Origin of the sequence: Ehrlichia muris AS145 (genome assembly GCF_000508225.1) — a bacterium.
Classification (GTDB): Bacteria; Pseudomonadota; Alphaproteobacteria; order Rickettsiales; family Anaplasmataceae; genus Ehrlichia; species Ehrlichia muris.
Window position 1 is genome coordinate 230,686 of sequence record NC_023063.1, and the last position, 57,671, is coordinate 288,356.

Genomic DNA, 57,671 nt, shown 5'->3' on the forward strand with positions numbered 1-57,671 from the left:
ACCATATTGAATGTTTTATTGAACAATAGAATGAAAAATCTTCATAAAATTTTGGTAAAAATGGGTGCAAATCTTTTTTTTATCAATAAGAGAAGAAATGCAGTTGGAGAAGAGATTGTGGATCTTGTGGTTAAAGATAGTGTCTTGCAAGGAGTCGAGTGTCTATCGAGTGAAAATTTTGATATCGATGAATACTTATTTATGGTGATACTGGCTGCATATTCTGATGGTATGACGGTTTTGAATGGTGTGTTTATGGATAAAAGATTGAGAGCTGTTATTGATGAACTAATAAAATGTGGAGTAAGGGTAGCGGTAGAGGTAAATTGCATAATTATTTATGGATGTTCTGGCAATGTTCTCGATTGGGATTCAGTAGATGCATGTTACGATTTTAAAATGACAGTATTATTTTTGGTTATGGGTATAATTTCTAATAGTTTTTTTGAAATAAAAAATGTTAGAAAAACAAGTGATTTACTTACAATAATTGGATTATTTAATAAACATGGAGCTAAGATTAGAATTGCCTAATTTATCATTTTAAAATTAATGTTAAAAAATGTATTGACATTAAGCATATATTAATGGATAATCCAACCCATGGCTAAGTGCCATAAATGATGAAGTTGTTTGAATAGTTTAAAGTTTATAGAATAGAAATAAAGGCGGCGATGCATAATAGCTATATTTATTTATCATGCATTGACGTATTTATATTTGTTTGCATGAGTCCAAATCATATTATATATGGTTTGTCAAACTTGAGAGTTTGATCCTGGCTCAGAACGAACGCTGGCGGCAAGCCTAACACATGCAAGTCGAACGGATAGCTACCCATAGCTTTTTTAGCTATAGGTTCGCTATTAGTGGCAGACGGGTGAGTAATGCATAGGAATCTACCTAGTAGTATGGAATAGCCATTAGAAATGATGGGTAATACTGTATAATCCCTGCGGGGGAAAGATTTATCGCTATTAGATGAGCCTATGTTAGATTAGTTAGTTGGTAAGGTAATGGCTTACCAAGACTATGATCTATAGCTGGTCTGAGAGGACGATCAGCCACACTGGAACTGAGATACGGTCCAGACTCCTACGGGAGGCAGCAGTGGGGAATATTGGACAATGGGCGAAAGCCTGATCCAGCTATGCCGCGTGAGTGAAGAAGGCCTTCGGGTTGTAAAGCTCTTTCAATAGGGAAGATAATGACGGTACCTATAGAAGAAGTCCCGGCAAACTCCGTGCCAGCAGCCGCGGTAATACGGAGGGGGCAAGCGTTGTTCGGAATTATTGGGCGTAAAGGGCACGTAGGTGGACTAGTAAGTTAAAAGTGAAATACCAAAGCTTAACTTTGGAGCGGCTTTTAATACTGCTAGACTAGAGGTCGAAAGAGGATAGCGGAATTCCTAGTGTAGAGGTGAAATTCGTAGATATTAGGAGGAACACCAGTGGCGAAAGCGGCTGTCTGGTTCGATACTGACACTGAGGTGCGAAAGCGTGGGGAGCAAACAGGATTAGATACCCTGGTAGTCCACGCTGTAAACGATGAGTGCTAAATGTGAGGATTTTATCTTTGTATTGTAGCTAACGCGTTAAGCACTCCGCCTGGGGACTACGGTCGCAAGACTAAAACTCAAAGGAATTGACGGGGACCCGCACAAGCGGTGGAGCATGTGGTTTAATTCGATGCAACGCGAAAAACCTTACCACTTTTTGACATGAAGGTCGTATCCCTCCTAACAGGGGGAGTCAGTTCGGCTGGACCTTACACAGGTGCTGCATGGCTGTCGTCAGCTCGTGTCGTGAGATGTTGGGTTAAGTCCCGCAACGAGCGCAACCCTCGTCCTTAGTTACCAACAGGTAATGCTGGGCACTCTAAGGAAACTGCCAGTGATAAACTGGAGGAAGGTGGGGATGATGTCAAGTCAGCACGGCCCTTATAAGGTGGGCTACACACGTGCTACAATGGCAACTACAATAGGTCGCGAGACCGCAAGGTTTAGCTAATCCATAAAAGTTGTCTCAGTTCGGATTGTTCTCTGCAACTCGAGAGCATGAAGTCGGAATCGCTAGTAATCGTGGATCATCATGCCACGGTGAATACGTTCTCGGGTCTTGTACACACTGCCCGTCACGCCATGGGAATTGGCTTAACTCGAAGCTGGTGTGCTAACCGAAAGGAAGCAGCCATTTAAGGTTGGGTTAGTGACTAGGGTGAAGTCGTAACAAGGTAGCTGTAGGTGAACCTGCGGCTGGATTACCTCCTTTTAGGCTTTCTTATCCGATGTTATTTTTTAGTAATGTTTTGATAAGGTGCTACGCCGTCTTTATTTCTATTTTGTCTGATTGTTTTATCTGAATGGTTGATCTTTATAGTTAGGCATAGATTTCTTTAAAATTTGTTTTATTTTTGTAAAATTTGATAATGTCAAAAATTAGGCCTTTATCACCGCATTTGCAGATATACAAGGTTGTATATAAGCTTTCTATTATGCATCGGTTTACTGGCATAATATTACTTTTAGGTTTATTAATTCTTGCTTGGGGGCTTATTGCTTCCTTCTTGTGTCCTCAGGTGGTTTATGGAATTTATAATTTTCTTTATAGTTCTTATATTTCATTATATTGCTTTAAGTTATTAGCTTTTATTTGGTTAAACGTGTTGTGTTACCACTATCTAAATGGTATAAGGCATATTTTATGGGATTTAGGGCTAGGTTTAACTAAATCTGCAGTAAAAATTACAGGAATAGTAGTTGTTTGTTTATGCCTATTCTCATCTTTTATACTTTATAGTTTTTTCCTAAGTTAATGGTATAAAGTTATGGTTAGTCATTCAGTGTATCATTGGTTGTTTCAAAGAATTACAGCTTGTATTTTACTTCCTTTGTCCCTATGGTTTTTATTTAAGTTTCTTGGTGTTATTTCTTTAATACTTAAGTCTTTTCCAGAGTGTCGTTTATCTATTTCAGATGTAAGTAGTACTGATCTTATTGTTTTACTGTGCTTTTTTATATTTGCATTTTATCACGCAGTCTTAGGTATGCAGGTTATATTAGAAGATTATATACACTCTGTTGTGTTAAGGGCATCTGTATTTCTTGTTATTAAGGGGATTGTAGTTTTAACTACATTGTTTTTAGCATTTATAATTTTATATAACGTGTTTTTAAAATACTAATGCTTTTTTATTTTCTATGCCTTTGATGAATAAGAAAATTTCTAGCTAAGTAGTTCTATTTTCTTTATTAAATATTTTTGATATTAATTTTTTTACTATTATATAATATGATATATTTAAATATATAATTATTATAGTAATGTTGATTAAAAAATATGTTGAATAATTTTTCTCGTGCTCTTAGGAATGGTGTTAGATTTATACCGTTTTCCCCTTCGAAGGTCTTTGGTGCTGTACGTACAATATATAGTTATTTTGGTGTTGTGCCACTTCTTAGATTATTGCCTGACTTTGGGATTAATCAAAAAGTTATATGCAGAGCGCAACTTCCAGTTTTACATAGAAATCAAACATGTAAATATGTGTCAAGTAAATGTCATAAGTTGGGTTTAGAGCTTCAGGGAAACTATGTAATATTTCAGGGAAAAAGATATCCAGTTGTTCCATTAACAGGTCCTGATAAAGAACCGGTTGTAAATGTACAAGGACATAGGTTATATGCTATAAATACTGCTGGAACTAATCATTATAAGGATTTTGAATCTAAATCAGAAGAAAACAAAGTGTTAGTTGTGGCTTATGATGGTAGAAAATGTGTTGATCCTGTTGTGAAAGGTGATAATAGAAATGTTTTCTTGAGTACAGAATGCAGTGTTTACCCTTTCTCTTTTTCTGTTAAATCTTATGAAACTGGACAGGTAGAATTTTTTCTTTCTTTCCTTATGTTACCATTCAATGTAGCTGGATTAGCTGTTGGATGTATAGGTAGGTTAAGTGCTTCAGTATTACTTGGTATAGCACGATGTGCTAATAGTTTGAGTGGCTATCTTGCTGAAAAAGTAGATAAAAAAATAATACATGGAAGTTCTGGGGTTTTACCAGATACTAAAAAGCCGTATTTTCTTACATCATTAATATTTTTATTATCTATTATTGGAAATAGTTTGACGTGTTGTTCTACGGTTCTTAAAAATGCTGGTAATTTTGCTGAATCTGTAATAAGGGCTCCTAGCGCAATAGCAAATGGTATACATAACAATAATATAAGATGTTTACCAATGATGGCAGGGATAGCTGCTATTAATCAGTCAGCAAAATCATTGTTTTCAGGTCTTAAAGATTCAGGTGTAGATTTGGTTAAAACATGTGTACTATGTAAAGCTAGGTTGTGTGGAGATGAAGGAACTTTAAGACAGCATATAAGTGATAAACAGGGGCTTATTCCCGTTCAGAAAGAAAACAAAGAAGAATCATCACAGGAAGCAAAACAGACTCAGAAGCGAAAGATTAGCCGTCAAGATTTGAACCAAATAGCTCAACTTGGTAGTAAATTAAGTGAGGAACTTTTGTGTGGTACAAAGGAAGATATCAGTCGAGAAATAAGTAAACAAAAGAAAACATCTACTAAAGCTGTATAGTAGTCACATATTATACAATAATTAAGGGAAAGCTGAATTTGTAAACATTATTTGCTGTTACTGATTACAAGAATAAATTTATTGTATATATGATCATTAGAAAATATTTATAAGTGATATATTGTCAGATAAAACATTTATTAAATTGACACTATAATAAAATATTCTCACTTTTTGAAACTTAGAATATATTTGTTGCGTTATAGCTGCAAGAGTAAAACTGTTTTATAATTGTCAATAAAATGTGTAAAATTGTAGTATATAAATGGTGCTACTAAATTATTTAATTAAAGTTGAAAATTATAAATCGGTAGCATAGAAATGGAATTTTCGAAACTAAAGATTTTTTATTAAGGATCAGTGTTTATGATGTTGTAGTTATGAAATACAGGGTTGTTACCTTTTCCTATTTGTGGCACTGTCTTTATAGTATTGAGGATATATTGAATGCCTAGATTTACACTCTCTTGTATTGAAATTTTTTGTGACATGAAACTTGCGATGGCTGAGGATAAGGTACAGCCTGTGCCGTGCAACTCATCATTAAATGTTCTTTTATGTTGGAAGTTCAAGATTTGATCTTTTTCTGTAAGTAAAATATTATTTATAATTTCTTGATTCATATGTCCACCTTTAATCAAAACATATTTTGTCCCTAATGATTTTATTATTTGACTTGCTTTTATCATATCATTTTGATCTTTTATATCGATTTGAGCTAATGCTTCTGCTTCTGGTATATTTGGTGTAATTATTGTTGCTTTTGGAATTATATGTTCTATAAAATCAGAAATTGCATTATTATCCATTAGTCTGAAATTTGATGCTGATACCATTACTGGATCTACAACAATAGGGATATCTGGTAAAGATAGTGCTACTGCCTTTATTGCTTCATAAGATGGTAACATGCCAATTTTTATGGTATCTATGTTGATGTCAGATAAAACAGCTTCTATTTGTTGCTGGATGATGTGTTGTGGTATGTTATATACGCTGTAAACTTGGGTTGTGTTTTGTGCTGTTACTGATGTAATGCAGCTTGCAGCATAACATCCTAGTGCAGATATAGTTTTTATATCTGCTTGAATACCAGCACCGCCTCCTGAATCAGAACCAGCTATGGTTAATACTTTACCTTTGTATTGATACTCAATCATTTTTCTCTATTATGGACTTTACAAATGGTATAGTAACACCATTATTATAATAAGGTAAGTCCCTAACTATGCATTTTACTATATTACTTAAATTTTGAAAGGAACGTTCTGTGTTATTGAGAATATAATTTATAACTTTTAACTCTATGTGTATTTGTTTATCGGCAAATAATTTTATAAGCATAATTTTTAATAATTCTTCATCTGGATTGGCTAATTTTGCGTTCATAGTGTGTAATATACGAGATTTTAGATCTTTTATATGATAATTGAGTAGTTTTGGAGCTATGGAGGAAGTCATGAGTAATAACTTTTTGTTTTCTTTTATATAATTATAATAATGTAATATCGATAGTTCGTTATCTATGTTATCTATATCTTCAATGATAAAAGCATTACTATTTGATATTATGTTTCCTATGTCGTTTTTGGTGTTGATTAAATATTGATCAATAAACATAGCATTTTTAAGTTTTTGCCATATATGAGCAAGATGGGTTTTGCCTGATCCTGATTTTCCGTATAGAATAAAGGAATTCCATTCTTGATTCATCAGCATATTGTATGTTGTTTTATTTTGCTCTAACAGTATGTAGTCGTGATAGTGATATGAATAACTATCTTCGAGATTAAATAATGTTAGCTGCATTGATTAATTACCATGATTGTGAGTTTGTTTTAACATTATAATAGTAATATTGTTGCTGCTGCCATGCTAGTAAATTTACATATTATATAAAGGAATTTATAAAGGTAATCTAATAATCCGGATTGGCAATCTAGACTATAAAGGATTCTTAGTATGTTATTGTATAAATATGTAGGTAGTACAGTCTACTAAACTCATATAATTTGCAATACTCTGTATAAATGTATAATCATAAATTCGTAAAAATACGTTGACATATATTGATAAAATTATGATACTAAAACCTATGCAGTTTTGTATTTGCAAGGCTGGGATATTTGTATCATGTTATATTAAAGAGTGTTTTTAGTACTCGTGTGTTGTTTTAAGTTGTTTATAAATAAGGATATATGGTAATACAGAGAAAATATAGAGCAAGTCGTAGATTAGGTGTAAGTCTTTGGGGGAGGTCTAAAGATCCATTTAATACAAGAAATTATCCACCTGGTCAGCATGGTAATATGGGCTATAAGAAGCCATCTGATTTTGGTAAGCAGTTTGCAGCGCATAAGAAGTTTAAGTTTTATTATGCTATAAATAGTAAACAGATGCGTAATATTTTCTTAAAAGCTTATAAGAAGAGGGGTGATACTGGAGACAATTTTGTTGGATTGTTGGAATCTAGGTTATCGACTGTTTTATATAATTCTGGACTTGTTCCAACTATTTTTTCTGCAAGGCAACTAATATCTCATAAGCATGTTTTAGTTAATGGTAAGGCAGTCAATATATCAAGCTATATTGTGAAAGTAGGTGATGTGGTTACATTGAAAGAAAAAGCAAAAAGTTTACCTGCAGTTATTTTTGCATTACAAGCTCAAGAGCAGAAGGTACCCGACTACTTAGAAGTTGATACTCAAGAAAAATCTATAAGATATTTAAGAATTCCTAAGTATTGTGAGGTACCATACCCAGCAACTATGGAAGTTAATTTGGTTATAGAGTTCTATTCTAGGTAATATATAATGCAATGCGCCCACGTGGCGGAATCGGTAGACGCTGCGGACTTAAAATCCGTTGATCGTAAGATCGTGGGAGTTCAAGTCTCCCCATGGGCACCAAGGATTATAATTTTGTAATATTCTTTGTATTTTAGGTTGGGTGTTGATTTATAATTACACGTTCTACCTGCTACTAGGTTTTGTTTTTTATGAGCTAAACAAAATTAAATTAGGTGTATTTTATTAGCGATTTATGCTGTTTTATTTGTGAGTATTCAGTATTCTTGGTCAGATAACATTGATAGAAAGATTTTTCTTGTAAGTCTTGCTACGTTATATTTTGCTTTTTTATAATTCAGGGAAGTTGTAAAAGAAAAATTGAACATAGGTATTTTTTGTGTGCATGATTACTTATGTTAATATTAGTATCGTATAAGTAGATTGTATTTATTTAATCTTGGGAGCACATAAATCTATTCTTAATTCCAAGTAAGTACACTTAATATCTTGTCAATTCAGTGGTTTTTGTAACAACTCTTTTAATTCTATGGTTTGTTACAGGAATATCCTTTTTATCCTGCTTTGTATAGCTTATTAACATGGAAGAGTATAATTTTTTATTAAAATCTGATCATTTTTTGTTTTTTATATGTATAAACTTGGGGTCGTTGAGTTAAAATCTGTGGATTATAGGTATATGTGAATTGACTTAAGAAATATTAGAAGAATTTATTTTTCTAAACATATATAACAAAGACCAAATCTCTTGTTTCTGTAATTTTTTAGATATGATATAGTTAGTAAGCTAATGCTAAGGTATACAAAAACATTTATTTTTTCATATAAATGTGTCACAAAAAATCGAGAATCTTTTATTTCTATAAACTTATTATTGAAGTATGAGGTGTGGTTTATACAAATATGATAGAGTTTTCCATGAGAATCAAGGCAATGAATAAAAAAATCTTTATATAATAGTCTATGCAAAAAATGCTGAGATAGTATAATGTCTAAAAATGCATATGCATGAACTGATGAACTGTCAATTTTCTAAGTTAGTTGATAAATATATAACACATGGTATTATTATACTGGTGTGTGTATTGATAGTGTTTATTATCAAACCTGTACTTGCTCCATGTTGTACTGCTGCAGTAATGGCTTATCTACTTAATCCATTAGTAGATAAATTACAAAGATTTAAATTATCAAGGCGACTTTCTGTAAGTATAATTTTACTATCTTCGTTATGTATAATTGTAGCATTTTTGGTGAGTTTCATTCCTATTGCTTATTCGCAGTTGTTGTCACTTGTAAAGTTTCTTATAGAACAAATACCGTTAATTCATAAAGATAGTATAATTTCTCTTCTTCAAAAATATAATATAGTTGACTATGAAGAAATATCGAATGCAATAAAGTTGCCACGATCATCTTTTGAAAATTTATTGCATTACGAAAATATAAAACCTCTTATGGGTATTCTTGAAAGTTTGTTAAAAAACTTAGATGATATATTCTTCGGTGCGATAAATTCTAGTATAGGCATTAGTTATACAGTTTCTATAATATTAGTTACTCCTCTGTTGCTATTCTATATATTGTGTAATTGGCCATCAATTGTTGAACATACAAATGCATTGGTTCCTGTCAAATATAAAAGTGCTGCCAAGCTATATGGAGAAAAGATAGATCACGTGATTTCAGCTTATATTAGGGGTCAATTGAGTGTATGTTTTATTATGGCTGTGTACTATATTATGTGTTTCAGTTTGATAAAATTAAAGTATTTTTTAATCATAGGATTTATATCAGGTATCATGACTTTTATTCCATATGTAGGACCTATTTTTTGTGCAATATTGAGTTTGATTACAACAATGCTACAGTTTAATAGTTGGACGGTATGTGGAATAGTATTAGCGATATTTGTTATTGGACAGTTAGTTGAATCAAATATCATTACTCCGCTATTAATAGGAAAACGAGTAGATATACATCCTATATGGATAATCATAGGTATGATAACATGTGGATCGCAAATTGGATTTACAGGCATATTATTGTCAATTCCTATAACAGCGATAGTTGGCGTGTTCGTCAGAGCATTTATAACTCATTACATGAGTAGTAAATTTTATAATGATACTTAATTGAAAAACTGTGTGTAATAAATATAGAGAAATTGAAATACTTAAAGTACTATTATTTTATAAAGATATGTGATTGATTATATAATATTAGGATTATTGATAGTAAAGTATATGAAGAAAGAAAATTTGAAACTTTCAAAATGTTAGTAAGGGTAATTTCTTGCCTTTTTCAATTTTGGGTTTTTATATAATGATTATTCAGTTTCATTTTTGAGTTTTTGTTTCAGCAAATAAATTGCGTATTGATTATGGTTGAAATACAAGATTATTACCTTTTGGATTTATGATATTGTTTTATAGCGTGGAACACGTAAAATATTGCTTTGTCTTGTATTGGTATTCAATTTAGCATATTAGGTTGAGTTATTTATTTTATAAATAGGTTAAGTATTGATTGTAGTTTAAAAATAGAAACATTGCCTTTGTCTTGGATGGTATTCAATTGGTATATTGGGCTAAGTTATTTATTTTAGTAAGTAAATTAGGTATAGATTGTAGTTGCAATGCAGGATCATTATTTTTTGTTTTTGTATATTGTCTTGTAGTGTTGGTAAAATGTAGAATGTTATCTCTTTATACTGACATTTTTATTACGTGGAACTTGTGTTATGAGTGATAAAACTGTGTAATTTGTCAGATGAAATATTTTTGTGAGAAGATTTGGTTTTTTTCTATTGGTAGAAATATTGTATATATAAGTGAAGTGATGATTATAGTTTCAAGTAAAAGGTGTTTATATGAAGTGGAATGATGTTGATAGTATTGCTATTTCTTTGGAGAACCATTATCCAGAACATGATATATTTAATACTAGATTTACGGATTTGCGTTTAATGGTATTAGGATTGCCGGATTTTGATGATGATAATAATGGATGTAACGAAAAAATTCTTGAATCTATACAGTTGGCTTGGAATGAAGAACGTGAAAGTAAATAAAAGATTTTTTTCATTAGTGTGCAATAGGATGAGATAGTTATTTATTGTATATAAAAGTTAATTCTTGTTTGAAATTTGGAATTACTGTAATTTTCAGAGTGGTGTTATCTTTTAAAACCATTGTGCCATGATATGGTTCAGTAATCTGCTTGAATATCTCGTATTGTTGTTGATTTATTAAATCAAATTTCTCTTTGTCTAAAAGGTTACTATCCTCATATATTTTTTGTAAGATACTTGAGTAATTTGGATGAGTATCTAACCATGAGGAGTTTAATTGCCAAAATTTTGTAAAGATTCTATTGTAAAATATAATTGATCCATCTCGGTTGTATATTGCAACAGCATTGGGAAGGTTATTTAGTAAATTTTTCTGTAAAGTAGTATAATTTTTTAATTCCTGAGTGAAATAATTAAGTCGTGTTATATCTTCTCCATATCCAATAAATTCAGTTGAGTTGTTAATTGGAATTTCTATCATATTGTATAACTTTCTTTCATTGTTAATTATGGCGTATTGTATTTTTTGACTTGTTTTATTATTCCTTTGACTAGTAGATTGTATGTTACGATCTATATCTATGTTGAGATTATGTTGTATGAGTTCTGAGTAAAATAGGTTCTGAGTCTTAATTTTGGAGTCTTTCCCTCTTTTCCATAATGGATATGGTAAATTGTTTAGTATATCAGTGTAGTTTAATAAATCCTCTTTTAATTTTGTGTTTTCATATTGTAGACTTGTTATTGATAATTTGTAATTTGTTATATTTTGAACCCAGAGTAATACTCCTATTATTTGTCCGTTATTGTCAATTATACTTTGTCCATAGCAGGAACAATAAATTTCTGTGTCTTGTCCTTTTAAATCTATAGTGAAGGATTTGTTAACTTTTTTGGTTTCGGTAAATTTTTTTTGTAATTCTTTTGATTCTTCAAAAAAGTCTGCGAACTCATCAAAAGAATAAAATACGGTGTTGAGTAAGATTTGTAAATTGGGAGAGAATTTTTCTATGCGTCGCTTTTCATCCCAAAGGTAGAATCCATCTCCTAAAGTTGATAGTAGACTGTTAATAAGGTTATTGTTGTGTTTTAAGGCACAAATATTTACGTTGGCACGATAATAAGCATTAATTAATAAACTTAAAACAAATATCAACAAAAAAATGGTAATATAAGTAAACATAATAATATATCTTCTTGACTTGTTATAATTCTAGTAAATTCCTACACAAAAGATGTGTATAAAGACAAATTACCAAGCATTTTGAACCCTAATCTTCTATATAGATTTACAGAAGGCTTCATGCATTGGGCTACGGCATAAGAACAGTTGTATTGATTCTTTGCTATTTTTATTCTTTCTAGTACCATTTGACTTGCTATCCCTTTGTTACGATATTCTGGGAGTACACCGTCACTATAAAATCCAACGACTTTATCTTGTACATACATTCCACATATACCAACTTTAACGTTATCACACTTTGTTAAAAAAAATTTTAATCTTGAATTATTAATATCATGGTGATTAGCTAAACCTCTTAAGAAAGTTGCAACTTCATTTTTGTGGCTAAAAAATACACTTGAAGCAATATTATCTAGTTCCAATAATTTTTCTTGACTATTTACAATATCTAACGTGATATCTGGTCCTTTTATAGATGGCATAATGTAATCTTTGATATTTGCAAGAGCTTTTTTAGGAAGACTTACACTTATTAACCCTAGTTTTTCAAGAGCTAGTTTTAATTTTTTCATATGTGAATCTACTGGCCATGTTGCATCGATGTTCCTTTTTTTTAAAAATTCTAAAACTTCTATTATAGCTTGTTCATTACATTCGTTTGTTGTACTATCGTGAAAAGCAAAATTCAGTAGAGAGCTGCGGCTATCGTTGATAGTAAGTGTGATATTCTGAAAGTAGTAAATTTCTAAATTAGATGTTTGTATTGTATGTATCATGTAATTTTTTAAATTACTTGTTACTAAGGAAGAAATGTGTTCATTTGCCACTCTAAGTACCCATTTTAGCAATAATAAATATAGTACATATAGAAGACATAATACCTGCAAGCACATCGTCTAGTATTATGCCAGAGGTGCCAGGTATTTGTTCAATAATATTTATTGGCCATATTTTTGTTATGTCAAATATTCTAAAAAATATGAAACTTATAGTAAATATTTTAATGTAAAATAGCGTATATAAAATATTGAATGTTTGAGGTATATATTGATAATATCTGAAAAAAATTATAGGAATAGTAAATGCTATTAATTGTCCTATGACTTCATCTATTACAATCTCTTTGGGATCGACTACGTGAGGATGATCGAGTAAGTATTTTGGAATTGCAAGCAATCCTATAACAGTTATTAATATAGTAATCAGTATACCAAATAAATTACTGAATATAACGGCAGGTAAAAATAATACTGTAGCAAAGCTAGCAACAGTTCCTTGCGCTTTAGCTATATTCCCGCACCCAAACCATGTAGCCACCATTGTATATAATTGCATACTACCTCTACATGAAAAAAAGAATAAATTAACCCCTACAATAAAATACTTAAAAGCTATGCATGTTAAGCAATTACCCTAACTTCCTATACAAGAATATTGATATCTATATCTACTGGTGTCTTAACCAATGATCGTTGACATTATACTTGTGACAAGGAGAATTATTATCTACTGAATTAATACATGGACTCTTAATTCTACGTTCTCTTTTTGAAAAAGTACCACAGCTAGATATAGTACACATTAGTATAATAATAAGAAGAATTTTTAATAATCTCATGTGATGTAACCTTGCAGCATGAAAAATCCATAACTATGCTAATCTAGCATTTACTTAATTGTATAGTTGATAGTGTTAATAGTCAAGATTGCCGTATTGAAAAAATATTAAATTAATTTAATTAAAAATGGGTATTTTGTGTTAATACATTATTAATAAATAAAAAGAGATTGAATATTTCAATTTGACAAAGGACTAATCAAAGTTTAGTCTAATTATTTTTAAGGCAGTGATTATAAGGTCCCGTAGCTCAGTTGGTAGAGCAATTGACTCTTAATCAGTGGGTCGTGTGTTCGAGTCACACCGGGATCACTTCTTGAAGTTTGTTAATATTTATAATATATAGTTAAGTGATCGTTATAAATAGGGCTAGTATAATAAAATTACCTATTATTATAGGTCTACATTTTACTTGATTATAAAATCTTGAGAATTATCTTGTAAGTGTCTATAATTTGGTGCTTGATTATTTTTGATATTGTATAGACGGTTTATTTAGGCGGATATGGCGGAATTGGTAGACGTGCTAGGTTTAGGTCCTAGTAAGGAAACTTGTGGGGGTTCGAGTCCCTCTATCCGCACTTTAGGTATCAGTAAGGGTGTTGTGATATGCTGAATAATTATGTAGTTAGAGAAGTTTTAAATGATAAGTTGAAGTGGGAATATGAGTTTGTTATTGATAAGAAGTATTTTTTAGATCAGGTAGAGTCTAGATTGTTAGAGATTGCTAGGAATGTAAAGATGCCTGGATTTAGGGCAGGAAAGGCTTTGGTTGATTTAGTAAAGAAAGAATATTTAAATGAAGCTGTAAGTGATGTAGTTCGGAAGACTATTGAAAGTACATCTTCTGATTTTGTAAAAAGTAATAAATTTGGGGAAATAATATCATCAAATATTGATGTTGTTTCTTATCCTAACTATTACTCTGATAATGTAAAAGAAGAAGATTTAATCTATAAATTGAGTTTTGAAGTTATGCCTGAAGCTCCGTTAATGGATATAGATAATGTAGTTTTAAGTGATATAGAAGTTGATATTCAAGAACATGATGTCAATGAATTCATAGAAAATTTAAAAAAGCAAAGACCTAATTTTGTTATAGCAGATGATCCAGAATATATGGTTCAAATAGGGGATAAATTAATTGTTGATTATCAAAATAAAGTTAAAGGTAAAATCTTGAGAGGTGGAACTGCTAAGGATTTTGTATTAGTAACAGGTAAGGGTATAGCTTTAAAAGAATTTGAAGATCAATTAGTAGGCATGAAGGTTGGAGAATCTAAAACCTTTGCTCTAACATTTCCTGATAATTATGGTGTAGTACATCTTGCTGGAAAAACTACAGATATGTCAGTTACTGTTAAAAGCATATATGTTGTAAAAGATATGCAAGACAATGAAACTGTAGCAAAAGACTATGGTTTTAAGGATGTAGGTGAAATGGAAGATTTTGCTAAGAAAAGAGTCAGGCAGCAATTTGATCAAATGATTCTTACTATAGTGAAAAAAGAGTTATTTGATTATATGGATAACACCTATACCATGGATGTACCAGAATGTGTTGTCACTCAAGAAATCGAAAAAATAAAAAAAGAAATACATGATTCTGGAGAAGATATACAAATTGATGTGGAAAAAGAGGCAATTAAGCGAGTGAAGCTTGGTATGTTGCTTATAAAGATGTCTCGTCATAATAATATTACTATTAACAATGAAGATATTTTCAACTTTATACAGAGCAATTATGCTGATTATGGAGTAGATATTAATAGTGTATTAAAAATCCTTCAGTCTAATAAAAATTTTGCCAATTATATTAGTGGGAAAGTACTTGAAGATAAGGTTATTGACTATATAATAAGGCTGGTTAAAAAGGACAAGAAGGTTATGACAACTAAAGACATAAGCCTTATGTTTGAGAATATATAGTTGTAAAATTATATTAAATATATTAATTTAGACAGCGTTTATTAGTGGTTATAAAGAAAAGGAGATGGCTATGACTTTAGTACCCATGGTGGTTGAACAAACTAGTCGAGGTGAGCGTGCATATGATATATATTCACGATTATTAAAAGAAAGGATAATCTTTATAACTGGGCCAATAGAAGACCAGATGGCAAGTTTAGTAGTTGCGCAACTTATATTTTTAGAATCTGAAAATCCAGAAAAAGAGATATGTATGTATATTAATTCTCCAGGTGGTGTTGTTACAGCTGGATTGTCAATATATGATACTATGCAGTATATAAAACCCAAGGTTTGTACATTATGCTTAGGGCAAGCTGCTTCTATGGGGTCTTTATTGTTAGCTGCTGGAGAACCAGGTATGCGTTATGCACTTCCTAATTCAAGAATTATGATACATCAGCCTTCAGGGGGTTTTCAAGGGCAGGCAACTGATATAGAAATACATGCTAAGGAGATCTTGGATATTAAAGGTAGGCTTAATGATATTTATGTAAAGCATACAGGAAGAGATTTATCAGAAGTTGTTACGAATATGGAGCGTGATAATTTTATGCGAGCTGAGAAAGCTAAAGATTTTGGTATTATTGATAAAGTTATTGAAAAACGTCTTGATATTGAAGTGGAATAATTAGTATTGGAGAGATATGGCAGATAATGAAAAAAATTCTTGTAGCTGCTCTTTCTGTGGAAAGGTTCATAGTGAGGTACGCAAGTTAATTGCTGGGCCATCAGTTTTTATTTGTAATGAGTGTATTGATTTATGTAGTGGTATATTACAGGAAGAGAGTAGATCTTATAAAAAAATGGATACTCTTGATTTAAAACCGAAAGAAATAAAGAAGGTTCTTGATGAATATGTTATAGGGCAAGAGCACTCAAAAAAAGTTTTATCAGTTGCTGTATATAATCACTATAAACGTTTGTCAAATTCAAGTGTTATTAGCGAAGTTGAGATTTCTAAGTCAAATGTTTTGTTAATTGGTCCTACTGGATCTGGAAAAACATTATTAGCTCGTACTTTAGCTAGGGTTTTACAAGTTCCTTTTGCAATGGCTGATGCTACTACTTTAACAGAAGCAGGGTATGTTGGGGAAGATGTAGAAAATATATTATTAAAGTTGTTGCAAGCAGCTAATTTTAACGTTGATGCAGCACAACGTGGTATAATTTATATTGATGAAGTAGATAAAATATCTAGGAAATCTGAAAATACTTCTATTACTCGTGATGTATCTGGTGAAGGTGTACAGCAAGCTTTATTAAAAGTCATTGAAGGTACAGTTTCCTCTGTACCACCTCAAGGTGGTAGGAAGCATCCGCATCAAGAGTTTATACAAATAAATACTGATAATATTTTATTTATATTTGGTGGTGCGTTTGATGGTTTAGATAAAATTATAGAATCCCGTCATAGGGGTAGTAGTATGGGATTTGAAGCAAATGTACAAAAAGTGTCAAAGAATAAAGATATTTTCTGTTATACTGAGCCAGAGGATTTAGTGAGATTTGGGTTAATTCCGGAGTTTGTTGGTAGGATCCCTGTTATTACATCTTTGGGTGAGCTTGATGAGGCAACTTTGTGCCGTATTTTAGTTGAGCCAAAGAATTCCCTAGTAAAACAATATAAAAAACTTTTTGAAATGGATAATATTAACCTTCAGTTTGATGATAGTGCATTGTCAGTAATTGCAAAAAAGGCTGCTGTAAGAAAAACTGGAGCTAGAGGATTAAGGGCTATTTTAGAAGCATTGTTACTTGATTTAATGTTTGAAAGTCCTGGAGATTCTAATGTTAATCAACTAGTAATTAGTAAGGAGATGGTTGAAAAGTTAATGGTAAGCTCGCACTTATTTTTAAAACATTAAAGGTATTATATGAAAAATAAAACTTTACTACCAGTACTCACATTACGTGATACTATAGTATTCCCTCAAGTAGTAATACCGTTATTTGTTGGAAGAGAAAGATCTGTTAATGCTTTAGAATATGCTGCTCAACACAATGATTGCAAGATTTTATTATTGACACAAATTGATGGTTCTGTCGATAATCCCACTGCCGATGATCTATATAAAGTAGGGACAATAGCAGAAGTTGTACAGTTATTACGACTTCCTGATGGTGCTGTTAAAATTCTAATTAAAGGAGAAAGTAGAGCAAAAGTACTGGAGATTGTTGAAGATAATATGTTTTTTAAAGCACAGGTATCTGTTGTATGTGAGGATGTAGATTCAGTAATTGACGATAAACTGGAGGCATTAAAAAGATCAGTATTAAGTGAGTTTGATAGTTGGAATAAATTGAGCAAAAAAATCCAAACAGAAGCTGCAGCATCAATTTATGATATGAAAGAGTTAAGTCATTTGGCTGATATTATAGCATCACATCTGAGTATAAAGATTTCAGATAAGCAGATAGTTCTTGAAACGTTCAACGTTGCTAAAAGATTAGAGAAAATATATGATTTCTTGAAATTGGAAATTAGTGTATTAAATGTTCAGAAAAAAATTCGCAATCGTGTTAAGTCACAATTTGAGACAACTCAGAGAGTTTATTATTTAAATGAGCAACTAAAGGCTATACAGAAGGAACTAGAAGAAAGTGATAGTTCTAGTGTTGATGTAGATTCTGCTAGTGAATTTGAGAAAAAAATAAGCTCTACACCACTTTCTAGTGAAGCTAAAGAACGTCTTATGGCTGATTTAAAGAGATATAAAAAGATGAATTTTATGTCTCCAGAGGCTAATATAATATCTAGCTATCTTCATTGGGTTCTTGATTTACCATGGGGTAAATATTCGAATTCAAAAATTAATATGAGTAATTCTATAAAAATATTAGATAATAATCACTATGGGATGGATAAAATAAAAGAAAGAATATTAGAATTTTTGGCTGTTTTAAAACGTCTTAAAAAACCTAAAGGTCCTATATTATGTTTAGTTGGACCTCCTGGTGTAGGTAAGACTTCGCTTGCTAGGTCAATTGCTGAGGCGACAGGTAGGAGTTTTATACATATGTCTTTAGGTGGAATACATGATGAATCAGAAATAAGAGGGCATCGTAGGACTTATGTAGGAGCTATGCCAGGTAAAATTATTAAAGAGATAAAGAAATCAAAAACATGTAATCCTTTGTTCCTTTTGGATGAAATAGATAAAATAGGTTCTGATTTTCGAGGAGATCCTACTGCTGCATTACTTGAGGTATTAGATCCTGAGCATAATAAACATTTTGTTGATCACTATATAGAGGTAGAATTTGATCTTTCAAATGTTATGTTTATTGCGACAGCAAATACTTTGAATTTAAGTAAGCCATTAATTGATCGTATGGAGATAATCAATATATCTGGGTATACAGAAAATGAAAAATTAGAAATCGCTAAAGCACATTTGATACCGAAGTTGTATAAAGATCATGGATTACAAGAGAAAGAATGGAACATTTCTGATGATGCAATATATCATCTTATAAGACTATATACTAGGGAAAGTGGAGTACGAAGCCTTAAGAGAGAGATTGCTAATCTTATGAGGAAGGCAGTAAAGGAAATATTAATTAATAAGGAAGTAAAAAGTATCTCTGTAGATATGGATAATATTGAGAAATATGCAGGTGTACGGAAATTTACTTTTGGTATGATAGAAAAAGAAAATCTGGTGGGCATGGTGACAGGATTAGCTTATACTGATTCAGGAGGGGATATACTGACAATAGAGTCGGTGTTAATGTCTGGTAAAGGTGAAGTTAAGTATACGGGTAAGTTGGGTGAAATAATGCAAGAGTCTGTCAAAGCTGCATATAGCTATGTGCGTTCTAGATGCTTAAGTTTTGGGATAAATCCCAAGAAATTTTTAGAAAATGATATACATGTTCATGTTCCTGAGGGTGCAGTACCTAAAGATGGGCCGTCAGCAGGTATAGCTATGTGTACTTCAATTGTATCATTAATGACTAATATTTCAGTGAAGAATACTGTTGCTATGACTGGTGAGGTAACTTTACGAGGAAGAGTGCTTCCTATTGGTGGTTTGCGTGAAAAACTATTAGCTGCGTTGAGAAGTGGGATAAAAACAGTTATATTACCGTCTAGAAATGAAAAGGATATTGTAGAAATTCCAGATAATATTAAGAAAGGGTTAGAATTAATTTTTGTTTCCAATGTTGATGAAGTAATTAGTGCAGCATTGACTTGTCAGATTGTTGATATTATAAAGCAAGATCATATTGTAACACAAGATATGGTGGAGATTGATGATGTAGATGCAGTACAGCATTAGCACGTATATAATTCTATAAAAGCTTTTTATTAAAAGTGGTTAGTTTGGTTATTATTATAGTGTAGTAACACATAGTTTTATCAATTAGAATTATGATTTAGAGCAATATTTTGAATCTGTTTGTTGGTTTAGTGGATGGTTTCTTTGGTATACTAGTGGGTTTTTTATAAGTTAATATTAGCAATATAGAGTGGTTTTTAATAAAATAAGTTATGTCTTTGGATTACTTGTGCAGGTATAAGTACTATGGTGAAAGTTGAGTTTATGATAGAAAATATAGATGTTGATTAGGTATGATGTGATATATGTTAAGATTATTTAATAGTATTTCAATAATGTTTTAAAGTATTATAGCATTAATTTTTTGTTGTAAATTGCTGTTGTATATGATACATAAAAATATCATTTATGTTTCTTAGTAACTATGGGGCTGTAGCTCAGTTGGTTGGAGCGGATCGCTCATAACGATATGGCCGTAGGTTCAAGTCCTACCAGCCCTACCTCTAGTAAGTTGTTTTGTACTGTTATATTTAGAACTAAAGTTTAGTACAATTTAGTCTGTTTTTTTACAAGTTGTATGCTTGGTTTTGTCTTCAGCAAATATGATCTAAATTTTGTATCTATATTGTGTTGTTACATAATGTTTTTTGTAAAAATTAAAGAGCCCACTGGGTTAGTCTTGCCTTATTTATATATTTGATATAAATAAGGCTGTATGTAACTGAATAGATTTTGCTATGAAAATAATATTTATGGGTTCTCCTGAGTTTTCTATATCAGCATTATCGTGTCTTATTGAAGAGAAAAATCACGAGATTGTTGCTGTATATACGAGAGTTCCTAAACTTGCTGGAAGGAGAGGTAAAATACTGACTAAAACACCTATTCATGTTATTGCTGAGCAAAATAATATAGAGGTTAATACTCCAAAATCTTTAAAGCATGATTATGAGCAGGAAAGAATTTTAGCGTTAAATCCAGATGTTATTGTAGTAGTTGCATATGGGTTAATTATTCCACAGGGTGTATTATCAATACCTAAATACGGATGTATAAATATACATCCGTCATTATTGCCAAGGTGGCGTGGGGCAGCACCTATACATTATGCAATTCTATCAGGTGATGAAAAAACTGGAGTTACCATTATGCAAATGAATGAGCTATTCGATGAAGGAGATATTTTATTACAAAGAGATATTCCTATAGATGAACAAGATAATATTGAAACTTTAAGCAAAAAACTATCTAACCTAGGGAGTTCAATGTTAGTTGAAGTACTAAACAATATTGATAATTTAGTTCCTATTAAGCAGAATGATGATGATGCGACGTATACTAATAAGATAACAGATTTCCATATAGATTGTAATGAAACAGCCCAGGTTATATGTAGGCAAATTAGAGCTTTGTACCCTAAAGCATTTTTGTTTTTTAATGGTAAAAGACTCAGAATATTGAAGGCTAATTATTATTCTGGTGACGATGTTCAGGATTTGAAACCTGGAACAGTTATTGATTCTTATATGAATATTAAATGTAAAAACAGTGTTTTGGTTCCACTTGTAGTACAACTTGAAGGAAGGAATCCGTGTAATATTAATGATTTTATACACGGTCATAGTGTTTTAAATAGTTCTATTACTTAATCTGTGTAAATTTTATTTAAGCACATGTATTAATAGAATGTACATATTCGTACGATGTATTAGTCGTAATTTCTATATGTATTTATTCTTCCAAAGAATTTTACCTGTTGATAATTTCTGTTGCTAAGATATGAGAGCTATGTAGTGTTATAGTAATGTGTAATAGTTGCCAGTTAAGCTTAATTGACAGTGTTGCCTTTATGAAATATATTAGAGATATTGAGGGGGTTCAAGAGAAGCATAATATGGGGTACGTAGTTTCAACTTTTTATCGTTTTGTACATTTATCTAATTATTATGATATTCAACCTGTATTAAGGGAGTTTTGTATACAACATGGTATAAAAGGTACTATAATTTTAGCTGAGCAGGGAATTAATGCTACAATAGCAGCGGATGAGCAAAGTTCTTTAGATCAGTTCTTCTCTTTTCTGAATCTGGATGATAGATTAAAAAATATACAATATCATAAAAGTTTTGCTATACATAATCCTTTTTCTAAAATGAAAGTTAAATTAAGAAAGGAATTGGTATGTTTGGGTATTGAAGATCTTGATAATTCTGTATGTGGGGAGTATGTGATTTCACAAGATTGGGATGATTTAATTTCTAGACCTAATGTCTATACTATAGACACTAGAAATACCTATGAAATCAATTTTGGAAAGTTTAAGAATGCAATAAATCCTCAAACTAAATGTTTCCGTGATTTTCCAGAATGGGCTGTTTCTTGGGCATCTGATAAAGTAGAGCAAGATCCTGTTATAGCAATGTATTGTACAGGTGGTATTAGATGTGAGAAATCTACAGCTTTTATGAAAGATTTAGGTTTTAGTAAAGTGTATCATTTAAAGGGAGGAATATTGGAATATTTTAAAAGTACTCAAAATAAGAATAATCTTTGGGAAGGTGATTGTTTTACTTTTGATGATAGAATTGTAGTTGATGATAAATTAATTCCTGCTAGTGTAAAATGTATGTCATGTGATGTTTGTGTTACTCCAGAAGAAATGAAGTCGGTAACTCGAGGGCATGTATTATGTTTTAATTGTAAGGGAAGTGTAAAAATATAAGGTTGCTACCTGGTATGTATTGCTATAGTTATAATGTTACTGTTAATACTGTATTCTGAATTTTGTTATTCATAAAATGTATGTTGATTAGTAGATATCTATACGGTAGAATAATAAAAAAATATTGAGTAATAAAGTCATAGGTTTTTAGATAAAGAATAATAAATTAATATTTATTCTACTTAGGTATCCACTAAAATTTATTTATAATTTTCTTATAAATTAATAATAACTTATATAGTTATTGTTAATATCAATATTAGTGTTAAGTTTATGTTTTGTAGTCACTGCATGCGACTTCTTCAATAGTGAGGTAATATCGATTGTTAAAATATGTTATAAAAAATACGAGTCGGAGCTTTAATAAAAAAAATTGTTTGTCTTATTCTTGCTGTATACGTGCACTTAAATGAAACAGATTTTTTTGGAAGCTATTGTTAGCATTTATATTATATCAGTAATCTATTTTATATGAGTACTCCTATTATTTTAAATCTGCATTTAATTTCTGATTCTACATGTGAAACTGTTGCTTCAGTGGCTAGGTCTGCATTAGAACATTTTAAATCTATAGAAGTTAGTGAATTTGTTTGGTCATTTATTAATGATTATGAGCAGATAGATAAAATAATGTCGTTGATTGAAAAGGATAAGTATAATTTTATCATGTATACAATGTTTGATGATGAATTAAGAAAATATTTGAAACAAAAAGCTGGTGTACATGAGATACCATGTATTCCTGTATTATCACATGTTATTAGAGAAATTTCTTGTTATTTACATGTTAAGAAAGATCCATATGTTAATACTAATATTGGATTAGATGATGAATATTTTACCCGTATAGATGCAATTAATTATACTATTGCACATGATGATGGACAGAATCTTTGGGATATAGATCAAGCTGATATAATTATTTTAGGTGTTTCTAGAACTTCAAAATCTCCAACCAGTATATACTTGGCTTATCGTGGATATAGGGTAGTGAATATACCTTTAGTGCATTCTATTGACTTATCTGTAGACCTGTCGAACATGAAGAATAAACTTATTGTAGGATTAACTATTGATATTAATAGGTTAATAGAAATAAGAAGGGCAAGATTAGTTTCTATGAAGAATCAAAATAATTATCAGTATGTTGATTATGAGCATGTACTGATGGAAGTTAAAGAAACAAAAAGGATATGTGTTCAAAATGGTTGGCCTATTATAGATGTTACGCAAAAATCTGTTGAGGAAATAGCAGCAACGATTATTCAGTATTTCAATAAAATGCAGCATTGATAGTACTAGGTGTGCTGTGCATGTGAAGTGTGTGTATTAAATAAGTTGAGGAAATAGCAGCAACGATTATTCAGTATTTCAATAAAATGCAGCATTGATAGTACTAGGTGTGCTGTGCATGTGAAGTGTGTGTATTAAATAAAATGCTTAACTACTTTTCTAATTTGTGAAATGTAGATTTTCTTTTTTGATAAGAACAGATTGTATGTCAGGTAATTTTATTGATGAAATTGTGATGTGAAATACATATCAATTTTAGTAAATCAATTAAGGGATAGCAAATCTTGTTATCGATGTATCTGTAGAATATAGGTGTCTTGTACATAATTTATCTTAATAAGGTTTGTCTGTCTTGTATAATAAGTGTATTTTTAATATGTTACATAGTTTGCTGATTTTGTAATTTCGTATGTTATGTGACTGTATGTTGTGTATTTTTAAGGTTTTGGGATTTCTATGTGATTTATCATTGTATACCTGTATGGATTTGATGTTATAGCTTTTTTATGTTTGAAAATGATTTGAATGAAGTATGTATTGTAGATAAAAGGGATTTAGTACAATATTGTTGTACTAGTCGGTTAGAAGATCCTGAAGATATTGTTAGAAGTGTAGATTTCTTATACTCTATAAAAAAGAAGAGCATATATGTTATTGATGTTATAGATCAAAAACACGATAAGTGCTGGGACTATTATTTTAATGGAGTAGAGGGCTTATGGTTTTTATATAACAGAATATCATCTAATACCAAAGAAGATTTCTTGTCTGTATATAAAGCATCTACATTAGTAAGCAAGTGTTTAAATCCTTATGATTTTCAAAAAGATGCTTTAGTTATAGCCAGAGCTTTTGCTAATAGATCTGTTAAGAACGTTAGTTTTTTAGATGAAGAATGTTTTCCAACTATTATGCTCAATAAAGATGATTACTTTGATAAAAATTTTCATCCTATACTTGATCCTATAGGTTTTTATCAAATAGTACCAGATTTGTTTTGGTTAAAATATGTAATTGATTTAGGAGTTAAAGTTGTACAATTAAGAATTAAGGATGAGCTAATAGAAAAAATAGAAGAAAAAATAAAAGAAGGTATTCATATTGCGAATCAAAATGATGTTAAACTATTTATAAATGATTATTGGCAGCTTGCAATAAAGTATAAGGCTTATGGAGTACATTTAGGGCAGGGGGATTTAAAAGGTGCAAATTTTAATGAAATATTTAATGCAGGGTTGAGATTAGGTGTTAGTACTCATTGTTATCATGAATTAGCAATAGCTAAATGTTTTCGTCCTTCATATATTGCTTTTGGTCCTATTTTCCCAACTACATTAAAAAATATGGATTTTATGCCGCAGGGTGTGAATTTGCTTGACTATTGGGTTAGAAATTTACGATCTAAAATTGTGGCTATTGGTGGAATTAATTTGCTAAATGTGGATTCAGTAATTAGAACTGGTGTTAATGGAATAGCTGTTATATCGGCAGTTTTAAATAGTAAACATCCTGATAATGTTACATATGAATTTATACAAAAATGTAAATCTATATGTTATTGAATATTCACATATATTTGTTATGTATAAAATTGTGATATAGATTGTGTATCCTATAGATCTATAGAATTTTAAATCTGTAAAGCAATATTAGGATCTTAATGTTATTAAGTAATAAAAAATTTATTGGTGAAATAAATATCTTATTGTAGTGATTCAAAATTCTTACCTAATAATTATACGCTTGAAAATAGTGAATGTATAAACTTATTATGAAGTATATGCATAATGAATAACGTGTTTATCTTCACATGTTTTAGAAACGATGACATTATATATATGACCATAGTTTAGGTATCTTTTAGGTGTTTTGATATTTAAATTGCATGTTACACTTAAATTTACCTTTTACTATATGAGATCAATAGATTTATTATTTAATAATGATTTGTGCTTATATGAAATCTGCTTGAGAATACTATATTTATTGTAATATATGTATTTTTTTCTATCTTGTATTGTTAGTATTTTTTTAATTTTGGATGGTATATTTTTCATTATTATGTTGGATAAAACAGTTGTAGATGTTAAATCTGTACTTAATAAAACTTTTTTAAGTATTTTTACTACTTTTTATTATGACATTTGTTCTTTTATCAATTCTTGTTTATTATGATGATGGACTATCTTTTATCAGCATCATGTAAAAAAATTTTGGATGAAATTGTTGAATTTCATGTGGGCTTTAATAACAGATATTTCTGTTTTAGCTGAATAGATGTTGGATCATTTATTTAGATCTTAAAAAGATGTTTTATACCTCATTTTATAGTGGAAAAGCATAAACGGTTGCATTTATTATTCTACCTTATGTTTTATAATGGATATATCTTGTGGAGATGTGTCAACTTGAATACTAGAAATAGTATGACCACTTTTCTTTAGTATTTTGAATGATAATCCGTATAGTAAAAATTCCTCTCCTTCTTCAGGTATACGTTCGACCTCATATACAATTGCTCCTGCTAACGTTGATGCTTCTTCATCAGGTAGATTCCAACGTAATTGTCTATTAATGTCTCTAATGGAAGTAAACCCGTTAATATGATATATATTTTCAGAAATTTGTTTTATAGGAGCTTCTGTAGTAATATCATGTTCATCTGTTATGTCTCCAACTATTTCTTCAATAACGTCTTCTAGTGTTACTATTCCTTGTAATGCTCCATACTCATCTATAACTAAGGCAAGATGTTTTCTATTTTTTAGGAAGTTATGAAGCTGTACACTCAATAAAGTTGTGTCTGGAACAAACCATGGTTTTGTCATTACTCTATAAAGGTCTTCTTGAGTAATGTTTTTACCTTTTTCTCGTATTAGTGTTATTACATCTTTGACATGTACTACTCCTATAATTTGATCTTCTTGGTTTTTCCACAATGGTATTCTGCTGTGAGAACTTGCTAGTATCTTTTTTATTAGATCATTTATATTTATATCTATGTTAAAAGCTAGTAAATTTTTCCTGTGAGTCATTACTTGTGAAATTTCTGTTTCTGCCAAGTCTAATATGCTACTTAACATGTCTAAGTCTTGTTTAAGCATAGTTCCTTTACTGTCATGTAATGATATTAAGTTTCTCATAGCTTCTGCTGCTGAAATAATTTCTTTATCTTTATGCATATCTAGAATTTTTAAGATAAAGTCTATCATGTATTGTATCGATAATGTTATTGGAGATAAAATTAACACACAAAATGATAGCGGACACGATATGAGTAAAGCAGTCTTTTCTGGATTGAGTATAGCATAGCTCTTTGGTAATGCTTCAGAAAATATTAATATAAAAAATGTCATAATAACAGTTGAAAGCAATATTCCTTGCGGTCCTAAAATTTCAATAAAAATTGCTGTTGCAATAGAGGAAGCTGTTATGTTTATGATAGTATTACCTATTAACACAGTGTTGATCACAAGCTTTTTCTTTTGACTTAATGTGTTAATGATTTGAGCTCTCTTATTACCTTGTAACATTAATTTGTGGATAAGCGAGCTACTAATTGAAGTTATGCTTGTTTCTGCAGCAGAAAAAAACGCAGATAAAATTAGTAGTATAAGTATACTAAGTACTGAAGTTACTAATAAACCCATTGAGGATCAAAAATTAAAGTAAACTTTACATAATAAATAATACTCTTGAGTTTTTCAAGTTGAATTTTTCTCTTTTGATTGACTATAATTTTAGTGTATTGTACACTCAATGTTTAATATATATTATTAATTTTAGAGAACTATTACTTTATGCATCCTTTAGTATATTTACTTGATACATTGTTGAGTATTTATAATTTCTCTTTGATACTCTGGATAATATTAAGCTGGTTGATAGTGTTCAATATTGTAAATAGGTATAATGAGATTGTTAATAGTGTCTTTTTGTTATTATCTAAGTTAATATCTCCTGCTTTGGGTTTTATTAGAAGGATTTTTCCTTTTACTATTTCCTATAATTTTGATCTTTCACCTCTTCTGTTATTAGTATTTATTAATTTTGTAAGGTATGCTTTGCGTTACTATTTTGGGTAAGATAGTTGAGGCTATGAAATCTGTACTTAATAGAGCTTTTTTATTTATTAGAATATTGTCACTGTCCTTTATTGTAGCATTTATATCTTTATCAATCCTTACTTATCATGCTGATGATGTATCTTTCAATGTGGCAACTGACTCTCCTGTAAAAAATTTGTGTGGGATTATTGGATCTCATGTAGCTGATATTTTAGTACAGATATTTGGCATATCTAGTCTTGTGATAATTCCTTTAATGATCTTTTGTATTGTTAATATCTTATATGGTATTAATAGGAACATTTATTTGTACCTTATTAATAGCCTTGTTATTGTGTCTGGGATAAGTGGACTGATATCGAATATTTCTCTGAAGATCATTCATAAGTGTGATTATTGTGGTGTTTTAGGTACTTATTTTCATAATTTTCCAATTATTGTGCTACTTGCTATAATACTAGTAGGTATTGCTGGGATTATTGGTTGGAAAAAAGTTGTATATCTTTATGGTATCTTTTTAAGAATATTTAGTAAGTTGACTCATAAACATAGCAATACTAGTGATGTTACTAAAAGAGAAGAAGTTCATCAAGATGTAGGGCAAGCTCAAGAGTTTTACAATGTTAAAAATTTACTAAATGAGGAAGGGTTAACAAAAGAGTTGATAGAAGAAGTAGTAGAAGACGGATTAGCAGACGAGTTGGATTTTTTAGATAGAGAAGGATTAGAGTATCAAATTAAAGAAAATAATGATGATAGATACGATGATAATGAAGAAGATGATGATGAATATGATGATAATGAAGAAGATGATGATGGATATAGTGATAATGAAGAAAATGATGATGGGTATGGTGATAATGAAGAAGATGATGATGGATATAGTGATAATGAAGAAGATGATGATGGGTATGGTGATAATGAAGAAAATGATGATGGGTATGGTGATAATGAAGAAAATGATGATGGGTATGGTGATAATGAAAAAGATGATGATGGGTATGGTGATAATGAAAAAGATGATGATGGGTATAGTGATAATGAAAAAGATGATGATGAATGCGGTAGTGAAAGAGAAGAAATGGTTTATAATAAACCTCAGATAAATCTTCAAGTAATTCAAGAAAAAAAAAAGAAAAAGGAGTTTATATTACCTAGTGTTAATTATTTATCTAAATCTAATCCAACAGATGGAAGAGAATTTCGTCCAGATAATAATGTTGTTAGTCTACTTGACAAGGTGTTGAAGGATTTTTCTATACATGGAAAGATAGTTAATATTAGATATGGTCCGGTAGTAACGTTGTATGAATTCGAGCCGTCTGCTGGGACTAAGTCATCGAGGGTTATAGGGTTATCTGATGATATTGCTCGTTCTATGAGTGCTTTGTCGACACGTATATCAGTTATTCCTGGAAGGAATGTTATGGGTATAGAATTGCCTAATCACTATAGGGAAATAGTGATGTTACGTGATTTGTTAGAAAGTCAACAATATAGGGATTCTAAACTTAAGTTACCTATAGCTTTAGGGAAAGGAATAGATGGAGAAGTAGTCATAGCTGATTTAGTGAAAATGCCGCATATTCTTATTGCTGGTACTACAGGTTCTGGAAAATCTGTGGCAATTAATACTATGATTTTATCTCTGGTTTATAGCTTAACTCCGGATCAATGTAAAATGATTATGATTGATCCTAAAGTATTAGAGTTATCAGTCTATAATTCTATACCACACTTATTAACTCCAGTAGTGACTGAATCTAAAAAAGCTATTGCTGCTTTAAAGTGGGTAGTAAGTGAAATGGAGAATCGCTATCGGTTAATGTCTGATATTGGAGTGCGTAACATTGTTGGTTATAATGATAAAATTAAGGAAGCAATTAGTGAAAATAGAGTTCTTGAAAAAGTATTGCAGACAGGATTTGATAAAGAAACAGGGGAAGCAATTTTTGAGAAGATTGTAATAGAACCTCGTGTTTTTCCCTATATTGTAGTAATAGTAGATGAAATGGCAGATCTAATGCTTGTGGCTGGAAAAGAAATTGAGTCTTCGATACAAAGATTATCTCAAATGGCGAGAGCTGCTGGAATTCATATAATTATGGCAACTCAGCGTCCTTCTGTTGATGTAATAACAGGGGTAATAAAGGCAAATTTTCCAACAAGGATCAGTTTTGCTGTAACGTCAAAAATAGATAGTAGGACTATTCTTGGTGAACAGGGGGCAGAGCAGTTACTTGGTATGGGTGATATGCTGTATATGGTATCTGGTGGTAGGATAATACGTGTTCATGGAGCTTTTGTTAGTGATGATGAAGTACAGAGTATTGTTGAATATTTAAAATCTCAAGGTATTCCGGAGTATATAGAAGGGATTACACAGGTCCAACAAGATTATGATTACTGTATAGATGATAATATTTCTGAGCGAGATGATGAATTATATCAACAAGCAGTTTCGATAGTGATGAGAGATAGAAGAACTTCTATTAGTTATATACAAAGACAGTTGAGAATAGGATATAATAGAGCTGCAAATTTAGTAGAACGCATGGAAAGAGATGGTGTTATTGGAATTGCAAATACTGGGAAACGTGAAATATTGCTTGAGTAATATAGGGAATTGCTATTATCAACATTTTTTGATATGTTTGTCGAAATTGTATTCTAGTATATTTTATAATATATCTAACTTTTAATACTGCTATTCTGTTTCTAGATGAAAGTATCATATGGTACTAGAACTGTGAGTAGTAGGATACTAAAATTCTCCTTCTGTGTGTTTTTTTGATTTATTAATATTGCTGTAAAACGTTAAGCTTAGTACTGTTTCTGCAGTGTAGCAGCTTTTGATATAATTCTTTCTTCAGAAAACTTACTAATATACAACCGATAATATGGTACTAGAGTTTTTTCCCTAGTATGAATCCATTAAATTGATTCTGTTCTTTCTATAGATTCAAAGATTATCTAATGGTTACTAAGATGGTAAGTTAAGTAAAAAAACTGTAATTCTTCTTCTGTATTAATACTTTTTAGCTCGTTATGACTGTATAATTGCTACTATATAGTTTTTGAGGCTGCTTTTGTTTTTCAAGGTTTTCAAAATGCCACATTGTTATGGATTACCAGGATGATAAGCTAAAATAGTACTAATTCTGGTTTAGTTGCTATAATATTAGGTGTGGTCTCTTATATAGTTATTGTCTCGAAGAATCGTACTGCGAACACCTTATGCTGTTGGAAAGGCAAGGATATTATAAATTTTGGATCTTCAAATCTTTTATTAAAATGGGTTAGTTGTAACTACAATTCAGCAGCCTTGAATACTAAGCTGGGATTCAGTAGAAGTAATGCTAGCATCATCTAAACTACCAGAGTGATGACTATTGACACCTGAATCATGCTCTTTTTCAGCTTTGCTATCGATATACTTTTCTATAAAGAATGCCACAATAAACACAAGTACTGTTACCAGTTCTAAACATAGTACAGCAGTATTTTGATAATTATAAAGATCATGCATTCTTCCACCAAGTGATATAGCTTCTAGAATATGACAGTTACAATGAATCACCTCAAAAGCTAAAATAACAGCACATAGGATTGTGAAACTACGAGCTTGTCTCTTTTGTTTCTCGGAGTTACCTGTTTTGCGTGATATATTTGCATCTACTAACCTTAAAACACAAGACAAGATACCTAAAAAAGGTGCAGTGACTGATAAGAATAAACTTAGTTGGTCAAGTGTTGGGTTGTTACCAACTGTAAAAAGCATTGTTAATGATGTGACGGAGACTACGATCCACATCAATTGTGAAATAATAGTAAGAGAATTCTCAGAAATTTGAATATCAGCCTGTCTTTTTATCAACCTATTACGTTTTATAGATTCATTACTGTTTTTCTTACCTGATGTTTCTGATGAATCTTGAATGAGCTTTTTGTTATTTACTGATTCTTTTATTGCAAGTGCTGAACTGATAATCATGGCAACTGTAACTATTATACAGGTAATATAAAAAATAACAGCTGCCATGTGTTTAGTGCGTTCAGAAACAAAAACATGGGTTGATACTAAATTGAGTACAGAAGATGCTGCTTCTATTACTAGCCCAATAAAAGAGATCATTATAAATAATTTGTTATAATCTATCACTTTTTTAGGCTTTTTATCTAGTAAATTTTTAAGAAAAGTGCGTAATTCAGATGAAGATCTTGGTTTACCTAGACCATATTTACATTGCTCATTAAGATGTATTTCTCCATGTTTCATTACCATCATAGCTCTATACCATGTTAACTTAAAAATAGCTGAGATGATCACAAACGTATGTGAACACACAATACAAACATATATTAAAGGGTACCATATAAATTACGAAACATCAAGCTAATTTTCATTGATGATACTTACTTTATAGTCAATTTTTTAGTGTACTAATAATTTTTATACTTAGTTATTTTTAATTGTAACATAACCATTACTTATAACTAGCAACGTACAGCTCACTAACCCATATTATAAGTTGCAGCACTTATTAAAAATTTGAACACCATGTAAGTTTTATTAACGGTGTTTATCTTGCAAATAACTTTCTAATATAGCAATACCTTCATCAATTTCTTGTTGAGTAATTATCAAAGGAGGCACTATTCTTAAAGTATCACCGCTTGCAACGCTAGTTAGTAATCCGTAACTTGTTAATCCACTCACTAATGATCTACTGTCAGTGTTGACTTTCACCCCTATCATAAGTCCCCTACCTCTGATTTGTTCAATTACTGGAAACTTACTGGCTAAATCTTCTAGTTTTTTGTATAGGTAATGACTATTTTTAGTTACATTGTCTAAAAAACCATCTTTTAAAATTTCTTGAACTACAGCCAGGCCAATAGTAGTTGCTAGCGGATTTCCTCCAAAAGTAGAACCATGCATGCCAAGACCCATAAACTGAGCAGCGTTGTTAGTTGCTAGAGTTGCTGATATAGGGAAACCTCCACCTAATCCTTTTGCAATACAACATATGTCAGGGGTTACTCCGACGTGTTCATAAGCAAAAAACTTTCCTGTTCTTCCACTTCCACATTGTACACAATCAAAAATTAATAATATATCATTTTGATCACAGATCGTACGTAACTCTTTTAAAAAAGAATCATCAAGTACATTTATTCCACCTTCTCCTTGTATGGGCTCTACTAATATTGCACCTGTGTTTTTGTTAATTGCATTTTTTACGGATGTGATATCAGGATTTACATTATCAAACCACTCAACATATGGTTTAAGTAAAGGAGAGAATTTACTTGGATCATTTGCTGAACATGCAGCATATGTTCTTCCGTGGAAAGATTTTTTTATTGTGATGAATCGATGACGTTGGGTATTACCTTTCCCACATTGATATGATTTTGCTATTTTCAAGCAGCAATCTATGGACTCTGCGCCTGAATTCCCAAAAAATACTTTGTCAGCAAAGCTAATATCTACTAACTTTTGTGCTAGCTTTATAGCTTCAGGTATTGTATGTAAATTTGATACGTGCCAAAGTTTTTCACCCTGTGTTTTCAGTGCATTTACCAATGTTGGATGAGCATGCCCTAAGGAGCTGGTCGCAATTCCTGCATAAAAATCTACATACTTTTTTCCATGGTAATCATATAAATAAACTCCTTTTCCATGTGAAAAAGTGGTACTAGATGGTGCATATACTGGTAAAATTACTGAATTATTCATTTTAATTTCCTTTAAAATTTTAATATAGCTATTTACGTATATAGCAATGCAAGCTACGTGTGTTATGATAGCACGATATTGTTATAGGTCAACTAAGAAAAAGTTTATAAATAGTACCATATACATATTATCATGGATATGGGTGGTTGGATGTATATATGAAATATTTTCGAATTTTGTTGTTAATGTTTTTGGTGATTACTTTGTTTTTTGCGGTTGGTTATACACATATATACCTAAGGGATGATTATTTGTATGAAGTGTCAAAGGAAATCAATCTGAATATTAAGGCAATACTTGTTAATTCTGTTATCAATAAGTATGTTCAATTGTTAGCAAAAGCTCCAAGTCATGTAGCGACCAATACATACTATATGAATTTACTAATAAAATTACGTGCTGAATTTCTCAAAGCTTTAGGTGGAGTAAAAGATCTTCACGTTATTTTATATAATGTAGATGGGAATATTATATTCTCTAATAGAAGTAGTGAAGATATTGCAGATCAAGATCTACTGTTGTGTTCTGAGGATATGAATTCATTATTGAAAGGGGAATATGTAGATCATAAGATTACTCATGGGGCAACTACTGCTTCTATATTTCCTATATTCTCATTGTATGATAAAGATAGTAGTCCTTTGATGTTTTTGAAGATAGTTAAAAATTCAGAGAATTTATCTAGTGTTATTGTAAACTTCTATACTGTATTTTTAGTAATAGTTGTACTAATCATTATTATATTTGTTGTTGTAACTTGGGGTATATATTATAGAAATACAAATATGCTAAGTAGGCAGTATGATGCTAATTTGGAATTAAAAGAAGCGAAAGAAGTAGCAGAACAAGAAAATGTAAGTAAATCACAGTTTCTTGCAAATATTAGTCATGAGTTGCGTACTCCATTGAACTCTATTATTGGATTTTCGGAGATGATGAAAGCTGAATCTATGGGTGCTATAGAGAATATTCATTATAAGGAATATATAAATGATATTCACAATGCTGGTATTCATTTATTGAGCTTAATTAATGATATTTTAGATTTTTCTAAAGCTGAAGCTGATAAATTAGTAGTGGAATTTGTAAAATTTGATCTAGGAAAAATTGTTTCTTCCTGCTTTAATATGATGCTTCCAAGAGCTGAGCAGGCAAAAGTAAAACTTGAAAAAGTATTACCACCTAATAAGGCTGTAATGATTGCAGATCCTAAAAGAATGAAGCAAGTGATAATTAATTTGTTGTCTAATTCAATAAAATTTACTCCTGAAAATGGATGTGTAAAATTAGTAGTAGAATATAATCTTGAAGAGGAAGTAGTTATTATTGAAATTATTGATAATGGTATAGGTATAGCACAGCAAGATTTGTATAAAGTTATGTCTGTTTTTGGACAAGTGGATAGTAGACATGCTCGTAAATATGAAGGTACAGGATTGGGGTTACCATTAAGTAAGAAGCTAGTTGAATTGATGAATGGAGTATTCAAAATAAAAAGTGAGCCTAATTTAGGTACTATAGTAACATTAACGTTCCCATATACTGATGTGCTTGAAGAGAAAGGTTTTTAGTGATTTGTCGTTCTATTGATGAAGTAGAGAATATATCATATATTCTGTTTTTATTAACAGATAGTGCATTGCTTTAAAGTAGTGTTAAGTATATGGTGTGGTTTATATGTACTATTTTTAATTGTAGTAAGTTATGTAGGTTGATAAGATTAAGTCTTTACGTATTTCTAAGGAATTGTTGTATTATAATAATAAATTGCTGGATGATTTATGTTTAGATATTTAGTGATTGTATTACTAAGAAATACTTGTTATTCCTGTACGTTTGTAACATATTGTTTCAGTTATTAGTGTTAGCATATGTCAATTATACTATTAGATCCTAGAACAATTAATAGAATTGCTGCAGGAGAAGTTATAGAATGTCCAGCTAGTGTAGTTAAAGAATTAGTTGAGAATTCAATAGATGCTAAAGCTACTGTTATTAGTATTACAATAGAACGTGGAGGACGTAATTTAATAATTGTTAGTGATGATGGTATTGGAATTAAAAAAGAAGATATAGAAATTGCATTTGCTCGTCATGCGACATCTAAACTTCCTGATGGTGATTTATCTAAAGTCAGATCTTTAGGGTTTAGAGGGGAAGGATTAACTTCTATTGCAGCTGTTAGTAAAGTAAAAATGGTTTCAAAACATCAGGATTCTGATACTGCATGGTTAATGGTATTTGAAGGTGGAGAGAAAACACAAGAGTTAACACCAGATGCACTTTCTTGTGGTACTTATATTGAAGTAAGAGATTTATTTTTTGCTACGCCTAATAGATTAAAATTTCTTAAAACAGAAAAAGCAGAAATTCAATCTATTATTGATATGATTAATAAGTTGGCTATGGTAAATCATGGTATAATGTTTTCATTATTTGTTGATAACAAGCAGATATTTAAGTATTTAAAGCAACAATCAAATATTGATAGATTATCTGAAATAAAAACTTTGGGAGTGGAGTTTTATAAAAATTCTTTACCACTAGTAAGTGTAAAAGAGAAGGGGATTCAATTGTCGGGGTACATTGGATCTCCTACATTAAGTCGCAGTAAGTCAAGTCTTATATATACTTTTGTTAATGGTCGCCCTATTTATGATAATTTACTGATAGGTGCAGTGAGATATGCTTATAGTGATTTTATAGAAAAGGATAAATATCCGGTTGTTGTATTGCATCTTGATATTCCATGTGATCAAGTTGATGCTAATGTTCATCCAAATAAATCTGAAGTAAGATTTCAGGATAAAAAATTAGTATATAGAACTGTAGTTAATGCAATTAGAGAAGCGTTATCTGTCAACATAAATATGAAATTAAAGTCTATTGGTGAACTTGAAAATGATCATTTTATTCAGAACAATATTGCTAATATGAGAAACTCACGAAATATTGGTAATAATGTTTCTTCTGAATTTTTTAAGCTTCTTCAAAATAAGAAACAATTATTTAATAATAGTATACAAAAACATAGTTCTACAGATATAGATGCAGATGGTCAATCTTTATGTGGTAATAGTAGTTCTTTTTGTAAAGATTCAAGAACAATAGCAGATAAGCTTGAAGAGGAGAGAATTGATGAGAATTTTGGAGACCATAATGACAAGAAAAAACCTGGAGTAGAAACTACTAATTTGGATATATTGAAAGAGAATAAAGATTTTGTTAGTTTAGCTAACGATCTTCTACAAGAGTCCTCTGATATAAATAGTAATAAGTTTAGTGTTATAAGTGATTCTGTTGATTTAGAATTAATTGATACTTACCCATTAGGTTATGCTTTGTGCCAAATACACAATAGGTATATTATCTCTCAAACTCAGGATTCTATTGTTATTGTTGATCAGCATGCAGCCCATGAGAGATTAACTTATGAATATATGAAGCGAGTTATGGAAAAAGAGGGGATAAAACGTCAAATACTATTGATACCTGAAATTGTTGAAATGAATAGTCATCTTGATTTGGAACTACTTGTTGAATATAAGGAAAAATTATTAAAACTTGGATTACTCATTGAACCACTTGGTAATATGTCAGTCATAGTACGGGAAGTCCCAGCAATTTTTGGAAGTTTTGATATTAAATCGCTTGTTGTGAATATAATTGATAGTGTTATGGAAGTAGGTGATACTTTATTCTTAGATGATAAAATTAAGAATATATGTGGTACAATAGCATGTTATAGTTCTATTAGGAGTGGTAGAAGATTAAAGGTTGAAGAAATGAATGCTATTTTAAGAAATATGGAAAATACTTCACATTCTGGACAATGTAATCATGGTAGACCAACTTATGTAGAATTGAGTTTAGTTGAAGTAGATAAGCTTTTTGCAAGGAGATAATAGATAGGTTTGTGGATAAGGTGTATATGTATGAATTTGTACATTTAATGTTGCCTAGTTATATCTAGTTTTTTATTATCATGATTATGGATAAAATAATTGGTATAGAAGCTTATAAGGTTTATGAGGTTAGTAACTAGACTCAGATTATCTTAGCAAGGTATTTAATAATATTGTACTATGTGTGATAAATATAGAATTTTGTATTAATTATCTACTTTTACCAAGTTGGATTATAGAGTAATTGTATAAGAAAATTAGTATAAGTCTATAATATATGAGATAAATTCAATTTTATGAAGGTATGGATTATGTTTATTCACAGGATGTATATATTTTAATTGGGTGATTTTCAAAGTAGTCTTGAATTTGTATATTTAGAAAAGGTTGATATACATTTTTATGGGTATTTCTCTATGGATATATAAAAGTAACTTGCTTATATAAGGTGCTGGAACAAAATAATTTTATATAAAGTATTGATTTTATAGATCTTAAAGGTTGCTTCTATGTTGAGACAATTTTATTGTGAAGAATCTTGTTGTTTTTTAGTTTGTGTGGTTAAGTAATAGCTTCTTATATGAGGTGCTGGAACAAAATAATTTTATACAAATATTGATGTTATGAATCTTAAAGTTTGCTCTATGTTAGAATAATTTTGTTATGTAGAACTTTCTATTATTACATGGTCTGTATAATATTTAACAGTGACTTATTTGTGTAAGATACTGAAAAATGTTGATTTTTTTGAAATCTTGAAATTCTCTTAATGTACTAGAGCAACTTTATTGTTAGGAAATCTTTCTATTTTTTTTGATGCTTCTAGCTCAACTAAGGCTGTTAGAATACTACTTATATTCAAATTGGTAAATTCGATGATTTCTTCAATTTCAGTTGGGCTATGGGTAATATACTGCAAAATCATGTCTTTTGCATTATTGATTTCATGGAAATTATTGCTACTTTTTGTTATATTATCGAATAGTGGGTACTGGGCATGGGGTTTGTAACTGTTAAATTTTAGACTTTCTATTATGTCACTTGTAGATTCTACTAATTTTGCTCCATTTTTTATTAGGCTATTGCTTCCTCTGCATCTATGATCGAGTGGTGATCCAGGGACTGCGAATACTTCTCTGTTTTGTTCTAAGGCAAAATTTGCTGTAATAAGTGATCCTGATTGTATGGAAGCTTCAACAACTACTACTCCAAGCGATAATCCAGAAATTATGCGATTACGTTGTGGAAATAATTGGGCTCTTGGTAATGTAGAAAAAGGAAATTCTGTAATTATTAATCCTCCTTTGTCTATTATAGTGTTATATAGATGTGTGTTTTCTTGTGGGTACACTATATTGATCCCACTTGCCATTACAGCAATTGTTGGTAATTGATGAGAAATTATATCGTGTGCAGATTTATCTATCCCTCTTGCTAGCCCGGATACTATAACAAAGCCAGAATTAGCTAATTCATATGATAGCTTGTAAGCAAAGGTTTTTCCATTAATTGAAGGATTCCTACTTCCTACAATCCCTATTATTTTTTCTTTTAATAAGAGTGAATTTCCTAATACTGTTAGAACTGGGGGGTAATCGTGGATATTACGTAGGATTTCTGGGTAGTCTTCGTCAAATGCTGTAATTATTTTACCACCGATCTTGCTAGTATTTTCAATCTCTAATTCTGCTACTTCAGTAGAACATATATTGTCAATTTTATTATTGATTCTAGATTTCTTTATTAAACTTGGTAGGACTTCTAGTGTGTGTTGACAAGTTTTATATAGCTTAATTAGGGCATAGAATGTTGATGGCCCTATATTTTGTGTCCTTATTAATCTAAGACATGATATAAGTTCTTGATTCGATAATTCTTTCTTGGTTTGCATAGTGAGTTTTATATTTATATTTAATAATATAAATTAAAATATTAACTAATAATAATCAAATAATTAGTAATAAAAGTAATATTATAATTGGTATTGTTTGTTTATACATATTTTTAGATATATAGATTTGATATTTATTAAAAAATTCATATAATGAATATATGTCATGCTAGAATTTTAACTAGCTGATACAAAACAAAATAATCAAGCTTGTACATGTTAATAAGAAGCAACTTAATACATCAATAAAATGTTTAGATTAATAAACAAAAAACATAAAAACACAAGGTCATATATTGAGATGTTATAGCATACCAAAAATGATTTTATACTTTACCAAATACCAAAGATACATTTACTCCGCCAAATCCAAAAGAATTGGACAGACAATAATTAACCTTGTGTTCCTGTGTATTAAGTGGAACGAGATTTAATTGTGGATCTTCGGAAGACTCATATAGGTTTAATGTAGGTGGAACAACTCCTGTATTCATAGCAAGTATACAAAATATAGCTTCAACACTTCCTGCTGCTCCAAGTAAATGCCCTATAGAAGATTTAGTTGACGATATTGGAATTTTATATATGCTTTCTTTGAATACATTTTTTATTGCTTGAATCTCTGCACTATCTCCTATAGGAGTGGAAGTCCCATGTGCATTTATGTAATTTATAGATTCTGGTCTTAATTGTGCACTAGATAGAGCTAACTCCATAGCTTTTGCTCCGCCTTTCCCTTCTGGATGAGGCGCTGATATGTGATATGCATCTGAAGTCATTCCATACCCTAATAATTCTCCGTATATTTTTGCTCCACGTTTTTTTGCATGTTCATACTCTTCTAATACAACTATTCCTGAACCTTCTCCCATGACAAACCCATCCCTTTGTTTATCCCAAGGACGTGATGCTAATTCTGGGGTATCATTGAACTTTATTGAGAGTGCTTTCATAGCTGAAAATCCTGCAATCCCTATACGACAGACTGCACTTTCCGTGCCACCTGCTATAATTACGTCTGCCTCGCCAGATTGAATAATTCTTGCTGCATTGCCTATAGCATGTGCTCCTGTCGAACATGCAGTTACTACTGCATCACTTAATCCGCAAAATCCATACTTAATAGATATGTGACCAGATACTAAATTAATTAAGCTTGCAGGAATAAAAAAAGGACTGACTCTTTTTGGGCCACGATCTTGCAAACATATAACAGTTTTCTCTATAAATGGAAGTCCACCTATTCCTGATCCTACTATTATTCCTACTCTATTATAGTCAAGGCCTTTATAATCTAGTAGGTTCGAGTCATTAACTGCTTGAATAGCAGATGCTATACCGAAATGAATAAAAGTATCCATTTTTTTCAAATCTTTCCCTGATATATAATCTTCGGCATTAAAAACATATTCTTCAGATTCAGACTTCATTGTTACTTGGCCAGCTACTTTACAGTCAAGGTCAGATGTGTCAAATCTATTTATTTTCCTTATACCTGAGACTCCTTTAGATAAAAGATTCCATACTGTTTTCACATCACTACCCAGTGGAGTGACTAGACCTAACCCAGTAATAACAACTCTCTTTTTTGTCATAGAAGGTGCTCCTATTAGTTATTACTCGATAACTTATTACGTATATATTCTTCTATTTTATCTATAGTTTCAAGTTCTTGTGCTTCTTCATCGGAAATTTCTATGGAGAAATGGTCTTCTAGGCACATTACTAAGTCTACAAAATCAAGACTATCAAGATTTAAATCTTTTGCTAAATTAGTGCTACCAGAAAGGGTAGCCTTCTGTTCATCTTTAAGCTTTAAACAATCAATCACGATTTTAGTCACAGTATCTTTCACAGATTCTAACTTTTCGTCACTACTTTCCATAATTTATCCATTAAAAATTGAAATCATACATATTATTAAATATAAGTTTGCAAAAACGAATGTCGTAAATGTTACAATAACACGCGCAATATTAAATTTACAATAATAACAATTTAAAAGCGCAATAGGGTGAAATTTTTGTAGTGATTTTATCAATTGAAACAAAAACCATACCTACTGCTATCTAATATATAACATACGAGTATAAGAATCAACTTATTTAATCTCTAATTATTGTCACATCAATTTGATATTTTTTAGTATTTATCCTAAATGTATGTGTAGTTATAAAATACTTATATGAAGAAAGAAGAAAAAGGATGTCTTTAATTTCTTTTACAGTATTTAATTATAATCATGAAAATATACTTGTTTTATAGGATACTAGGTGTTGTTTTTATATATACAATTGTAATCAATATGAACTCAAATTCTACTTAAATAGTTAAAGATTTGTTATGTAAATCTGATTATAAATAACGTATGCCATTATCGACAATCGACCAATGTTATCTTTTGATTCAAATGTAATATTCACTTGTGACATTGTACTCCTGTGATCTCTGTTGTTGTCACATTGTCAAGTATTCTTTTTTTATAGGGTAGTGGTGCTCTTGGTCGAACAGCACTTACAAGTGGCTCATCATTTCTTGGGTGAGTATTATGAAATGAATCATAATTGTTAAGTATTCTTTTTTTATAGTGTAGTGGTGTTCTTGGTCGAACAGCACTTACAAATGGCTCATCATTTCTTGGGTGAGTATTATGAAATGAATCATAATTGTTAAGTATTCTTTTTTTATAGTGTAGTGGTGTTCTTGGTCGAACAGCACTTACAAATGGCTCATCATTGATTTTGAAGATGTATCCTAAGTTTTGACTATTATGTTGATTACATGTGTGATTGATATTCTGTGTTAGTGATTTGATAGGAAGAGTAGCAGTGTTATTTTCTTCGTTGATGATAATATTTATATTATATATGTTATGTCCTTTCAGTGTTTGAGTACTTTTATTAAATGGATATAAAATTCTTGTATCTATATTGTATAAAAATTGATAAGCCAAATTAGTGTTGTTTGGTGGTTGGTAGGTTGAACTGCTACTTGAAGATATCTTCAAGTTGTGTTCTGTTTTGCTTATATTTTGTACTTTGATGTTTGTTAGTGAGAACGTGATTGAGTATTTATGCATGTAACTGTTGTAAAGGTATGTAGCTTTATTATTCTCTATTATTGCATTAGCTAGCACTAGATATTCTAGCGTCTTGTAATTAGGGTGAAAATATTCGGACAGATTTATTACGATTGGTGACAAGATCTGTTGGGTTATCTTAATTTGTAAAAATTTAAGATTTGGAAAGTGATTTATAATAGAAATTGTGTAATTTTCTAAGAATAAGCATTCTATATGGTCAGCAGTAAACGTGCAATCATTGCGTTTGCTATATCGCGTACTATTCGAAAGAAGTGCATTGGGAACTCTGCTCTTGAGAATTAATATTCTTAGGTTATGTAGTTTATTCAAATACTGTGTAAAAGGTTGATTATGTTGTTTCCATATAGGTTCTGCATAAAGTTCTAGAAATACTAAATTTTGTAAATGCATATCTGTATCACGATTGATTGCATTCATACGGTGTATACTGTGCTTATGGGGGTCATAAGATTGAAAACACTTGGTTTCTATTATTCCTATAACCAATAGTTCAAAGGTTTCTTTGATGCGCGGCATCGCATGAAATTTGTTTTTAATACGATTTAGTAATAAAAGGTTTATTAAGCATTCTGTAGTGATAATTTGTATTTGAAGGTGTTCTTTAGTAGCATCTTTATAGTTTTGATAGAGTTGCTGAAGTGTTATGGTTTCGATGTTTTTAAGCATAAAATCTAAGAGTGACTCATTTTTACTTCCTGGATGTTGACAAAAATCGAGATGTGGTATTTCTGATATCTTCAGTATTTTTTTTAAGATATGTTCCAGGTGGGTGTATTTAATAATTTCATATGGCATGGTAATTCTTTAAGATTTTTAATATTATTCTAATAAATTTCATTATTTTTAATAAAAGTCAATGTTAAAAAAATATAGTAATAAATATTAATTTCTTCGATAAAAACGAAATGTAGTGTTTTATTTTATTAGTATAATTTAAAACTTTTAAAGTATGCTGGATGTTTTATTTATTAATTTATAATGTTGTGACTAAGTATGTTATTACGTGAGTATTGTAGTTGTGTATAGTTGTCTTGATATACATTTTCATAATTTCTTGATAGTGGTTAATGTCTTGCTATGTTTTTATGTGGTATTATCTATTTTTAGATTATCAGAGTTTGTTGTTTTAATATAAATAGGCATTAACTTTCATTTTTGTATAAGCTCAGTTGGATAAAAGATATGATTTCTATATATGTGCTTGTTATGCATCGTTTCTTTTAAATCTGGTTATAGCAACATGCTGCTGTTGAAAAAAAATAGCTACTTTTAATTTGTGTAGTGGAATTGCTAATGAATTTTATTTATTAGAATATTATTTTAAGTTAATAATCAAAATGCGTAAACCTCTTACATTGTGATAAAATTGTTAGTTTGATTCTATGATGTGGTGTTAATTTGACTATGTACTATGTAAAATTGAGTGATAGATACTTTTATACACTGATCTGGTAGTTATTATTAGACACATCTTACACTATACCAAAACTAGAACATGATATTAATCAGGAAGAATCTGTTAACCTATCGACACAATCTACCTCTCAATCAATAATACATACCGCTGACTACACATGTAATCAACATAGTACTCAAAAACTCGGTAATGAAGACATTCTCAAAATCAATGATGATCCATCTGCAAGTGGTCAACCAAGAATATTAAGGAGCTTGATGTAGCAATTTTATGGCATTATATAACGCCATTGGATGTTTATGATAAAGATCTTATTGAGTGTCAATATACTAACTATATATACATCTATTATACATGTGTATTAGTTAGAATATTGATAAATATATTATCTCTTGCTATCTTGTGAAGGTACGTTGATGTGTATTTGCTGGTGAAATGTGAGGCATGTATAGTTGTGTATTATTGTTTTGAGCTTGTTCATCCATGGCATCGTTTGTATTATCTGTGACATTAATGTTTCCATTTTGTTGCACATAGTTGTTATTTTGATTGTTACCTATCGTAGTATTTTTTTGCTTGTGGAATTGTAGATTGTTAATTTATTTATAATAAAATTAAAAAATATTAATTTTTATATGAAGATCTTAAATCATTTTTAATAAAAATCAGTATTTTTTAACTAGTCTATTGGTTAATTGTTTCTTAAAAATTACATATTTTTAAGATTTTGTGACTAATAAAAACGATCTTTACATTTTCTATAATGCAGATATCGCTGTTAAGTGTTAATTCACAATATTATTGAAGTTGATGATTTTTGCTTTAACACAATTATTAATATATATTTCATGATATTAATTTATACAGAATATCTCTAAACAAATATAGAGATAGTTAATATGTTTAATGGTAATATACAACACTGTAAGGGCAATGGTACAGCATCAGGTGAGGTACAGCAATATTCTGGGAATATTGTTGTATTATCCAAAGAAGAAAAGGCACAATTAGGTCAGTTAAAAACTCAAGGTATCTCTCCTAGCAGAATTGTTGCTCTAAACAAGTTATTAGCAGATGCATTAGCAGATAATGATTTTACAGTTTTTTTCCAAGGACTTTCGTCGCTTTTAAAATGTGGAAAAAAGGAAAGGATTAGGCGGAATTGTCGATTTATTATATATCAAAATAGTGCAGGATATTATGTTATTGTAGACAGTATTCAATCAGTTCGTGCTCTAGAAGTGCAAGCTGTAGGAGGTCGTATTTACGTCTGTGATCTTGGTAGTTTAGGTTTGATATTTCCTGGTGATTTACCTGCAAGGGATGACTTTCTTAGATCGATTTTTAGTAGTACTTTTAATCAGGAAAAAAGTGTAATAAGTCAAATTGTTTTCACATGTTCTCGTGGCAATGATGTAGATTATAATGTAACAGACTTTTATAAAGGATCATTACAGTATGCATTAGAACATGGAGATTCATCAGCAGTTAGAATAATATGTAGTTCTTTAAGTCAATTTAAAGAATGTAATTCTGAAGTAAAAAAAGTAGCTAAAGGTGCATTAATCCAAATAATAGAGCAACAAGGAGAAGTTTCTGAGACTTTTTTAGAATGTGCTAATTCTCTACTAGATTTCAGAACTGATGGTCTTGATTTGAATTCTGAAGAGGATCAATCTCTACAGTTACAATTAGAGAGGTTTGTTTCTTGTGTACGCGGTAATAGCGTGTTATTGCATAGAATATGTAAAGCATCATATGAAAACATAATAAAAGTAATATTTCATGTAGAGTTAGGAGAGTTAGATAAGACAGTAGATTCTGATGAGTCTCATTTATTAAAGGCCTATCATGAACGTATTCTGGGTATGGGTTATGGCCCTGATCGTGATAGCATTATGTCTATATTGGTACAGTCGGATAGTGTGAATCTATTGAAGATTTTATTTGATAAATATAAATTAAATGTTAATGCTGTTAACTCGTATGGTTATACAGCACTACATTTTGCAGCTGTATACAATGCAAAAAAGTGCGCGAAATTTTTGTTAAGTAAATCAAGTGTTGTTCTAAATTCTGCGAAATCTGGATTAACACCATTGCATTTGGCCGCAGGAAGTGATTCATTTTCTGTGTTAAAATTGCTGATTAAACACAATGCAGATGCTGTAAATGTTCGAGATCATATGGGCAGGAATATAATGCATCATGCAGCTCTGAGCAATAAGGTAGATAATTTGCTATTATGTCTAAATATTGGTATGAATGTTAACAGTCAAGCAACTGTATATGATGAAGATGGTGGAATTGATGAATTGAAAAATAATGCTAGAAGTTGTACACCACTACATCTTGCGATTGAAGAAGGCAAATTAGAAGTAGCAAGTTGTTTATTGTCATGTCAGGATATAAACTTATCAATTAAGAATACCGAAGGTTATACTCCAATTACTGCTGTAGATCATAATGGTAATACCTTACTACATCAGGCTGTTATGTCAGGTAGGGTGCAGTTGTTATTAAAGGCGTTACACTTAGGTTGGCAAGAAGTTATTTTAGAAAGAAACCGTACAGGAAACACAGCTTTTGGTCTTGCTATTGAAAGAAATGACGTGGCATGTGCTACAGTATTATTCCCTTATGTATACGATCATATAAAATGTGAACATCACAAATTAAAGACCATTTTTTCAATGACAGATAGTAATGGTAATTCTTTATTGCATCAAGCTGTGGCAGCATGTAGATCTACTTTGGTAAAAAAGATACTATCTTTTTCTGATGTTAATGTAATGAGTGTAAATGCAGATGGAGAAACACCATTAGATATTGCTATAAGAATTGGTAGTGTAGAAATGGTAAGTCTTCTAGTTGCAGATAATAGACAGAGTTTATTTTCTAGGAAAGGTGGTAGCTATGTGATGGAATTGATGAAGAAAAATTTACTGACTGCAGAAATTTATAAAACGATTAAAAGGAGAACTTTAAAGAAGGAAAGGTATTGCCATTCTAAATTAGCTATATCATTAATGTTAACTTTTACACTAATTACATGTGCTGTTGTACTGTGTATGATTAAGTTTCAAGATGATTTACGTAGTATATTTGGGACAATTGTTGGAGCCGGACATGGAAATACATTGATTATGGGTGCTGCGGCTTTGGTGTTGTCTATAATTTGTGTAGGTTGTGGTATAGTTGGTGGATTATATATTAAATTGAAAGCACGTGAGAAGCTCATCCATGTGGAAATTAGTGATACACGCCCTTCTAACACTTTGGATGACTTAGAATCTGTTAACAGTGAAAGCAGTAGCAATAAATATATAAAAGCGTACATGAATGAAAGATCATCGCCATCAGAATCATCAGATGAGTGTGAGAGCGAAACGCGAATGTTATCATCCAGCCTAAGATCAGAAAAATACAAGGCCATAAAACCAAAAAGGTTAAGTAGTGTTTCATTGTTGAATGTAAGCAATGAAATGAAGATTACCTCAGCTTCTCTTCAGTAAACAATACATGTTTTCTTGCTACAGGATCATATTTTCGGAAAGAGAGCTTATTAATTAACTTCTTTGGATTGCGCTTCTTTACGTAAAAAAAACCAGTTTTTGCACTGCTTGCTAACTTTACAAGTAGAGTAGAACCCTTTTTAGCCATAAACAATAAATACACTTAAGTAATAACTAACTAGAGCATAGTAGTAAATTACTAATAAGTCAAGTAACTATTTGCTATTAATTAAGATGATTTATATGTTGTTAAGTGACATTAATTACATTTTATATTTTCTTTTCATCAGTTAAAGAGTAAGATTTGTTTTTAATTAGTTTATAATGTTCACAATTAGTATTGGTCTATGTTAGTTTCTTGGCTTCAAATTTTAATAAGAATTATAGGTAAGGTCTTACCTACTAGATTAATAAGCACTTTTTTAGGTACTGGATATTTACCGGCATGGCAAAATCATTGGGCTGCAGTGTTGTCTTTAATATTAAGTTATATATTATTTTACTTAATATATGGGATGTCCTATGTGTCATATGGTCTATTAGTAACAGGAGCTGTAATAGCATCATTTTTTTTAAAGGTGTCGTTAGTGCTTTTGATAATAGCTGTTATATCGATCTTTATATTTCAATCTAATAATTCTACTGATGATAGAAGTGATGTAATAGTAGTACAGATAGCATTAGGACAGCTTTTGGTGGTTGGGTTATCTATGCCTCCAATACTTGCGGTATATAACTACTTAGCAATATTTTATGGCAAAATATGTAAAAGTATTTTTATGTGTCCTGCTTGGGTTAATGATTTTATACATTTTTTAATGTTCTTTTTAGTTCCTTTTATATTTTTTAATATTATCGACATAATAAAACCTTGGCCTATTTCTAGGTTACAAATATCATATAACAATTGTTTTTCAATAATCGCTGAAGGATTGGTATTAGTTATTTATACATTGATAGTGATGTATCTTATGGCATTTATATGTTTTAACTTAACTATTTATGATGCAGTAGCCCTTAATAATTACATTTTGACTTTAATGAAACTTAGGTAAAATAATGAATGTGAAGAAGAATTATGGTGTAATTTTACTTTTTGTAGCAAGTATTATTGCATTGGGTATAGCGTATATAGCTCAATATTTGTTTGGTATGTCTCCTTGTAAGTTATGTATATATGAGCGTATACCGTATTTTATTACTATTGGATTGTTTATTATATATTTATTTAAACCATCCAAAGTTATTTCTTTGTTGGTGTACTTATGCTATGTGTGTAATATATGCGTTTCAGGTTATCATGTTGCTCTTGAACATAGTTTGGTAGCAGATATTATAGGATGTACAGATAGTATAAAATCTTTGAATTTTGATGATCTGAAAAATGCTTTGCTAAATGTAAATACAGTAGTATCTTGTGATCGCCCTAGTATTGTATTTATGGGATTGTCTCTGGCAGAGTGCAATCTTATATATTGTGTGCTATGTTTAATATTATGTGTTTATTTATTTGTGAAGCAGTATGTTACAAAAAGATAATCTATTAGAGCAGGCTATTCGAGTAAATCATGCTGGTGAATATGGGGCAGTATGTATATATTCTGGTCAGGAATTTGTTTTTCGTAAAATGCCTGTTGGTCAGAAAATTGTTGAAATGAAGAAACAAGAACAGAAACATTTTAGTTATTTTGATTCTTTAATGAAAGATAAAAGAATACGTCCTACAGTTTTTTTACCAGTATGGCATGTTATGGGAGTAATGTTAGGTATCACTACGGCCTTAATAGGTGAAGATGCAGCTATGGCTTGTACTGTTGCTGTAGAAGATGTAATAAGTGATCATTATCGAGATCAAATAACAATGTTGGATGATGGTGAGTTAAAAGATAAGATTATTCAGTTTCGTAATGAAGAGCTAGAACATCATGATACTGCTATGTTTCATAATTTTGGTAATGCTAGTAACTATAGGGTATTATCTTTTTTTATAAAAAAGGCATGTAAAGCTGCTATTTGTATTTCTAAGATTATATAGCGTTTCATTGTGTTAATTTACTTGAAGTTAGTAGCAAAAGTGTAGTATGAGTAGCTGTTAATATAATTATGCTAGCTATAGTCATTTGTTGTATTGTTTAGTTTTAAATGTAGAAAGATGTGAGAATCTATTGAGTGCTTAATGTTCGTAATGAAGAGCTAGAACATCATGATACTGCTATGTTTCATAATTTTGGTAATGCTAGTAACTATAGGGTATTATCTTTTTTTATAAAAAAGGCATGTAAAGCTGCTATTTGTATTTCTAAGATTATATAGCGTTTCATTGTGTTAATTTACTTGAAGTTAGTAGCAAAAGTGTAGTATGAGTAGCTGTTAATATAATTATGCTAGCTATAGTCATTTGTTGTATTGTTTAGTTTTAAATGTAGAAAGATGTGAGAATCTATTGAGTGCTTAATGATAGAAGTGTCTTGGAATACCTATAGAATTAGATTATTATAATATATGTCTGTAAGCATTATGTTTTATGTGGATTGGTATGATTTGTTATACTAGTGCCTGTACGCTTTAATATTAAAAGTTAATAATATTGTGATATAAGCTATAGATACTTTTGTAAGTAAACTCCGGATGTATGTATTATTAATAATAGAATTGTTATGTAGCTTCTTAATGAAATTTATAAGTTTGTAAGAATCCATTTAAATGGACATTAAAAAATGTTTTGAAAATTAAATGGTGGTAAATTCAGTGTATTAATTCTCTCCATAACATTCTATCTCTAGTATAAAACATGTGTTTGTTCAGGTATTGTGGACAATATATATATTTATAATAATACAGTGTGATCTCAGGTTGTGATTTTTTGATGGATATTAAAAAATATATTGTTATGTAGCTTCTTAATGAAATTTATAAGTTTGTAAGAATCCATTTAAATGGACATTAAAAAATGTTTTGAAAATTAAATGGTGGTAAATTCAGTGTATTAATTCTCTCCATAACATTCTATCTCTAGTATAAAACATGTGTTTGTTCAGGTATTGTGGACAATATATATATTTATAATAATACAGTGTGATCTCAGGTTGTGATTTTTTGATGGATATTAAAAAATATTTTGAAAATTAAATGGTGGTTAAATTTAATATATCCATCCTCCACCTAACATTCTATCTCCATCATAAATAACGCATGCTTGTCCAGGAGTTACCGTACAATATGTGTCGTGTAATGTTATAGTTGCTGTATTGTTGTCGTTTGGGTGGATTATAGCTGTGCTACCTGAGTGAGATGATCTTAATTTTACTTTAACGTTTAATCCATTACATGGAATTTTGTCTTTAGCCAACCAATTTATCTTTTCTATGTGTAGCTTGTTTTGTAGTAGTGCAGATTTAGGACCTACTATGACTTCATTAGTATTTGGGTTTAATTTTATGACGTATAATGGCTCTTTAGAAGATAATCCAATACCTCTTCTTTGTCCGACAGTAAAATTTACTATGCCATTATGTTGGCCTAGTATGTTCCCATTAGTATCTACAATATTACCTTTTTTTATAGTTTGTGGTCTTAGTTGTGCAATGGTGTTTTTGTATGTGTCTGTAACAAAACATATATTTTGGCTGTCTGGTTTGTTAGCTATTGATAAGTTAAAATATTCTGCTAATTTTCTTATGTTATCCTTATGAAAATTTCCTAGTGGAAATCTAAGGAATTTTAACTGTTCTATTGTAGTTGCAAATAGAAAATAACTTTGATCTTTTTTTGTATCTTTACTTGAATATACGTATATATCATCATCTTGTTCTACTTTCCTAATATAGTGGCCGGTAACTAGAATATCTGCTCCGAGTGATTTTGTTGCGTTAAGTAAATCTCTAAATTTGACAACTTGGTTACACTTTATGCATGGTATAGGAGTTTTTCCTTGCATATATATATCTATGAAATCTTCTATGACTTCTTCTTTAAATACTTTTTCGTAGTTAAGAGTATAGTGTGGGAACCCCATACTTAATGCTACTTGTTTTGCATCTTGCGTGTCTCGACTACCACAGCATGTACCTTTCCCAATATTATCGTTGTATAATTGTAGAGTGATTCCAATAACTTTATATCCTAATTTGTGGAGTAGTGCTGCTGCCACTGAACTATCAACCCCACCAGACATAGCAACAACTGCAATTGTTGATGAAGGTGGTTTGTTTTTAACCAGTGGATCTATTTTGAAATCATTAAGCATTGTTCATGAAATATCTTTTTAGTATTATAACATGTAATTTTGATACATGAAATATGTAATTCATTGTTAATAAGATAGATGTTATTTCAGTGATATCATGTCTATTGTGTATTTGATATTGCTTGTGAGTTTGTGTCCTACTTTGTTAGAGTTGGATATTATTTGGAGTGGTATTATTGTATGTATTATTTTATATTATAATACTAGTATGCTATTAAAAGTTTTCGATTGACATGAGCTTGATAAAGTAGTTGTTGTAATCTGAGAATAAGACAACTTTGTTAGAGTAAGATGTTTATTTTGATAAATGTTAACTCCTATTGTATGTATTATCTTGTATTGTAATTAATGTATCGTTAAAGATTTACGTTGGTATGGTTCTATTATATCAAAGTTATTAGTATAACTTTGGATTTGTGAAAGTTTCATGTGATGATTAAAAAAGATCATTATAGTCAGACTCGGTATATAATTGCTTGTTATTTGATAAGTTCTTTAATATGTTCTGTACATCATGGTAATGTATTTGATTTTTTTCTATAAGCTGGTTGATTTTTTTTATAATGCCTGAATTTTTAATTTCTGGTAAATTATCTTCTATAATAAATTTTTGTATCGTAGTGTCACACTCTATAATCTCATGTAGATATAAGTTGTCAGAAGATGTGTTATTTATAAAAACTTGTGTTATTATAGCTATTAAATGTGTTGATAATATTTTCAAAATAGATTCTCTGTGTGGAAATAACACTATAATTTCTTCTAAAGCACATAAACATGAAATTGCGTCAGTGAATGCTATAGTTAATAATCCCATATTGATACACATAATGGCTGTGCGTACTAAATTGATATTATTAAAATTACTAAAAAATACAATATCGGCTGCTTGATTTTTAATAAATGTAGGTTCAGCTTCTGATAAATTATATACACTAATTAATGCTTTATTGGATTTTGGAACTGGTACTTGATCATTGCTGAAAATTAATACATGTTTTTTTTGATTATTATTAATCTGATTCAACATAAATGATAGAATGTTGCTATTACATATGTTTCCGGTAAGTAGTAGTAATCCTTTTGAATATAGACTAATTATTTTATGTAATTCTTTTTCAAATTCTGGGGCTGCTGTGAATTCATTTTTTATAATATCAACTATGATTTTGACAGACTGAGTAGTATGTGAAATATGTATATGTAACTGATAAGATTTATTAAAGTTAAGTGTTGTATTAAAAAATCCTTGTGCCAAGTATATATTGTACTCTTCTGCTTTTAATATCGATTTTATAATTTCTTCTATCTCTTGTCTATATAAGCTTTTTATTTGAAGGAATTCTATGTTGTTGTATCTTCTGATGGCTGGTGGATTGTTTGAGGTTAAGTATAAGTAATCGGAAGAATATCCTATAGAGGATTGTATTAATTGGTTAAAAAGTAACATATATTATTATTATAACATCATTATCAAAATTGCAGTATATGAATTTATCATAAATCTATTTATATGTTACTATAATAATGCTAATTTTATCTTTATAAGTGGTTTAAGTATGTGTGTACTAGTAATTATCCTACATTGTTACTTAAAGCGATGTTTTTGATAATGTTTTATTAAAAAATCATGAAGTATTAATTATTTAGTTTTATTAATATTAAGATATTTTCCTAAACAAAGTACTACAGTTAATAAAAATAATACATAACTTATTGTAACTCACTATGATGAATATATGTGTAGTTGTACAGAGTGTCTATTGCTTAATGAAACAGCAGTACTAACTCTGTACAACTTTCAATAGTCATATTAATTAAAGTTATAATAATAGTTATTGTTGCTGTGTTGTTTGTTGTTGGGATTGAATTAACGGATTACTAAGAATATTACATACAGTATTAAGATATTGTTTATTTATTAATGTAGAGGTCTGGATTGAATCTGAGTAATGATATACAACAGTGGTGGTATTATCATCTGCTTTTATCTTTGATTTACTAGCTAAATACATACAAGGACCGCTAGCTTCTTGATCGTGGTTATGGGTACAATCTGGAATACAACTGCTTATTGTATTAGGTAGGGTTAATTGTAGCCTTATATCTTTATAGCATATGTTTGAAGATTCATTGAGTGATGTTATTATGAATTGTAATAGATAGCCTGCTTCTGCAGCTTCATTTCTATCTTGTTTATTGTTTATTATAAAATTTCCAGCAATACTATACTGTAATTCTGTTGGGTTTAGTTGTGATATAGAAAGTGAACAATCAATTTCACTGTTGCCATGGTAGATAATATAGGACTTTTTGTGTTTATTCTTAAAAAGTGCCTTAATAAATTCTATGGGTATATTATAATATCCTTCTTTATGACAATGGGTGACTAGTTCATTTATCAATGTTGTATCAGGAGCTGTATTATATTTTTTGATAAACATATTCTCTAGGATTGCAGCCATAATTACTCTATTATGGAATATAGTACGGCATGTTGTCTCATCTATACAGAGTGCTGACTTTATATGTTCAATGTGTTTTCTTACTAAATTTGCGATACCATCATCACCAGGGGTGTCTGATATTGTTAGGCTTGGATCTTTTACTATTTTTAATAATTTAGCATGATCCTCGGTGAGTGGTTTTGCAGTAGTAATATCATAAGCATTGTTCAAATATTGTTGAAGCTCTTTATCAGTTAGTTTGGTAATATCAATCTGATCTGATGTTGGTGTATAAATATTTCTAAGTATGTTTTTAGTTAGTCTTTTATGTGACATTTTTGTATTTGTGTGAAGTTCAAGATTGTTTGTTGTTGATAATTTCTTCTTGTGTAAGGTAATATTATCTACTGGATTTTTTCTAGGGACAGGTAGTGTTATAAAAGATGTATTAGGTTCTGTAGCACTCTTTTTGGGTATTGTGGTTTCTTCAAATTTCTGGATAGATTGTGTAACAGATGTATTAGGTGCTTTAGCACTCTTTTTGGGTATTGTGGTTTCTTCAAATTTCTGGATAGATTGTGTAACAGATGTATTAGGTGCTTTAGCACTCTCTTTGGGTATTGTGGTTTCTTCTTTCTGGATAGGTGGTGTAACAGATGTATTAGGTGCTTTAGCACTCTCTTTGGGTATTGTGGTTTCTTCTTTCTGGATAGGTGGTGTAACAGATGTATTAGGTGCTTTAGCACTCTCTTTGGGTATTGTGGTTTCTTCTTTCTGGATAGGTGGTGTAACAGATGTATTAGGTGCTTTAGCACTCTCTTTGGGTATTGTGTTTTCTGTAGTACCTGCATGGGTAGGAGATGGTGGTAGTTGTTTTTGTAAAGATTCAAATAAAACAGCTACTAGCAATATAATAAGGATTGATAATAATAACGCTAAAACAGCGATTTTTAGTTTAGAAGTATACATCATGGTTGGAACACCTAAATTCTTAATGCAATATTAAATATTTGTTATGTAAATAATAATATTTATTACTAATAATATTATCATATTAAGGATTTGTTGCAAGAATTTATAATACTTCTTTATGAATTAATTGTTTATTTGCATATCATTAATATTAGCTAAAAGATTACTATAATTTTATTAATTATAAGCTAAGGATATATTACGTAAATTGACATCTTAGTATTTTCCCTAGTATAAAATGCTTGAGATCTACTTATGAATCTGAGTAGGAATTTTTTTATTATGATGATGTGAAATATTGGAATGGTTGGCTTGTGTGTAATGTTTTGTTGAATTATTATATTGGAACTTATGTTTAAGAAAATCTGTTCTAAAATTAAGGTTGCAATTAGTGGTACTAATATAATATCACTGCTATGCTGGTTTTATTGCCCGCAATTTTACATTTTAATAGTATCTTATTTAAAAGTTATGACGTATTAATTATTTGGTTATTATATAATATGTAAGATATTTTAACTTATCAAAAAAATACTACACTAATAAGAGTAAAGAAGCAACAAAGTAACCTACTATAGCTAATATAGGTATATGTGCAATATACAGTATCTTATGTCAACTAATGGAAGCAGCAATATGTTACTTTTGTAAACTTTGGGCAACAATATATTAAGTTTGTTAACAATGTTGTTGTGTTGTGTGTTGGTAATTTTCAATAGATGTGCTAGCAAGACCACATGCCGCGTTAAAATTTTGTTTACTTATTAATAAAGGCGGCTGTAAGTTTGGGACCGAATATTTAAACTTGGTGTAATTATTATTATCAGCCTGCACATCAGGAATACAACCAATTATTGATATAAGATGATCACTACGGGTATGGTGATTCATAGAAGGAGATGTAATATGTAGATTCATTCTATTAGGTATTGATAATATTGAACTTATATTTTCATAGCATACGTGTGAAAAATCTTGTGAATCTGGTGATCTTATGGTGAATTCTAATTTACATGTTAGTTTTTCATTTATACCTTTATAAGGTATTATAACGCTTGTTATAATAGAACAATTTAAGCCTGTAGTCTTTATTTCTTTAAACATCATGAATGCATGATGTATACGGGCTTTACTGATATCGATTTCTGGGCATTCCTTAAAAACTAGTTCGAGAAATTTCAGAGGCATATCACGATGTTGTTCTTCTGCGGGATTATAATGGTTAACTAGCTCATGTATTATACTTATATTAGGAGTTAAAGACAAATGCCTATTAAATATATCTTCAAGGATTGCAGCTATTGTTATTCTATTATGGAATATACGACAACATTCTTCATTCTGGATATTAAGTGTTGCTTTTATGCTTTCAATGTGTTTTTTTGCTATATCCATGATTGTCTTTTCATCATTGGGAAGTGATTGATATGAGTTGTCCGGTATTGAAGTTGCTACTATTTGTGATAATTTATTATAATTCTCGAGTAATAATCCTGTCCCAACAAACGGCCTCTCATTAATTCTGATGAGTGGAATATTTCTAAAACTTCTGTCGAGTGTAATGCCTCTTATAATAGGAGCATTTGAGTTCTCGTTAGTAGAAATGCCACATATTAATTTGAGTAATTCTGCCTGTGATATATTGATATTTTTACTAATTGATATAATATCATCGCATGGTGTAGCAGCAGATGATGGACTAGTAGTTTGTATAGCAGGGGGTACATCATCTGGTGTAGTATAAATAGGTTGTATATCACATAGTATATGATAAATATTTTCTATTTTCATTAATAAAGGCGGCTGTAAGTTTGGGAATGAGTATTTAAGTTGTGTGCAAAGATCACCCTGTTGCACACTAGGAGGATGACTAGTTAATTTAGCGGAATCAGCATTGGCTATAAAGGAATTATTAGTAGAAGAAGGAGATGTAATATGTAGATTCATTTTATTAGGTATAAATACTGTTAAAGTTATATTTTCATAGTATACGTGTGAAAAATCTTGTGAATCTGGTGATCTTATGGTGAATTCTAAAATACATGCTAGTTTTTCATCTTTACCTTTATAAGATATCATAACGCTTGTTGTAATACAACAATTTAAGCCTGTAGTCTTTTCTTTAAATATCATGAATTCATGAGGAGGGTTAGTTGCTTTACTGATATCGATTTCTGGGCATTCCTTAAAAACTAGTTCGAGAAATTTCAGAGGCATATAACAATGTCGTCCTCCTGCGGGATTATAATGGTTAACTAGCTCATGTATTATACTTATATTAGGAGTTAAAGACCAATGCCTATTAAATATATCTTCAAGGATTGCAGCTGTTGTTATTCTATTATGGAATATACGACAACATTCTTCATTCTGGATATTAAGTGTTGCTTGTATGCTTTCAATGTGTTTTTTTGCTATATCAATGATTATCTTTTCATCATTGGGAAGTGATTGATATGAGTTGACCGGTATTGAAGTTTCTACTATTTGTGATAATTTATTATAATTCTCGAGTAATGGTTCTGGCTCAACACACTGCATCTCGTTAATTTTGATGATTGGAATATTTCTAAAACTTCTGTCGGGTGTAATGCCTCTTATAATATGAGCATTTGGGTTTTCGTTAGTAGAAATGCCACATATTAATTTGAGTAATTCTGCCCGTGATGTAATATCATCGCATGGTGTATCAGCAGATGATGGACTAGTAGTTTGTATAGCAGGGGGTACATCATCTGGTGTAGTATAAATAGGTTGTATATCATCTAGTATATGATAAATATTTTCTATTTTCATTAATAAAGGCTGCTG

Annotated in this window: 42 protein-coding genes, 4 tRNA genes and 1 rRNA gene (2 of these 47 only partly in view); 30 read left to right on the forward strand and 17 right to left on the reverse strand. The window is 30.3% G+C overall.

What is annotated here, in order from left to right; all coding sequences use genetic code 11:
- The 5 genes from MR76_RS00895 to MR76_RS00910 form a co-directional block, all read left to right on the forward strand.
- Positions 1-534, forward strand: the final stretch of a protein-coding gene (locus MR76_RS00895) for a 3-phosphoshikimate 1-carboxyvinyltransferase (protein ID WP_024071819.1). 753 nt of this gene lie to the left of the window's left edge; 534 of the gene's 1,287 nt are visible here — the last part of the coding sequence; its start codon lies beyond the left edge, outside the window; the stop codon is at positions 532-534.
- Positions 535-760: 226 nt separating this feature from the next.
- Positions 761-2,270, forward strand: a 16S ribosomal RNA gene (locus MR76_RS00900).
- Positions 2,271-2,427: 157 nt separating this feature from the next.
- Positions 2,428-2,814: a succinate dehydrogenase, cytochrome b556 subunit gene (gene sdhC, locus MR76_RS04690; protein WP_024071820.1), complete on the forward strand. Its 387-nt coding sequence runs from the start codon at positions 2,428-2,430 to the stop codon at positions 2,812-2,814.
- A 12-nt stretch (positions 2,815-2,826) separates the two neighbouring features.
- Entirely contained in the window at positions 2,827-3,183 is a 357-nt protein-coding gene (sdhD, locus tag MR76_RS00905) for a succinate dehydrogenase, hydrophobic membrane anchor protein (protein ID WP_024071821.1), read from the forward strand.
- 155 nt (positions 3,184-3,338) lie between these two features.
- The gene (locus tag MR76_RS00910) at positions 3,339-4,601 is read left to right on the forward strand and encodes a hypothetical protein (protein ID WP_024071822.1); all 1,263 of its coding nucleotides are present in this window, start codon (positions 3,339-3,341) and stop codon (positions 4,599-4,601) included.
- 350 nt (positions 4,602-4,951) lie between these two features.
- Here the strand turns inward: MR76_RS00910 and thiD are convergent, their stop codons facing one another.
- Both thiD and MR76_RS00920 read right to left on the reverse strand, forming a co-directional pair.
- The gene (gene thiD / locus MR76_RS00915; protein WP_024071823.1) at positions 4,952-5,761 is read right to left on the reverse strand and encodes a bifunctional hydroxymethylpyrimidine kinase/phosphomethylpyrimidine kinase; all 810 of its coding nucleotides are present in this window, start codon (positions 5,759-5,761) and stop codon (positions 4,952-4,954) included.
- Entirely contained in the window at positions 5,754-6,410 is a 657-nt protein-coding gene (locus tag MR76_RS00920) for a P-loop NTPase family protein (protein WP_024071824.1), read from the reverse strand. The genes thiD and MR76_RS00920 overlap by 8 nt, the downstream gene beginning before the upstream one ends.
- 389 nt (positions 6,411-6,799) lie before the next feature.
- Here MR76_RS00920 and rpsD point away from each other — a divergent pair, with 389 nt between their 5' ends.
- From rpsD to iscX, 4 genes are all read left to right on the forward strand, one after another.
- Positions 6,800-7,408 (forward strand): 30S ribosomal protein S4, encoded by a 609-nt coding sequence (rpsD, locus tag MR76_RS00925; protein WP_024071825.1) that lies wholly within the window; start codon positions 6,800-6,802, stop codon positions 7,406-7,408.
- A 15-nt stretch (positions 7,409-7,423) separates the two neighbouring features.
- Positions 7,424-7,510 (forward strand) — tRNA-Leu (locus tag MR76_RS00930).
- Positions 7,511-8,499: 989 nt separating this feature from the next.
- A complete protein-coding gene (locus tag MR76_RS00935; protein WP_235111291.1) occupies positions 8,500-9,543 on the forward strand; it encodes an AI-2E family transporter in 1,044 nt (347 codons plus the stop codon).
- 737 nt (positions 9,544-10,280) lie between these two features.
- Complete coding sequence (gene iscX / locus MR76_RS00940; protein WP_024071827.1) at positions 10,281-10,481, forward strand: Fe-S cluster assembly protein IscX; 201 nt, start codon at positions 10,281-10,283, stop codon at positions 10,479-10,481.
- 37 nt (positions 10,482-10,518) lie between these two features.
- Here the strand turns inward: iscX and MR76_RS00945 are convergent, their stop codons facing one another.
- Genes MR76_RS00945 through MR76_RS00955 form a run of 3 tightly spaced genes read right to left on the reverse strand, consistent with a single transcriptional unit; the run spans position 10,519 to position 13,002 of the window.
- Positions 10,519-11,664, reverse strand: coding sequence for a nitrogen regulation protein NR(II) (locus MR76_RS00945; protein WP_024071828.1), 1,146 nt, complete (start codon positions 11,662-11,664; stop codon positions 10,519-10,521).
- 41 nt (positions 11,665-11,705) lie between these two features.
- Positions 11,706-12,494 carry a GNAT family N-acetyltransferase gene (locus MR76_RS00950; RefSeq protein WP_024071829.1) on the reverse strand — a complete coding sequence of 263 codons (789 nt, stop codon included), beginning with the start codon at positions 12,492-12,494 and terminating at the stop codon, positions 11,706-11,708.
- A 1-nt stretch (position 12,495) separates the two neighbouring features.
- Entirely contained in the window at positions 12,496-13,002 is a 507-nt protein-coding gene (locus tag MR76_RS00955; RefSeq protein ID WP_024071830.1) for a phosphatidylglycerophosphatase A family protein, read from the reverse strand.
- Between the two features lie 522 nt (positions 13,003-13,524).
- Between MR76_RS00955 and MR76_RS00960 the strand changes: the two genes are divergently transcribed.
- The 11 genes from MR76_RS00960 to thiE all read left to right on the forward strand — a co-directional run bounded on the left by MR76_RS00960 (position 13,525) and on the right by thiE (position 25,116).
- A tRNA-Lys gene (locus MR76_RS00960) sits at positions 13,525-13,597 on the forward strand.
- A 187-nt stretch (positions 13,598-13,784) separates the two neighbouring features.
- Positions 13,785-13,866: transfer RNA gene (locus tag MR76_RS00965), tRNA-Leu, on the forward strand.
- A 28-nt stretch (positions 13,867-13,894) separates the two neighbouring features.
- Entirely contained in the window at positions 13,895-15,214 is a 1,320-nt protein-coding gene (tig, locus tag MR76_RS00970) for a trigger factor (RefSeq protein WP_024071831.1), read from the forward strand.
- A gap of 70 nt (positions 15,215-15,284) precedes the next feature.
- Positions 15,285-15,884: an ATP-dependent Clp endopeptidase proteolytic subunit ClpP gene (gene clpP, locus MR76_RS00975; RefSeq protein WP_024071832.1), complete on the forward strand. Its 600-nt coding sequence runs from the start codon at positions 15,285-15,287 to the stop codon at positions 15,882-15,884.
- 16 nt (positions 15,885-15,900) lie between these two features.
- A complete protein-coding gene (clpX, locus tag MR76_RS00980; RefSeq protein ID WP_024071833.1) occupies positions 15,901-17,121 on the forward strand; it encodes an ATP-dependent Clp protease ATP-binding subunit ClpX in 1,221 nt (406 codons plus the stop codon).
- A 9-nt stretch (positions 17,122-17,130) separates the two neighbouring features.
- Positions 17,131-19,539, forward strand: a complete 2,409-nt coding sequence (gene lon, locus MR76_RS00985; protein WP_024071834.1) for an endopeptidase La — start codon at positions 17,131-17,133, stop codon at positions 19,537-19,539.
- 426 nt (positions 19,540-19,965) lie between these two features.
- Positions 19,966-20,039: transfer RNA gene (locus MR76_RS00990), tRNA-Ile, on the forward strand.
- A 237-nt stretch (positions 20,040-20,276) separates the two neighbouring features.
- Positions 20,277-21,188, forward strand: a complete 912-nt coding sequence (fmt, locus tag MR76_RS00995) for a methionyl-tRNA formyltransferase (RefSeq protein WP_024071835.1) — start codon at positions 20,277-20,279, stop codon at positions 21,186-21,188.
- Positions 21,189-21,433: 245 nt separating this feature from the next.
- The gene (trhO, locus tag MR76_RS01000; RefSeq protein WP_024071836.1) at positions 21,434-22,261 is read left to right on the forward strand and encodes an oxygen-dependent tRNA uridine(34) hydroxylase TrhO; all 828 of its coding nucleotides are present in this window, start codon (positions 21,434-21,436) and stop codon (positions 22,259-22,261) included.
- A 471-nt stretch (positions 22,262-22,732) separates the two neighbouring features.
- A complete protein-coding gene (locus MR76_RS01005; protein ID WP_024071837.1) occupies positions 22,733-23,554 on the forward strand; it encodes a pyruvate, water dikinase regulatory protein in 822 nt (273 codons plus the stop codon).
- 506 nt (positions 23,555-24,060) lie between these two features.
- Positions 24,061-25,116, forward strand: coding sequence for a thiamine phosphate synthase (gene thiE / locus MR76_RS01010; protein ID WP_024071838.1), 1,056 nt, complete (start codon positions 24,061-24,063; stop codon positions 25,114-25,116).
- A 795-nt stretch (positions 25,117-25,911) separates the two neighbouring features.
- On the opposite strand, the gene MR76_RS01020 is transcribed toward thiE, so the two are convergent.
- Positions 25,912-27,204: an HlyC/CorC family transporter gene (locus MR76_RS01020; RefSeq protein WP_024071839.1), complete on the reverse strand. Its 1,293-nt coding sequence runs from the start codon at positions 27,202-27,204 to the stop codon at positions 25,912-25,914.
- A gap of 150 nt (positions 27,205-27,354) precedes the next feature.
- On the opposite strand from MR76_RS01020, the gene MR76_RS01025 reads away from it, so the two are divergent.
- Together MR76_RS01025 and MR76_RS01030 are read left to right on the forward strand one after the other, a co-directional pair.
- Positions 27,355-27,639, forward strand: coding sequence for a YggT family protein (locus MR76_RS01025; RefSeq protein ID WP_024071840.1), 285 nt, complete (start codon positions 27,355-27,357; stop codon positions 27,637-27,639).
- Positions 27,614-30,238, forward strand: coding sequence for an FtsK/SpoIIIE family DNA translocase (locus tag MR76_RS01030; RefSeq protein WP_044171434.1), 2,625 nt, complete (start codon positions 27,614-27,616; stop codon positions 30,236-30,238). Before MR76_RS01025 ends, MR76_RS01030 begins: the two co-directional genes overlap by 26 nt.
- A 699-nt stretch (positions 30,239-30,937) precedes the next feature.
- Here MR76_RS01030 and MR76_RS01035 read toward each other — a convergent pair.
- Together MR76_RS01035 and MR76_RS01040 are read right to left on the reverse strand one after the other, a co-directional pair.
- Positions 30,938-31,951: a hypothetical protein gene (locus MR76_RS01035; protein ID WP_158407222.1), complete on the reverse strand. Its 1,014-nt coding sequence runs from the start codon at positions 31,949-31,951 to the stop codon at positions 30,938-30,940.
- Between the two features lie 243 nt (positions 31,952-32,194).
- The gene (locus tag MR76_RS01040) at positions 32,195-33,364 is read right to left on the reverse strand and encodes an aspartate aminotransferase family protein (protein ID WP_024071843.1); all 1,170 of its coding nucleotides are present in this window, start codon (positions 33,362-33,364) and stop codon (positions 32,195-32,197) included.
- Positions 33,365-33,522: 158 nt separating this feature from the next.
- On the opposite strand from MR76_RS01040, the gene MR76_RS01045 reads away from it, so the two are divergent.
- Positions 33,523-34,935, forward strand: coding sequence for a sensor histidine kinase (locus MR76_RS01045; protein WP_024071844.1), 1,413 nt, complete (start codon positions 33,523-33,525; stop codon positions 34,933-34,935).
- Positions 34,936-35,235: 300 nt separating this feature from the next.
- Positions 35,236-37,269, forward strand: coding sequence for a DNA mismatch repair endonuclease MutL (gene mutL, locus MR76_RS01050; RefSeq protein WP_024071845.1), 2,034 nt, complete (start codon positions 35,236-35,238; stop codon positions 37,267-37,269).
- 766 nt (positions 37,270-38,035) lie between these two features.
- On the opposite strand, the gene dprA is transcribed toward mutL, so the two are convergent.
- The 4 genes from dprA to MR76_RS01070 form a co-directional block, all read right to left on the reverse strand.
- On the reverse strand, positions 38,036-39,160 hold the full coding sequence (gene dprA, locus MR76_RS01055; protein WP_024071846.1) for a DNA-processing protein DprA: 1,125 nt from the start codon (positions 39,158-39,160) through the stop codon (positions 38,036-38,038).
- Between the two features lie 326 nt (positions 39,161-39,486).
- Positions 39,487-40,755, reverse strand: a complete 1,269-nt coding sequence (gene fabF / locus MR76_RS01060; RefSeq protein ID WP_024071847.1) for a beta-ketoacyl-ACP synthase II — start codon at positions 40,753-40,755, stop codon at positions 39,487-39,489.
- A gap of 14 nt (positions 40,756-40,769) precedes the next feature.
- A complete protein-coding gene (locus MR76_RS01065; RefSeq protein WP_024071848.1) occupies positions 40,770-41,045 on the reverse strand; it encodes an acyl carrier protein in 276 nt (91 codons plus the stop codon).
- A gap of 534 nt (positions 41,046-41,579) precedes the next feature.
- A complete protein-coding gene (locus MR76_RS01070; protein ID WP_024071849.1) occupies positions 41,580-43,058 on the reverse strand; it encodes a hypothetical protein in 1,479 nt (492 codons plus the stop codon).
- A gap of 1,521 nt (positions 43,059-44,579) precedes the next feature.
- Between MR76_RS01070 and MR76_RS01075 the strand changes: the two genes are divergently transcribed.
- A complete protein-coding gene (locus MR76_RS01075; RefSeq protein WP_024071851.1) occupies positions 44,580-47,195 on the forward strand; it encodes an ankyrin repeat domain-containing protein in 2,616 nt (871 codons plus the stop codon).
- Here the strand turns inward: MR76_RS01075 and rpmG are convergent.
- The gene (gene rpmG / locus MR76_RS01080; protein ID WP_024071852.1) at positions 47,173-47,343 is read right to left on the reverse strand and encodes a 50S ribosomal protein L33; all 171 of its coding nucleotides are present in this window, start codon (positions 47,341-47,343) and stop codon (positions 47,173-47,175) included. The genes MR76_RS01075 and rpmG overlap by 23 nt on opposite strands.
- A 199-nt stretch (positions 47,344-47,542) precedes the next feature.
- Between rpmG and MR76_RS01085 the strand changes: the two genes are divergently transcribed.
- From MR76_RS01085 to MR76_RS04695, 4 genes are all read left to right on the forward strand, one after another.
- Positions 47,543-48,250, forward strand: a complete 708-nt coding sequence (locus MR76_RS01085; protein ID WP_024071853.1) for a phosphatidylglycerophosphatase A — start codon at positions 47,543-47,545, stop codon at positions 48,248-48,250.
- Positions 48,251-48,254: 4 nt separating this feature from the next.
- On the forward strand, positions 48,255-48,734 hold the full coding sequence (locus tag MR76_RS01090) for a disulfide bond formation protein B (protein ID WP_024071854.1): 480 nt from the start codon (positions 48,255-48,257) through the stop codon (positions 48,732-48,734).
- Positions 48,718-49,230, forward strand: a complete 513-nt coding sequence (locus MR76_RS01095; protein ID WP_024071855.1) for a demethoxyubiquinone hydroxylase family protein — start codon at positions 48,718-48,720, stop codon at positions 49,228-49,230. Before MR76_RS01090 ends, MR76_RS01095 begins: the two co-directional genes overlap by 17 nt.
- Before the next feature lie 134 nt (positions 49,231-49,364).
- Positions 49,365-49,508, forward strand: a complete 144-nt coding sequence (locus tag MR76_RS04695) for a demethoxyubiquinone hydroxylase family protein (RefSeq protein ID WP_024071856.1) — start codon at positions 49,365-49,367, stop codon at positions 49,506-49,508.
- 829 nt (positions 49,509-50,337) lie between these two features.
- On the opposite strand, the gene mnmA is transcribed toward MR76_RS04695, so the two are convergent.
- The 3 genes from mnmA to MR76_RS04780 form a co-directional block, all read right to left on the reverse strand.
- Positions 50,338-51,441, reverse strand: a complete 1,104-nt coding sequence (gene mnmA, locus MR76_RS01100; protein WP_024071857.1) for a tRNA 2-thiouridine(34) synthase MnmA — start codon at positions 51,439-51,441, stop codon at positions 50,338-50,340.
- 436 nt (positions 51,442-51,877) lie between these two features.
- Entirely contained in the window at positions 51,878-52,891 is a 1,014-nt protein-coding gene (locus MR76_RS01105) for a P-loop NTPase family protein (protein WP_024071858.1), read from the reverse strand.
- Between the two features lie 385 nt (positions 52,892-53,276).
- The gene (locus MR76_RS04780; RefSeq protein WP_144445922.1) at positions 53,277-54,224 is read right to left on the reverse strand and encodes a hypothetical protein; all 948 of its coding nucleotides are present in this window, start codon (positions 54,222-54,224) and stop codon (positions 53,277-53,279) included.
- Positions 54,225-54,249: 25 nt separating this feature from the next.
- On the opposite strand from MR76_RS04780, the gene MR76_RS04785 reads away from it, so the two are divergent.
- Positions 54,250-54,894 (forward strand): hypothetical protein, encoded by a 645-nt coding sequence (locus tag MR76_RS04785; protein ID WP_144445923.1) that lies wholly within the window; start codon positions 54,250-54,252, stop codon positions 54,892-54,894.
- 644 nt (positions 54,895-55,538) lie between these two features.
- Here the strand turns inward: MR76_RS04785 and MR76_RS01115 are convergent.
- A protein-coding gene (locus tag MR76_RS01115; protein WP_024071860.1) for a hypothetical protein crosses the window boundary here: on the reverse strand, positions 55,539-57,671 show its 3' portion. The gene runs 1,068 nt beyond the window's last position; only the last 2,133 of its 3,201 coding nucleotides appear in the window; its start codon lies beyond the right edge, outside the window; its stop codon occupies positions 55,539-55,541.

Coding starts and splice junctions, on each gene's coding strand:
- MR76_RS01070 (WP_024071849.1), bottom strand. CDS start 43,058: ATGCCATATGAAATTATTAAATACACCCACCTGGAACATATCTTAAAA.
- MR76_RS01030 (WP_044171434.1), top strand. CDS start 27,614: ATGCTTTGCGTTACTATTTTGGGTAAGATAGTTGAGGCTATGAAATCT.
- thiE (WP_024071838.1), top strand. CDS start 24,061: ATGTTTGAAAATGATTTGAATGAAGTATGTATTGTAGATAAAAGGGAT.
- MR76_RS01090 (WP_024071854.1), top strand. CDS start 48,255: ATGAATGTGAAGAAGAATTATGGTGTAATTTTACTTTTTGTAGCAAGT.
- MR76_RS01095 (WP_024071855.1), top strand. CDS start 48,718: ATGTTACAAAAAGATAATCTATTAGAGCAGGCTATTCGAGTAAATCAT.
- iscX (WP_024071827.1), top strand. CDS start 10,281: ATGAAGTGGAATGATGTTGATAGTATTGCTATTTCTTTGGAGAACCAT.
- MR76_RS01045 (WP_024071844.1), top strand. CDS start 33,523: ATGAAATATTTTCGAATTTTGTTGTTAATGTTTTTGGTGATTACTTTG.
- clpX (WP_024071833.1), top strand. CDS start 15,901: ATGGCAGATAATGAAAAAAATTCTTGTAGCTGCTCTTTCTGTGGAAAG.
- fmt (WP_024071835.1), top strand. CDS start 20,277: ATGAAAATAATATTTATGGGTTCTCCTGAGTTTTCTATATCAGCATTA.
- mutL (WP_024071845.1), top strand. CDS start 35,236: ATGTCAATTATACTATTAGATCCTAGAACAATTAATAGAATTGCTGCA.
- dprA (WP_024071846.1), bottom strand. CDS start 39,160: ATGCAAACCAAGAAAGAATTATCGAATCAAGAACTTATATCATGTCTT.
- sdhD (WP_024071821.1), top strand. CDS start 2,827: ATGGTTAGTCATTCAGTGTATCATTGGTTGTTTCAAAGAATTACAGCT.
- MR76_RS01020 (WP_024071839.1), bottom strand. CDS start 27,204: ATGGGTTTATTAGTAACTTCAGTACTTAGTATACTTATACTACTAATT.
- MR76_RS01025 (WP_024071840.1), top strand. CDS start 27,355: ATGCATCCTTTAGTATATTTACTTGATACATTGTTGAGTATTTATAAT.
- MR76_RS04780 (WP_144445922.1), bottom strand. CDS start 54,224: ATGTCACATAAAAGACTAACTAAAAACATACTTAGAAATATTTATACA.
- thiD (WP_024071823.1), bottom strand. CDS start 5,761: ATGATTGAGTATCAATACAAAGGTAAAGTATTAACCATAGCTGGTTCT.
- MR76_RS00955 (WP_024071830.1), bottom strand. CDS start 13,002: ATGCAATTATATACAATGGTGGCTACATGGTTTGGGTGCGGGAATATA.
- lon (WP_024071834.1), top strand. CDS start 17,131: ATGAAAAATAAAACTTTACTACCAGTACTCACATTACGTGATACTATA.
- MR76_RS00910 (WP_024071822.1), top strand. CDS start 3,339: ATGTTGAATAATTTTTCTCGTGCTCTTAGGAATGGTGTTAGATTTATA.
- MR76_RS01075 (WP_024071851.1), top strand. CDS start 44,580: ATGTTTAATGGTAATATACAACACTGTAAGGGCAATGGTACAGCATCA.
- mnmA (WP_024071857.1), bottom strand. CDS start 51,441: ATGCTTAATGATTTCAAAATAGATCCACTGGTTAAAAACAAACCACCT.
- rpsD (WP_024071825.1), top strand. CDS start 6,800: ATGGTAATACAGAGAAAATATAGAGCAAGTCGTAGATTAGGTGTAAGT.
- MR76_RS01085 (WP_024071853.1), top strand. CDS start 47,543: ATGTTAGTTTCTTGGCTTCAAATTTTAATAAGAATTATAGGTAAGGTC.
- MR76_RS01105 (WP_024071858.1), bottom strand. CDS start 52,891: ATGTTACTTTTTAACCAATTAATACAATCCTCTATAGGATATTCTTCC.
- MR76_RS01005 (WP_024071837.1), top strand. CDS start 22,733: ATGAGTACTCCTATTATTTTAAATCTGCATTTAATTTCTGATTCTACA.
- MR76_RS01065 (WP_024071848.1), bottom strand. CDS start 41,045: ATGGAAAGTAGTGACGAAAAGTTAGAATCTGTGAAAGATACTGTGACT.
- MR76_RS01040 (WP_024071843.1), bottom strand. CDS start 33,364: ATGAATAATTCAGTAATTTTACCAGTATATGCACCATCTAGTACCACT.
- MR76_RS00945 (WP_024071828.1), bottom strand. CDS start 11,664: ATGTTTACTTATATTACCATTTTTTTGTTGATATTTGTTTTAAGTTTA.
- clpP (WP_024071832.1), top strand. CDS start 15,285: ATGACTTTAGTACCCATGGTGGTTGAACAAACTAGTCGAGGTGAGCGT.
- trhO (WP_024071836.1), top strand. CDS start 21,434: ATGGGGTACGTAGTTTCAACTTTTTATCGTTTTGTACATTTATCTAAT.
- fabF (WP_024071847.1), bottom strand. CDS start 40,755: ATGACAAAAAAGAGAGTTGTTATTACTGGGTTAGGTCTAGTCACTCCA.
- sdhC (WP_024071820.1), top strand. CDS start 2,428: ATGTCAAAAATTAGGCCTTTATCACCGCATTTGCAGATATACAAGGTT.
- MR76_RS00920 (WP_024071824.1), bottom strand. CDS start 6,410: ATGCAGCTAACATTATTTAATCTCGAAGATAGTTATTCATATCACTAT.
- tig (WP_024071831.1), top strand. CDS start 13,895: ATGCTGAATAATTATGTAGTTAGAGAAGTTTTAAATGATAAGTTGAAG.
- rpmG (WP_024071852.1), bottom strand. CDS start 47,343: ATGGCTAAAAAGGGTTCTACTCTACTTGTAAAGTTAGCAAGCAGTGCA.